Genomic DNA, 56,091 nt, shown 5'->3' with positions numbered 1-56,091 from the left:
GGTGATGAGCTACATCATGGGCGACCTGGTGTCGGACACCGTCACGCCCGGCCAGCAATCGCTCCAGCGCGACCTGCTGGCGGTGCTGGCGCCTTACCTGAGCGGCCAGACCGGCTTGAACGAGCAGCAAAAGGACGACCAGCGCCAGCAATTGTGGAGCAGCCTGGGCGAGCAAGTCTTGCTCAAGGGCTATCCATAAGGCATCGCCAGCGGCACACATTCCCCGGCGCTTCCCGGCGCCGGACGCGGCCGCGGCGCTTTCTTGCGCCTCGTCGAGCGATCTCTTCCCCGATACCGTTGATTTAACGGCATACTTAACTCGTCAGCATCGTTTTTTCGCGTCGGATGGCAGCATCCCGGCCGCTTCTTCGTATCACGTTTCGCCACCTTACCCGGACTGGAGTGACTCATGAACGCGAACACCGCAGGCGCGCCCGCGCTCAAGCAAGCCTTAAGCACCTTTCAGTTGTGGGGCATCGCCGTCGGACTGGTGATCTCCGGCGAGTATTTCGGCTGGAGCTACGGCTGGGCCTCGGCCGGCACGCTCGGCTTTGCGGTGACGGCGATCTTCATCGCCGCCATGTACACCACCTTCATTTTCAGCTTCACCGAGTTGACGACCGCGATTCCCCACGCGGGCGGGCCGTTTGCCTACAGCAAGCGCGCCTTCGGGCCGCTGGGCGGCTACATCGCCGGCGCCGCGACCCTGATCGAATTCGTGTTCGCGCCGCCGGCCATCGCCCTGGCCATCGGCGCCTACCTGAACGTGCAGTTCCCCGCGCTCGACCCCAAGCTGGTGGCCGTGGCCGCGTATGCGATTTTCATGACCATGAATATCCTCGGCGTGCAGGTGGCTGCCACGCTGGAACTGATGCTGGCGCTGCTGGCGATTTTCGAATTGCTGGTGTTTATGGGCGTGGTGGCGCCGGGTTTTTCGCTGGCTAACTTCACCAAAGGCGGCTGGGCCGGGCAGGACAGCTTCAGCATGGCGGCCGTGCCCGGCATGTTCGCCGCGATTCCCTTCGCGATCTGGTTTTTTCTTGCCATCGAGGGCGTGGCGATGGCGGCCGAAGAGGCCAGGAACCCGCGCCGCTCGATTCCGGTCGCGTATGTGAGCGGCATCCTGACCCTGGTGGCGCTGGCGCTCGGCGTGATGCTGTTCGCGGGCGGCGCCGGCGACTGGACCAAGCTGTCGAACATTAACGATCCGCTGCCGCAGGCGATGAAGATGATCGTCGGCGGCAGCAGCGGCTGGCTGCACATGCTGGTCTGGCTGGGCTTGTTCGGGCTGATCGCGTCGTTTCACGGGATTATCTTCGGCTACTCGCGCCAGATCTTCGCGCTCGCCCGCGAAGGCTATCTGCCCCATTATTTCGCCAGGATCCATCCGCGCTTCAAGACCCCGCACCGGGCCGTGCTGGCGGGCGGCGCGGTCGGCATCGCGGCGATCTACAGCGATGAGCTGATCAAGATCGGCGGCCAGACCCTGACCGCCAATATCGTCACCATGTCGGTGTTCGGCGCGATCACGATGTATATCGTCAGCATGCTGGCGCTGTTCAAGCTGCGCCGCAGCGAACCGGACATGGCGCGGCCGTTCAGGGCGCCGCTGTATCCGTTCTTTCCGCTGTTCGCCTTGCTCGGTGCGCTCGTGTGCCTGGGAACCATGGTCTACTACAACTTTGTCATGGCCTTGGTGTTCGCCGGCTTGCTGCTGGTCGGGTATATGGTGTTCCTGATGACGGCGGGGCGGCGGGCGACGCTGGCGGCGGCGCAGGTTCAAGCGGGCTCGACATAATCGCCTGGGACTGTGCTGTATCATACCGGCTTTTGCTTCGGGCTCAACCTCGCCCATCTTGAGACCATGTATGAAATTCACCTGACCACGGCGGCGCTGGCGGAAGCGCAGTGGCCCGCCTTCGAGCGCTTTGCCGCGTCGATCGGCGCCAAACCCATGGTGATCGAGCTGGCGCGCGGCACGCATCCGGTTCAGCCGATGCTGACCTTGTGCCGTGCCGGCGCCATCGATGAGGTCATCGCTCTTGCGCAGAGGCTGGCCGGGCAGGCGGCGCAAGCCGGCATGGAGGTGGTGCGCTGCAAGATCGAGCAGGATGCGTCGCCCGGCATGCCTGCCCCGGCGGGCGGGCGCCATCACTACGTCGAATGGCATGGCCGCCTGGCTGTCGCGGAGCATCAGCGCGTGGAACTGGCGGCGCTGTGCGCGCCCTTCGGCGCGCATGTGTCCAACAACGCCATCCGTGGCGGCGACATTCGCTACCTGACCTTGCGCGACCCGGGCGGGCTTGCCGGTCTGCGCGAACGCGTGGCGCACTTGTGCGAGCTGCTCGGCGCGCGCGGGTGGACGATCCAGAAACAGCAATGGGAAAGCGTCGTTTTCGACAGCAATCTGTTGCTCGACGCCGGATGGCTGGAGCAGTGACCGTGACGCTCGCCATGCAGGCGATACGCGACCATGCACTACGCACCGGCACGCCCGAGGCCACTGCGGCGCGCATCGTCATCGAGGAGGGCTTTCTCAGGCGCGCCGCGATGGTGGACGGTCCCTTCGTGCTCAAGGGGAGCTACGTGACGCGCCAGCGCATTCGCGAGGGCTGGCGGCGCATTCCGGGCGACCTCGATTGGGTCGCGCTGGAACCGCCCGATGCCGCGCAGCTGACTGCATGGGTGACGGCCGTGACCGATATCGAACTCGATGACGGCGTGCGCTTCCGCAGTTTTTCGGGCGATCCGTTCTGGCGCAGGATCGAGTACGCGATGGACGAGGATTTCCCGACCGTCAACACGGATATCGCCGGGTGGATCGGCGGCCAGCAGCCTGTCGACTGCCGCATCGATGTCAGTTTCGGCCTGGCGCTCGATCCGCCGCCGCAGGCCATGCCGTACCGGCCGCAATTCGGCGCGCCGTTCATGCTGCCCAACAGCGTATCGACCGAACTGCAGATCGCGTGGAAGCTGCACCAATGCCTGGCGCGGCCGCGCTTCAAGGATATGCTCGACCTGATCCTGCTGCTCGAGGACAACCGCGTCGATGCACACCGGGTCTGGGAGGCGTTGGCGCGTGAGTGCGGGGACCGGCTGGCGCTGATCGGGCGCTTCGACTGGCTGCTCGACCGAAAGATCTCCCTGCATCCGGGCTGGCAGGGACGCGGCAGCGCCGAGGCATGTTTTGCTGACTGGAGTCGTCCGCAGGCCGGCCACGCCGCAACACACTTGTACGAAGCGCCGCTCGACGAGGTGTACGCCGGCGGCCGTGACCGGTGGTGCGGCTATCACGACTTCATTGAAGAACTGGCATGCAGCCTGCGGGGCGCCAACTTCCGGCATGTCCCCGCGCCGGTGGAGAGCGTGCGGGCGCAGGCGCCGCTGGCTGCCAGCCAGAGCGCCACGGACGCCGCGCAAGGCGGTGTGGCGGCCAGGCTGGCGCGCTGGTTCGGGCGGCGCCGCTAGAGGCGCCTGCGTTTCACTTTCACTGGTCCTTGTTTTGCGCCTTGAGGCGTGCCAGCGTGTCCTGGGCGTTGTGCGCTTTTGGATCGAGCTCGAGCGCGCGCTGGTAGCTGGCGATGGCAGCGTCGAGCTGCCCGTTCTTTTCATATGCTTCGCCGAGGCTGTCGAACACATTGCTGCTGGCCGGGAACTGCGTGGCGTTGAACTTGAACACGGCCAGGCTGTCTTCCAGCCTGCCTTGCCGCAGCATCTCGTAAGCCCACTCGTTGACGAAGACTTCCCCGAGCGACAACTGCGGATCGGCGGCGCGCAGCTCCTGGTAGACGGCGCCGATGCGCTCGTAGCCGCGCTTTGCCAGGGCATCGAGCAAGGCCGGCGGCGGGCTGTACATGGTCAGCGGAAAGGCGCGGTTCAGGGCGCGCCGGGCGATGTCGTCCGAACCGCTGTGCGAATTGGACATCAGCACCACGCCGCGCCGCGTGTCCGGATCGAAGCCGATATACGTGCGGTAGCCGGCCGTTCCGCCGTTATGCCAGACGATATGCGAGCCGAACTTGTCGAGGATATGCCAGCCCAGGCCGATGAATTCGCCCGCCTGCTTGCCGAGCGGGTGCTGCGGCTTGTGCGTGGCCCGCATCGCCGGATACAGCGGTGAAGGTATCAGGCCGGCGTTGGCGCCGACGAATTTGAGCATGTCGGCCGTGCTCGAGCGCAGCGCGCCCATGCCGGCCAGCGCCGGCATGTCCCAGTTCTGCGAGGCCTTGCCGGGCATCCCGTAGCCGGTCGCCAGGCGCCGTTGCATGTCGGCGCTGAGCGTGATGGCGGTGCTGTCCATGCCCAGCGGCGTGGCGATGCGCTGGCGCACCAGGGTCTCGACATCGCTGCCGGCGCGCAGGGCCAGGATGTGTCCGAGCAAGCCCATGCCATAATTGGAATACGCATACACGTCGCCGCTGGCGCGGGTCGGCCGGTAGCTGGCGAGCGCCGCATACAGTTGCGGCACGCTGTAGTCGGCGAACGGATTGCCCGGATTGGCGGGCGCCAGGTTGGACGGGATGCTCGGCAGGCCGGACAGCTGCGCCGCCAGTTCGCGCAAGGTGATCGGCTTGCCCTCGAAGGCCGGGGTCTTGACGCCGGCGGGGAGGTGGGCGCCGATCGGATCGTCGAGCTTGAGGTCGCCGCGCAGCACCATGTCGCTTAACAAGGTGGTGGTGAAGACCTTGGTGATCGAACCGATTTCATATACCGAATCGGCGTCGGCAGGCGCCCCGCCGATGCTCACGGTGCCGTAGGACAGCACCCGGCTGCCGCGCGGATCGATCAGGCCGACCACCATGCCGCTGCCTTTCTTATCGATGTCGACGCGCGCCTTCATCATGGCGAGGATCTCGGCGTCGGTGGCGGGCACGGGCGCTGCGGCCTGGGCGGCGGCGCTGGCGGCCAGCAGGGCCAGGACGCAGGAACTGGCAAGCAGCGGCAGGGTGAGGCGTGAGCGGGTCATTGTCGTCGAAGGGAGCATGGCAGGAGTCGGTTGCAGGCAGGGCGCAGTGTAGCAGCACGGATGGCGGCCCGGGCCTCCGGGCATCGGGGTATCCAGTCCACTTTGTTCCGCCGCGCCCGCCACCTGGTCGATGATGTGTTGTATAGACAATGTTTTAGTGGCAGACTAGCGCTCTCTCATCCATGGATTCCCTATGAAAAAAGCATTGTTCGCCCTGGCCGTGTGCTGCGCCGCCGTTCCCTCGTTTGCCCAGGCGCCCGCCGGCATGCCGGCGGCGTCCAGCCAGCCGCAGGCCGCGCGCCCCGCGCCGACATTGACGTTCAACACCTATCTGCTGGAATCGGCGGTGCTGTCCGAAACGCGGCGCATCAATGTCTTCGTGCCGCCCGGTCACGGCGGCAAGGATGCGGCGCCGCTACCGGTGCTGTACATGCCGGACGGCGGCCAGGCCGAAGACTTTCCGCATGTCGCCGAGACGGTGCAGACGCTGGTGGCGGCCGGGCGCATGATGCCGGTGCTGCTGGTCGGCATCGAAAACACCGAGCGCAGGCGCGACCTGACCGGTCCGACGACGGTCGAGAGCGACAAGAAAATCGCGCCGAGGGTGGGCGGGTCGGCGGCTTTCCGCCAGTTCATCCGCACCGAGCTGATGCCTTACATTGCCGCCAATTTCCGGGTCACGGCGGACAAGGGCATCGTCGGCGAATCGCTGGCCGGGCTGTTCATCGTCGAAACCCTGCTGGTCGAGCCGGCCCTGTTCGACCGTTACGTGGCGATCAGCCCCAGCGTGTGGTGGAACGACGAGGCGCTGGTGCGCGCCGCCGATGCGCGCATCAAGGCGCTGCCGGCCGCGCCGAAGAAGATCTTCCTGACCTCGGCCGATGAAGACAATATCGTGCCCGGCACGGCGCGCCTGGCGGCCGCGCTGCTGGCGCATGCGCCGGCCGCAGTCAGCCTGACCTTCAAGCCGATGCCGAAAGAGCATCACGGCACGATCTACCGCGCCAGCGAGGCGGTGGCGCTGGAGGCGGTGTATGGCACGCGAACCGCGGCCGGGACCGGTGCCGTGCCGGGCAAGTCGGCGGGCGCGGCGCAGTAAGCGACGGCGACTGCGCAAGAAAGGCGGCGCCGGCCCGGTTCCGCCTTCGGATCTTGTCACGATTCTCACGCATTCTCTCCGTTATACAACGGTTTTCATTTTCCTGGTGCAACACGTTTGACATTGGCGCGCGCTCGCGCCTATCCTTGCTGCATGGCCCTGTGCATTGCACAGGCCCATTTGTTTCGAGCTCCCGCAACACCGGGCGCCGCTGCCGGCCCCAACCTCGCCGGCGGACAATGCCGCACGTTTGACCTGATCCTCGTCTGACTCTTCGCTCAAGATGTACCTGGTGCGCCTGTCCTTGCGCGTCCAGTAACCTTACGGAAAACTCAAGATGCCATCTATCGTCAAGCACCGACTCGCGCTTTCCCTTTCCACCATGCTGGTGTGCGCTTCCCAGGCATCGGCCCAGACCGGCGCGGCCGATGCGCCGGCGCCGGCGGCCGCGCCGGCGACGACCATGACGGCCAACGTCACCCTGGCCTCCCAATACATTTCGCGCGGTTTCCGCCAGACCTGGGGCAAGCCGGCGCTGCAGGGCGGCTTCGACATCGGGCATCCGAGCGGCTTCTCGGCCGGGGTCTGGATGTCGACCGTCAGCAACCGCTTCATCGAGAATGGCACGCTCGAAGTCGACCTCTACGGCGGCTATACCGGCAGCGCAGGCCCGATCGGCTACAGCGCGCTGGTCTATTACTACAAGTACCCGGGCGCCGAGTACAAGGCCAGCGCCACCACCTACGACTACGGCGAGCTGTCGCTGGGCATGACCTACAAGTTTTTCTATGCCAAGTACAACAGCACCTATACCAAGGAATTCTTCGGCATTACCAACGCGCGCGGGACAGGCTACCTGGACATCGGCGCCAATGTCGACCTCGGTTCGGGCTATACCCTCAACCTGCACGCGGGAGACGGCCGGGTCGACGGCGCCGGCAACGATATCTGGAACTGGCGCGACGTCAAAGTAGGCGTGAGCAAGGCCTTCGAGGGCGGCTGGGCCATGTCGGGCGCCTGGACCAAGGCGCGCGGCGCCACCAATGCCTACGATGCGTACACGCTCGGCATTCCCGATTCGTCGGGCGCGATCGCGGTCTCGAATCCGGCTGTCGGCACCTTTGTCCTTGCACTGACTAAAACATTTTGACGTTCGATTACACCGGAGAGGATAAAAAAACCATGCCAGCATTCGGATCGGGTCTTTCACTCAACAGCAAGATTTGCATCGCCGCCACCGCACTGGTGGTGGCCAGCCTGGCCGTCACGGCGGTCGTGATCGGCGTGAAAAGCAGCGCCAGCGCCGAAGCGGCGGCCATGGACCTCGCGCGTACCTCGTCGCGCGAGGTGGTCGGCGCCTTGCAGAGCCGGCTGTCGACCAACCTGGCCAGTGTGATCTCCCTGGGCGCGTCGATGCGCGCGACCAAGGCCATCGCCCAGCCCTTGCAGCGCGAGCAGATCGGCGAGATGACCAAGGCCACCCTGCTCGGCACGGAAGACCTGATCGGGGCGGCGGTGACCTTCGAGCCGAACGAACTCGACGGCAAGGATGCGGAGTTCGCCGACAAGAAGCCGCACTACGACGCCACCGGCCGCTACATGCCGTACTTCACGCGCGACGCCAAGAACGAGGTGCATATCGAACCGATCGTGTTCGGCACGGCGGCCGGCGCCAACGACTGGTACGACATTCCCAAGCGCAGCGGCAAGGTCTACTTCACCGAACCCTATGTGTATCCGGTGGCGGGCAAGGATGTGCTGATGGCTTCGCTCGTGTCGCCGATCATGGTCGACGGCAAGTTCAAGGGCACGGCCAGCGCCGACTTCATGCTGCCGCGCCTGACCGCCATCCTGGCCGGCCTGAAGGTGATCGAGGGCGGCAAGCTGTCGCTCATTTCGAACGGCGGCCTGTATGCCAGCCACCCCGTCGCCGCGCGGCTGGGCAAGCCGGCCGACGATCTGCCGGCGGCCGCGCTGGAACGCATCAAGCAAGGCCAGCCGTACGAGTTCGACGATGGGCGCGGCAATATCCGTCTGCTGCAGCCGCTCTCGATCCATGCCGACATCGCGCCGTGGAGCGTGGAACTGAGCTTCCCCAAGGCGGTGGCCACCGCCCCGGCGCGCGAACTGTTGCTCTACACCCTGATCGTGGCGCTGGTGTGCGCCGTGGCCACGGGCGGTGTGCTGGTGCTGGTGGTGTCGCGCCTGACCCGTCCGCTGCGCACCCTGGGCGCGACCATGACCAATCTGTCTTCGGGCGAGGCCGACCTGCGGGTGCGGCTCGATGTGCGCGGCAAGGATGAGCTGGCGGTGATCGGCGAGGGCTTCAATGCCTTCGTCTCCAAGATTCACGCGGTGCTGGTGCAGGTGCACGAGAGCGCCGACAACGTGGCCCAGTCCAGCGCCGAAATTGCGCACGGCAATAACGACCTGTCGGCGCGCACCGAACAGCAGGCCAGTTCGCTGGAAGAAACGGCGGCCTCGATCGAAGAGCTGACCGCGACCGTGCGCGACAATGCCGAGAACGCCAAACAGGCCAACCAGCTGGCGGCCTCGGCCTCGGACGTGGCGCGCAAGAGCGGGGCGGCGGTGTCGCAGGTGATCGCCACCATGACCTCGATTAACGAATCGTCCAACAAGATCGTCGACATCATCAGCGTGATCGACGGCATCGCCTTCCAGACGAATATCCTGGCCTTGAACGCGGCGGTGGAAGCGGCGCGCGCGGGGGAGCAGGGACGCGGTTTCGCGGTGGTGGCGTCGGAAGTGCGCAACCTGGCCCAGCGCAGCGCGGCGGCGGCCAAGGAAATCAAGGCCCTGATCGACGATTCGGTTGGCAAGGTGGCGATCGGCAGCCGCCAGGTCGACGAGGCCGGCAGCACGATGGAACAGGTGGTGGCCAGCGTGAGCCGGGTCAACGCCATCATCGCCGAGATCACCGTCGCCACGGGCGAGCAGAGCCAGGGTATTTCGCAGGTCAACCAGGCGATCGCCGAGATGGATGGCGTGACCCAGCAGAATGCGGCCCTGGTCGAAGAAGCCGCCGCCGCGGCCGAGAGCTTGCAGTTCCAGGCGTCGCAACTGGCCAAGGCGGTCAATGTGTTCAAGCTGGACGACCGCACCCACAGCGCGGCGCATCAGGTGGTGGCGCGCTCGACGCCGTCGTCGACGATGGCCAGGCCCGGCGCCCGAGCCGCCCTGGCCAAGCCGGCCAAGCCGGCCAGCCACGCCACCGAGGAGTGGGACGAGTTCTGACCGGCCGCGGCGCCGGCGCTGTCGCGCCGCGCGCCGCGCGCCGTGTCGGTCAGCGGAGCAGGGCGCGGCTGCGCAATTCCCTGCGCAGCTCCAGCGCGACTTGCCGCCGTATTTCTTCCCCCACGAATCCGCCGATCCGCACCGTCACGCCACGCGATTCGAGCGCGATCAGGCTGCGCCTGCGGTCGGGCATGACGATGCGGGTCCAGCATGCATCCAGCCGGATGCGCTCCAGCCTGCCCGCCTCGACCCGTTCCACGATCAGGCCGCCCTCGCTGAACGCGACCAGCTCGCGGTCGCCCGCGTGGCGCGCGTAGCACAGCAATGCCGCCACCAGCACGGCGATGTCGAGCGCCACGAAGCCGAACACGAACCACGCGCCGCGCAGCGCAAAGGCCAGGCCGATGACGGCCAGGGCGCCGCACAGCGCGCCGTAGGCCACGCCCACCTGGCGCGGCGACAGCGAACAGTTCTTTTTCAACAGCCATTCCGGTTCCGGGTTTGCCATGTCGCTGTGCTATTTGACCTGCGGCGCAATGTCGAAGGTGTGGAAGGGGGCGGGGCTGGGCACGGTCCATTCCAGGCCTTCGGCCCCGTCCCAGGGCTTGGCCGGCGCTTTGTCGCCGCCGCGCACGGTGGGCAGCACGATGGCGAACAGCCAGTATGCCTGGGTCAGCCCGAACAGCAGGGCGCCGACCGAGGTGAGCATGTGAAAGTCGGTGAACTGCGCCGCATAGTCGGCATAGCGGCGCGGCATGCCCGCCAGCCCCAGGAAGTGCATGGGGAAAAAGGTCACGTTGACCCAGACCAGCGAATTCCAGAAATGACACTTGGCGCGCCATTCGTCATACAGGTGCCCGGTCCACTTCGGCACCCAATAGTAAAAGCCGGCGAACAGGCAGAACAGCGATCCGGCCACCAGCACATAGTGAAAATGCGCCACCACGTAATAGGTGTCGTGCACCTGGACATCGATCGGCACCACCGCCAGCAGCACGCCCGACAGTCCGCCGATGGTAAACACCCAGATGAAGCCGATCGCGAACAGCATCGGCGTCTCCAGCGTCAGCGAGCCGCGCCACATGGTGGCGATCCAGTTGAACACCTTGACTCCGGTCGGCACCGCCACCAGCATGGTGGCATACATGAAAAACAGCTGGGCCGTGACCGGCATGCCGGTGGTGAACATATGGTGCGCCCAGACGATGAAGGACAGGATCGCGATGGCGGCGGTGGCATACACCATCGAGGCGTAGCCGAACAGGCTCTTGCGCGAGAAGGCGGGAATCACCTGCGATATGATGCCGAAGCCGGGCAGGATCATGATGTACACCTCCGGATGGCCGAAGAACCAGAACAGGTGCTGGTACAGGACCGGGTCGCCGCCGCCGGCCGCATTGAAGAAGCTGGTGCCGAAGTGGCGGTCGGTGAGCAGCATGGTGACGGCGGCGGCCAGCACCGGCATGACGGCGATCAGCAGGTAGGCCGTGATCAGCCAGGTCCAGCAAAAGATCGGCATCTTCATCAGGCGCATGCCGGGCGCGCGCAGGTTGAGGATGGTGGTGATGATGTTGATCGCGCCCATGATCGACGAGGCGCCCATCAGGTGGATGGCGAAGATGGCCAGGTCCATGCCCGGCCCCATCTGCAGCGACAGCGGCGGATACAGGGTCCAGCCCGACGCGGTGGCGCCGCCGGCGCTGAAAAAGGCGGCCAGCAGCAGCAGGGCGGCCGGCGGCAGCAGCCAGAACGACAAATTGTTCATGCGCGCGAACGCCATGTCGGCAGCGCCGATCTGGAGCGGAATCATCCAGTTGGCAAAGCCGACGAAGGCCGGCATGATGGCGCCGAACACCATCACCAGTCCGTGCACGGTGACGAACTGGTTGTAGACCTCGGGATGGAAGAATTGCAGTCCCGGCTGGAACAGTTCGAGCCGGATCAGCAGGGCCAGCACGCCGCCGGCCATGAACATGGCCAGCGAAAACCATAGGTAGAGGGTGCCGATATCCTTGTGGTTGGTCGCATACAGCCAGCGCCGCCAGCCGCGCGGATGGGGATGCGCCAGCTCGTGCGCCGGCGCGTCCTGGCCGGGAAGGATGTTCACGCTCATCGGGCTCTCCGTGCGTCGATCTCACGGATGACTATAGCGGCGAGCGCCCGGTGCACGATTGGCTCCCACGCGCGCGTTGGCGCCGCTCAAGCGCCGGCGAGATGGCAGGAACTTTGCGCGCCGCCCGGCAGCCTCAAGCGGCCGGGCCGAGGCGGGCGGTGGCGCCTTCGACCACGGCGGCCGAGAACACGCGCCGCTCGGGGCAGGCGGGGCTGGAACAGATCAGCCCGGTGAGCATGGCGCTGGCGGCCAGGGTCATGGTCTGTACCGGCTGGCGCAGGGTGGTCAGCTTGTAGCTGAGCCAGCCGGCCGGCGCCATGCCGTCGAAACCGGTCACCGACAACTGGCGCGGCACGTCCAGCCCCAGCTCGTGGCGCGCGGTGTCGAGGCAGCCGATGGCCATGATGTCGTTGCCGCACATGATCGCGTCCGGCAAGCCGCCCAGGCCGGCGATGATGTCGCGCAGGCCGCGCCCGCCGCTGGCATAGTCGTAGTCGCCGGCCACCACCAGCGGCGCGGCCAGGCCCAGTTCGGCCAGGCGTCCGGCCACGCCGCGCTTGCGGTCCTGGGCGATGGCCGAATCGGGCGGGCCGTCGATCATGGCGAAGCGCTGGTGGCCGGCGGCGGCCAGGCGCGACACCAGCAGCCGGGCTCCTTCCACCTGGTCGCACACGACCGCGTTGACGGTGCCGTCGCGCAGGGTGCGGTTGAACAGCACGAAGGGAATCCGGCGCCGTTCGAACTCGGCGGCCTGCTCGTGGCTGAGGGTGGCGGCCAGCACCGCGCCGTCGACCTGGTGCTGCCAGATATCGGCCAGGGTGGCGCCGATATCGCCTTCGCGCGCCAGCGAAAACAGCAGCACGCGCATGCCCTGCTGGCCGAATTGCCGGCTCAGCTCGGAGAGAATCTGGGGATAGTGCAGGGTGACGATGTCCGACAGCACCACTGCGATCAGGTTGGAGCGGCGCGTGATCAGGCTGCGCGCGGCGGCGTTCGGCGTGTAGTCGAGTTCGGCGGCGGCTTGCATCACGCGCGCGAAGGTCGCTTTCGAGACGCTGGCGCCCGGCTTGAAGCAGCGCGACACGGCCGATTGCGAGACCCCGGCCGCGCTGGCCACGTCGTAGGACGTGACGCGGCGCGCTTCGCTGTGGATCAGCTGCTTGAGGTCGGCGATGCTGGGACTGGACGTTGGCGTATGGGTCATTGTTCTTCTGGGTAACAATCCTTACCGGATTGCCCAGTGTACCACAACCTTTCCATGTGGCAATACTTTACTGATGAGAACAATGGCGATGCGCGCGGCGCCGCTTTTCAGTTGCGCCGCGGCGACATTGCACGGCGTTTGTGCGCTGGCGGCACAGTCTGGTATAATACCGCCCCTTAATCTAAAGGGTACCATGGCGAATGCTTGCGGCGTCGATTTCGGAACGTCAAACTCAACAGTAGGCTGGGTCCGCCCCGGCCAGTCGTCCCTGCTCGCCCTCGAGGATGGCAAGGCAACCTTGCCCTCGGTGGTGTTTTTCAATGCCGAGGACGAGGAGGTCAGCTATGGCCGCGCGGCCCTGGCGGGCTATCTTGCCGGCTACGAAGGGCGCCTGATGCGCTCGCTCAAGAGCTTGCTCGGCACCAGCCTGATCGACGGCCAGACCGAGGTCGGCGGACGCGCATTGCCGTTCCGCATGCTGCTGTCGCACTTCATCGGCGAGGTCAAGCGGCGCGCGGAACGCGAAGCGGGGCGCAGCTTCACCTCGGCCGTGTTCGGCCGTCCGGTGTTCTTCATCGACGACAGCAAGGATGCCGACCGCCTGGCCGAGGATACCCTGGCCGAGGTGGCGCGCTCGGTCGGCTTCCAGCACGTGGCCTTCCAGTACGAGCCGATCGCGGCCGCCTTCGACTACGAGTCGCAGATCCGGCGCGAGGAGCTGGTGCTGATCGCCGACATCGGCGGCGGCACCTCGGACTTTTCGCTGGTGCGCCTGTCGCCCGAACGGGCGCTCAAGGCCGAGCGGCGCGACGACATCCTGGCCACCGGCGGGGTGCACATCGGCGGCACCGACTTCGATAAATACCTGAGCCTGTCGTCGGTGATGCCGCTGCTCGGTTACCAGACCCTGTTGAACAATAATAGTGCGATTCCATCGAGCTATTTCTTCAACCTGGCGACCTGGCACACCATCAACCTGGCCTATACCAAGAAAGCGGCGGCGCAACTGGCCGACGTGGCGCGCGACGCCCGCGAGCCGGACAAGCTGGGCCGCCTGCAGCGCCTGATCGAAGACCGCTCCGGCCACTGGCTGGCGATGCAGGTCGAAGAAGGCAAGATCGCCCTGTCGGACGCGGCCAGCTACACGCTGGCGCTGGAGCGCCTGTCGCCGCCGGTCGAGCTGCTGCTGCAGCGCAGCGGGTTCGACGAAGCCATCGGCCACCTGGTCGGCAGCATCGACCAGACCGTGCTGAAGCTGCTGACGGACGCCGGCGTGGCGCCGGACGCGGTCGACACCGTGTTCTTCACGGGCGGCTCGAGCGGGGTGCGCATGCTGCGCGAGCGCATCGGCGCGCTGGTGCCGAATGCGCGCAAGGTCGAAGGCGACCTGTTCGGCAGCATCGGCGCCGGGCTCGCGCTCGACGCCGTGCGCAAGTTCGGCTAGGAGGGCGCCGTGTTCGAGAAACCGATCGTCATGCTCGATTTCGAGACCACGGGTTTGTCGCCGGCCTACGGCGACCGCATCACCGAAGTGGCGGCGCTGCGCATCGTCGACGGCCGCGTGACGGAGCGCTTCGTCTCGCTGGTCAATTGCGGCGCGACTATTCCGCCCTTCATTTCCGCGCTGACCGGCATTTCGCAGGCGATGGTCGACGGCGCGCCGCCGGTCGAACGCGTGCTGCCGCAGCTGCTGGCGTTCATCGGCAGCGATGCCTTGTCGGCCCACAACGCCAGCTTCGACGAAAAATTCCTGCACGCCGAGGCCGGGCGCCTGGGCATGGTCCCGGCGCACCAGGGGCTGGTGTGTTCGCTCAAGCTGTCGCGCCGCGTGTTTCCGGGCTTGTCGAGCTACAAGCTGGGCCTGCTGTCGGGCCAGCTGGGGATTCGCTTCCGCAGCGCCGCCCACCGCGCCGAGGCCGATGCCGAAGTGGCGGCCGACCTCCTGATCCACATCGCGCGCCACCTGGGCGACACCTACGGTTTCGGCGCGCTGGCGCCGCAGTTGCTGGTCTCGATGAACAAGCTGAGCGCGGCCAAGGTGCCGGCCTGGCTGCGCCAGATGGCGGACGCGGCGCGTTTGGCAGAAAATCCGCCACAAAGCGCCTGATCGCTTTACAATATTGGCACCATGACCCGCCAGTCCTTCGTTCGCATCCTGTTGTCGCTTCTGCTGCTGATGTCGCAGCAGATGGCGACCTCGCACGTGATGTCGCACTGGAGCGTTGCGCAGCAAGCTGGCATCAGCGCGCACCAGGACGGCAGCGCGCTCTCGCGCGCGGTAGCCCAGGACCAGAGCTGCGACCAGTGCCTCGCTTTTGCCCAGCTGGCCGGGCCCTTGCCCAGCCATGCGCACGGCTTTGCCTACACCGATCCCGGCGCGGCGCTGCTTGCCTCCATCACTCCCCAGGAAGCCCGCGCGCGCTCCCTGCGCGCGTTCGAACCGCGCGCTCCACCACAGGCCTGACAGCCAGTTTTACCCCTGTTTTTTTTGCGCTTCGCCTCGCCGTTCGCGGCCGGTGCGCGCCTGTCTGTCACTTTTGTCTGCCTGAGGTTTTCGCATGAATGTCCAACGTACGCTGCTTGCCAGCGCGATCCTGTCCGCCCTGTCCACCCTGAACTACGCCAACGCCCAAGTGGCCGCCGTGCCTACTGCCGTGCCTACCGCCGTGCCTACTGCCGTGCCTACCGCCGTGCCCAAGGTGATCGTTACCGCCAACCCGTTCGGCAAGTCCGAAGGCGACCAGATCCTCACCCCCGCCAAGATCCTGTCGGGCGATGAATTGCGCGACAAGCTCGGCGGCTCGCTGGGCGAAACGCTGTCGAACGAACTCGGGGTGTCGGCCTCGGGCTTCGGCGCCGGCGCTTCGCGGCCCATCATTCGCGGGCTGGAAGGCTCGCGCGTCAAGATGCTGGAAAACGGCATGGCCGTGTCCGATGTGTCGGGCCTGTCCAACGACCACGCGGTCTCGGCCGACGGCGCCGTGGCGCGCCAGATCGAAATCCTGCGCGGTCCGGCCGCCTTGCTGTACGGCTCGGGCGCCATCGGCGGCCTGGTCAACGTGGTCAACGAACGCATCCCGACCGCGCTCGAAGACAAGCCGGCCGGCCAGCTGGAAGCGCGCTACGGCACGGTCGACCGCGGCCGCAGCGCCTCCGGGTCGCTCGATGGCGCGGTCGGCAATATCGGCCTGCACATCGACGGCAATCTGCGCCGCGCCGACGACTACAAGATTCCCGACAACCGCGTGCCGGGCGACCCGGCATCGGCCTCGGGCCGCCTGCCGCAATCGTTTACGCGCCAGGACACGCTGGGCGCCGGCGCCTCGCTGATCGGCGACTGGGGCCACGCCGGCGTGTCGGTCTCCACGCTGAACAACCGCTACGGCATCCCGACCCTGGAAGGCTCGCAGATCGACCAGTCGCAGACCCGCTACGATCTCGACACCCTGCTGAATAAGCCCTTCGGCGGCGTCGAATCCATCAAGTTCAAGCTCGGCTACACCGATTACGAGCACGCCGAACTGGACGACGAAAACAAGCCGGAAGTGGTGTTCGCCAATCGCGCCCTGGAAACCCGCGCCGAACTGACCCATGCGCCGCTGGCCGGCTGGCACGGCACCTTTGGCGTGCAGACCGAGAATGCCCACTTCAGCGCCCTGAGCGGCGAAGGCGGGCCGGACACGGTGCCGGTCACGCACTCGACCTCGAACGCCCTGTTCGTGGTCGAGGAACGCGACGTCGGCCCGGTGCGCGTGAACGCCGGCGCGCGCCTGGAGTCGGTCAAGCGGCGGCCGGTCGGCAACGTCGAGCGCAAGTTCGACCTCGGTTCCTACTCGGCCGGCGCGCAGTGGGGCTTCGTGCCCGGCTACAGCGCCGGCGCGACGGTCTCGGTGGCGCAGCGCGCCCCGGCCACCGAGGAACTGTATTCGGGCGGCCCGCACGACGCCACCCAGACCTTCGACATCGGCAACGCCGACTTTAAAAAGGAAACCTCGCGCAACATCGAGCTGTCGCTGCAAAAGGTCAGCGGCCTGGTGCGCTGGAAAGCGAACGTGTTCCAGAACAAGGTCAAGGACTTCATCTACGGAAATATCAACGGCGCCCTGGTCGACGAAGAAGGCAATCCAGGTGAGGAACTGCTGCAGCGCGTCTACGAGCAGGCCGACGCCAGCATCCGCGGCGCCGAAGCGGAAGTGAGCTACAACCAGCACGGCGAGGGCCTGTCCCTGCGCGGCTTCGCCGACACCTCGCGCGGCAAGCTCGAGCGCGGCGGCAACCTGCCGCTGCAGCCGGCCACCCGCATCGGCGCCGACGCCGGCTACCGCAGCGGCGCACTGCGCGCCGGCATGTCGGTGGTGCGCGCCCAAAGCCAGGACCGCCTCGCCAGTTTCGAACAGCGCGCGACCCCGGGCTACACCCAGCTGAACGCGAATCTGGCGTACACCCAGCGCATGGGCTCGCTCGACCTGACCTGGTTCATGATCGCCCGCAATCTCTTGAACGACGATATCCGCCTGTCCACTTCGGTACTCAAGGACGTTTCGCCACTGCCTGGCCGACATTTCCAGTTTGGCGTTCGCACCAGGTTTTAAGCAAGCGCAAGCACATATTTGTTTCAGGCTGAAACCAAACCCCGCCGCGAGCGATCCCGGCGGGGTTTTTTCATGGCCTCCTAACGTGACAACCTGCTATGACGCTTGTGCCCAGTCAAACTCCGGCTCTCTTGTTCTTATTAAAATTTTAGCAATACTTCTCAGGTCGCTTGTTGCCTGTTGCCGCCCAATATTTCTGTAGTTTCAACGGCCTTGGCGCCGAAGGATGAAGCATGGACCGCCAGAATACTATTCGCGAGAACTATCAAACCTATATGTGGTTCCGCCAGGCTGCGCTGCGCGGCGATCCCTACGCCCAGTTCAACCTGGGGCTGATGTACAAGAAGGATGGCGAATTCGAACAGGCGGTCGGCTGGTTGCGCCAGGCCGCGCACCACGGACTGGCGTTCGCCCAGAACCACCTGGGTTCGATGTATTACCACGGGCGCGGCGTGGCCCGCAACGATGCCGAGGCCGCCGCCTGGTTCCGCAAGGCCGCCGAGCAGGGCGATCCCTCGGCCCAGCAAAACCTGGGATTGATGTTCCGCAAGGGCTGCGGCGTACCGCAGTGCCACGAGCAGGCGCTGGCCTGGTTCCGGCGCGCCGCCGAACAGGGCGTGTGCAGCGCCCAGACCCTGCTGGCCGAATGCTATCTGTCGGGGCAGGGCACGGTTGTCGATTATGCGCAGGCCATGGCCTGGTTCCGCAAGGCGGCGATGCAGTGCGACGCCGCCGCCCAGCTGAACCTGGGACTGATGTTCAAGCGCGGGCAGGGCGTGCAGGCCGACGACGAACAGGCGCTGTGCTGGTTCCGCCAAGCCGCCGCGCAGGGCAACGTGATGGCCCAGCGCCAGCTGGGGGTGGCCTACGCGGACGGCCTCGGGGTGCGCGCCGACCCCTTGCGCGCGCTCGCCTGGCTGCAGCGCGCCGCCGAACAGGGCGACCAGGATGCCCAGTTCCACCTGGGCGTGATGCTGGCCAACGGCCAGGGCGTCGAGCGCGACGAGGCGCGCGCGCTGCAGTGGTACGCGCGCGCGGCCGAGCAGCGCCACGTGCTGGCCCAGTACAACCTGGGCAGCATGTACGCGAACGGACGCGGCACCGCGCGCGACGAAGCCCGCGCCCTCGCATGGTACAGGCGCGCCGCCGAGCAGGGCGCCGCCATTGCCCAGTTCAACCTCGGCGTGATCTACGCCAGCGGGCAGGGCGTGCCGCGCGACGACGGCCTGGCCGCGCACTGGTACCGCAGCGCCGCCGAGCAGGGCGACGCCAGCGCCCAGAACAACCTGGGCGTGATGTACGCCAACGGCCATGGCGTGCCGCAGGACGATGCGATGGCGGTCTACTGGTACGCCCAGGCGGCCGGGCAGGGCCATGCGCTGGCCCAGTACAACCTGGGCGGCATGTACAACAGCGGGCGCGGCGTGGCGCGCGATCCCGTGCGTTCCTATATGTGGATGCTGCTGGCGGCCGAGGCCGGCGACGAGACGGCCAGCGCCAACATGGGCATCGTCGCGCGCCGCCTGACCCCGGCGCAGATCGGCGCGGCCGTGGACCAGTCGCAGCAGTGGCGCCTGGCCCATGCCCGGGCCGCCAAACGCGCCTGAACGCAGCATCTATGCATTTTATTAACCCCGGCGGCGCCCGCCGTCCGCTTTTGTTTCCCGAGGCCCCGCGCGGTTGAAAGTTCTGTTCGGAACTTTCTTCAAGACGCTACAATAGGTCAGCTTTCGTCCACCCTGGAACCGCGCCCATGAACGCTCTGCTTCGCCCGATCACCCTGGCCGCGCTCGCGCTGGCCAGCAGCGCCGCCGGCGCCGCCGCCATCGCGGTGCAGGTCACTGACAGCAGCGGCAAGCCGCTGGCCGACGTGGTCGTCAGCGCCGTGCCGGAAGGTAACGCGCCGGTCCCCCAGACCATGAAGGCGGCCGAGATCGAACAGCGCGGCCTCAAGTTCCTGCCGCTGGTGAGCGTGATCCAGACCGGCAGCAAGATCTCCTTCCCGAACTTCGACCGGGTCAAGCACCACATCTATTCCTTTTCGCCGGCCAAGAAATTCGACCAGAAGCTGTACTCCGGCGTAGCGGCCGCGCCACAGGTGTTCGACAAGGCTGGCACAGTTGTGCTCGGCTGCAATATCCACGATGGCATGGTGGCCTACATCAGGGTGGTCGACACGCCGTTCTTCGCCAGGACCGACGCCGCCGGCGCGGCCCGCATCGAGTTGCCGGCGGCCGGTAAATACACCTTGTCGAGCTGGCATTTCAATATGGCCGGCGCCGCCGCCGAACAGAGCGTGGCGGTCAAGGCCGACGGCGCGACCGCCGCCGGCGTCAAGCTCGCGCTCAAGCCGCCGGCCGCGGACGCCGGTGCGCCTTGACCGCATGAAGTTGCGCTTCAACACCCTCGAAGGGCGCATCGTCAGCCTGTTCCTGGTGCTGATCGTGGCGGTGCAGGCGATCGGCCTGGCGGTGATCGAGCATGGCATCAATGTCAACGCGCGCGCCGCCATCGCCACCGAGCTGGTCAATGGCGAAAAAGTCTTCCGCAAGCTGATGGAGCAGAACGCCCAGAAGCAGCGCTTTTCGGCCCAGGTGCTGGCGCGCGACACCGCCTTCGTGCAGGCCATCGGCAACGGCGACGAGGACGACCGCGCCACCGTCGCCTCGGCGCTGGCCAACAGCGGACGGCGCGCGCGCGCCGACATGACCATGCTGATCGACGGCGAGCGGCGGGTCATCGTGGAAACCGGGATCGTCAGGAACGGCTCGCTCGAAAAGCTGGTGCTCGCCTTGCTCGACCAGGCCGAGCGCCACGACGGCGCCGGCGCCGTCGCCATCGTCGACCAGCGCCCGGTGCAGGTGGTGGTGATGCCGGTCAAGGCCCCGATCACCATCGCCTGGGTGGTGATGGGTTTTGCGCTCGACCGCCAGCTGGTGCTCGACATGCGCGAACTGTCGCAGCTGGACGTGGCGATTTTCACGCGCCAGCAGGACGGCCCGTACGCGCCCTTCGAATCGACCCTGCCGCCGGCCGCCATGGCCGGCATCGGGCGCGCGCTCGAGGGGCTGCCCGAAAACCAGGCGCGCCCGTTCGACCTCGATGTGGGCGGCATCCGCTACAGCGCGCGCCTGCTGCCGCTCGGCCTCGATGGGGGCCGCCACGCCGACGTGCTGCTGGCGCGCTCGATCGACGACGCCACCGCCGAATACAAGTCCCTGCAGCGCACCCTGCTGATCCTCACCGTGGGCGCCACCCTGGTCGCCTGCGCGGTGGCGGTACTGACCGCGATGCGCATCGCGCAGCCGCTGCGCCATCTGGCCGGCACCGCCCGGCGCATGGAGCGCGGCGATTACGACGGCCTGATCGACGTCGAACGCAAGGATGAAATCGGGGCGCTGGCCAAGGCCTTTGCCGGCATGCGCGACGGGATCGCCAAGCGCGAACAGGAAATCGGCCGCCTGGCGTACTGGGATTCGCTGACCGACCTGCCCAACCGCGCCCAGTTCGTGCGCCTGCTGGGCGATGCCCTGGCCGAAGCGCGCCAGCGCGAGCAGGTGGTATTCGTGCTGATGATGGACCTGGACCGCTTCAAGCATGTCAACGACGTCATGGGACACGCCTTCGGCGACGCCCTGCTGCAAAAAGTGGCCGAGCGCCTGCGCGCGCTGCTGGCCGACACCGAGCCGCAGGCGCAGCTGGCGCGCCTGGGCGGCGACGAGTTCATCGTGCTGTTGCCAGCCTCGTCGAGCGACCATGCGCACAAGGTGGCGGCGAGCATCCTGCGCGCGCTCGAAGCGCCGCTCTCGCTGGACGACCAGACCGTCGACATCGGCGCCGGCCTTGGCATGGCGGCCTATCCGATCAACGGCGCCGACGCCGAGTCGCTGCTGTCGATGGCCGAAGTGGCGATGTACGCGGCCAAGCAGCGCAACGACGGCGCCGTGGCCTACGACGCGGCGATGGACAAGTCGAGCGCCAAGAGCCTGGGCCTGCTGACGGAGCTGCGCAACGCCATCGAGCGCAGCGAATTCCGCCTGCACGTGCAGCCCAAGATCCGGCTCGACACGGGCGCGGTGGTGGGCGCCGAAGCGCTGGTGCGCTGGGTCCATCCCGAGCGCGGCAACGTGTTCCCGGACGAATTCATCCCCTTCGCCGAGCAGACCGGGTTTATCCGCGTGCTCACGCGCTGGGTGCTGGACCAGTCGGCCGCGCTGTGCAGCGAACTGCAGCGGCACGGCATCGACCTGAAAATCTCGGTCAACCTGTCGACCCGCGATTTGCTCGACCAGGACCTGCCGGCCAAGTTCGGGGAGATCCTCACGCGCCACGGCCTGGCGCCGGCCTCGTTCTGCCTGGAGATCACCGAAAGCGCGATCATGGACGACCCGGTGCGCGCCCAGCAGACGCTGGAGCGCCTGCATGCGATGGGCGTCGACCTGTCGATCGACGACTTCGGCACCGGCTATTCGTCGCTGGCCTACCTCAAGCGGCTGCCGGTCGACGAACTGAAGATCGACAAGTCCTTCGTGCTGAACATGGAAAACGATATCGGCGACACCAAGATCGTGCGTTCGACCATCGACCTGGGGCACAACATGGGCTTGCGCGTGGTGGCCGAAGGGATCGAAAGCGAAGCGGTATGGCGCCTGCTGGCCGCACTGGGCTGCGACCAGGGCCAGGGCTACTTCATGAGCCGGCCGATTCCCGCCGACAAGCTGGTCGGCTGGATCGCGGGGTGGACCCCGCCGGCCAGGTCGGTGTTGCCGTACACGGAGCCGGTGGGGTCGATCTGATCGTTCTGCAGGGTTCGCCTGAAGGAATCGGCGCCCGCTTTTCCCCGCCAGGCATCGCCACCGGCCGGATTTCGCGTTATGATCTTTCCCGGCAAAGTTGCCCATATCACCAAGAGACAGAACCATGCAAATGAGACATGCAGTCATCGTCGCCAGCCTGCTCGCCGCGTTCGGCGGGCAAGCCCTGGCCCAGGTCCAGACCCAGACCTGCCCGCCCGGCGGCGCGCCAACGACCTATCCGGTCACGAAAAAAGTCGAGCAGCAGGACGTCTATCACGGCACCAGCATCGCCGACCCTTACCGCTGGCTCGAAGACGCCAACAGCGCCGAGACCAAGGAATGGGTCGATGCCCAGAACAAGGTGACCCAGTCCTACCTCGGCCAGATCGGCGAGCGCAGCGCCATCAAGGAGCGCCTGACCAAGCTCTGGAACTACGAGCGCTACAGCGTGCCTTACCGCGAGAGCGGCCGCTACTTCTACAGCCGCAACAACGGCTTGCAGAACCAGTCGGTGCTCTACACCATGAAGTCGCTGAGCGACGAGCCGCGCCTGCTGCTCGACCCGAACACCCTGGCCGCCGACGGCACCGTGGCGCTGGCCGGCACCGCCGTCAGCCCGGACGGTAAATACCTCGCCTACGGCACCGCCGCCTCCGGCTCCGACTGGAACGAGTGGAAAGTGCGTGACATCGAGACCGGCAAGGACCTGGACGACCACCTGAAATGGGTCAAGTTCTCGGGCGCTTCCTGGACCAAGGATGGCAAGGGCTTCTTCTACAGCCGCTACGACGCGCCGGAAGAAGCGGCCAAGCTGGCCGGCATCAACTACTTCCAGAAGCTGTACTACCACAAGGTCGGCACGCCGCAGAGCGAAGACACGCTGGTCTACGACCGTCCGGACGAGAAGGAATGGGGCTTCGGCGGTGAAGTCAGCAACGACGGCAAATACCTGATCATCACCGCCACCAAGGGCACCGCGCCGAAGTACCGCATCTTCTACAAGGACCTGAGCAAACAGGGTTCCAAGGTGGTGCCGCTGATCGACCAGTTCGAGGCGTCCTATAACTTCATCGACAACGACGGTCCGGTGTTCTACTTCAGCACCGACAAGAACGCCACCCGTTCGCGCCTGGTCGCCATCGACACGCGCAAGCCGGCCGAGAAGAACTGGAAAGAAATCGTGCCCGAGACGGCGCAGACCCTGGTCGGCGCGTCGCTGGTCAACAAGCAGTTCATCGTCCAGTACCTGGCCGACGCGCGCAGCATGGTCAAGGTCGTCGACCGCAAGGGCAAGCTGGTACGCGAGATCGCGCTGCCGGGCATCGGTTCGGCCTCGGGCTTCAACGGCAAGCCGGGCGACAGCGAGACCTTCTATTCGTTCACCGGCTTCACCAACCCGACCACCATCTACCGCCTGGACATGAAAACCGGCGCGAGCACGGTGTTCCGCAAGCCGACCGTCGACTTCGACCCGAACAACTACGAAACGCGCCAGCAGTTCTACACCAGCCGCGACGGCACCAAGGTGCCGATGTTCATCGTCTCGAAGAAGGGCCTCAAGCTCGACGGCAGCAATCCGACCTACCTGTACGGCTACGGCGGCTTTAACGTCTCGCTGACCCCGGGCTTCTCGCCGGCCAACCTGGCGTGGATGGAAATGGGCGGCGTCTACGTGGTGGCCAACCTGCGCGGCGGCGGCGAATACGGCGAAGCCTGGCACGCGGCCGGCACCAAGCTGCAAAAGCAGAACGTGTTCGACGACTTCATCGGCGCGGCCGAGTGGCTGGTGGCGAACAAGGTGACCTCGCCGGCGAAACTGGCGATCGGCGGCGGCAGCAACGGCGGCCTGCTGGTCGGCGCGGCGATGACCCAGCGTCCGGAACTGTTCGGCGCGGCCATCCCGCAGGTGGGCGTGCTCGACATGCTGCGCTTCCATAAATTCACGATCGGCTGGGCCTGGATCTCGGATTACGGCTCGTCGGAGAACGCCGACGAGTTCAAGGCGCTGGTGAAGTACTCGCCGCTGCACAACCTGAAGTCGGGCTCGTGCTATCCGGCCACCATGATCACCACGGCCGACCATGACGACCGCGTGGTGCCGGCGCACAGCTTCAAGTTCGCGGCGGCCGCCCAGGCGGCGCAGGCGGGCAGCGCGCCGATCCTGATCCGCATCGATGTCAAGGCGGGCCATGGCGCCGGCAAGCCGACCACCAAGCAGATCGAGGAAGTGGCGGATCGCTGGGGCTTCCTGAGCCGCGCCTTGCGCATGAACGAGCCGGCCAAGGTGGCTGCGCAGTAAAACCCTGTCGTCCCTGCGCCCGGCAGCAATGGGCGCAGGGACGACGACGCATCAGAAGTCGCGCCGGATGGTGTTGCTCCTGAATGTGCCGCTCAGTCCCTCCACCCGGACCTGGGCATACACCTCATCCTGGCCCCAGTCTTCGTTCAGCTGGTCGCCGGACACGATGGCCGACAGCGAGAAGCTGCCGTCCACCCCGACCCGGTCGGTGCCGGGGCCGCCAATGCTGAACAGGCGGTCGTCGAACCACTCGTCGTCGCCGCGAATCGACCCTCCCACCGCCTTGTTGACCGAATTGTAGAATCCATCGCCATTGACGACCACCAGGTAGTTCCCAGGCTGGTTCTCGGCGGGACTGATATACAGCATGACGTTCATGATGACTCTCCTTGCGTTGGCCCCGGGTGGGCAGAGCTCCAGTATTTGGGATCGACGAAAAGCGGGGTGAACAAAAAACAAGGCCGCTCGACGCGCTTCTTATCCGCGCTCAATGCGGGCAAGGTATCGATATCCGCCACCGGACGTCCCATCCCACGGTACTGCCCGCCGGCATTTCCCCCGCCCGCGCCTGACGCGGCACAGTGACATCCTTTCCCGTGCAAAGGACCGTCATGCAGCTCACCCACGCCCGCCCCAACATCGCCCTGTACCTGGGCGCGATCCTGACCGCCGCCATGCTGCTGGGCGGTCCGATCCCGCAGCCGGACGGCTACCACGCCTTTGCCGACGGCCGCGCGCTGTCGGGACTGGCGAATGCGGCCGACGTGCTGTCCAACCTCGGTTTCCTGCTCATCGGGCTGTACGGCCTGCTGCATGTGCGTCCAAGTCGCCCAGCCCACGCCATGTTCTTCGTCGCGATCCTGATGACCGCCTTCGGCTCGTCCTGGTACCACCTGGCCCCGGACGACGCGCGCCTGCTGTGGGACCGGCTGCCGATCGCGCTGGCCTGCGTGGCGCTGCTGGCGGCCGCGCTGGAGGACGCGTTTCCGGCCCGCTTCGCGGCGCTGCCGACCCTGGCGGCGCTGTGCGCCCTGGGGGCCGCCAGCGTGTTCTGGTGGGCGGCTACCGGCAACCTCGGCCCCTACCTGCTGATCCAGCTGGCCCCGCTGGTGCTGATCCCGGCGCTGCAATGGCAGAGCGGCGCCGCCCCGGCCCGGCGGCGCGCCTTCGGCATCGCCATCGGCCTGTACGTGCTGGCCAAGCTGTGCGAACTGGCCGACGGCGCCATCCTCGGCGCCATCGAAGTCGTCAGCGGTCACACGCTCAAGCACGTGTTCGCCACCCTGGCGGCCCTGGTGCTGGCCCGCATGATCGCCGCAAGGCGCTGAAAGGGCGTCCGGCCATCCCCGAAACGTGCATTTCATGCAAGCGATCCGGCCGTACGTCGCAAGGGGAGAGCGCCGTTGCCGCCGCCCGCATAAGCTCCAGGGACCCGACCTTCACCTATTCCCTCAAGGAGCCATATGCACCGCCAGCTTGTCAGCCAGCTTGTCAGCCTGTTTGTTGCCGCCGCCTGCCACGTCACCGCCTCAGCCGCCGAAGCGCCGCCGTTTTCGCCGGGCGCGCATAAGCTGCAACGCGGCCAGCCCAACGAGCTGATGGTGCTCGGTACGCCGCACCTGTCGCAGCTTCCCAAGTCCTTCGATCCCGCAACGCTTGGTTTGCTGACCGAGCGCCTGGCCGAATGGCGGCCGCAGGCGGTCGCCATCGAAGCGCTGTCCGGATTGCAGTGCGCCTATATGCGCAGCTATCCGCAGCGGTATGCCGACACCATCCAGTCCTATTGCTGGAATCCGGCGGCGGCCAGGGCGGCCACCGGCCTGGATGTGCCGGAGGCGACTGCGCAGGTCGAGCGCCTGCTGGCAGCCTGGCCGGCGGCGCCATCGGCCGCCGAACGGCGCAAGCTGGCCGCACTGATGCTGGCCGCCGGGGAACGGGCGTCGGCCCTGGTGCAATGGCTGCGCCTGCCGATCGACGAACGGCGCGCCGGCGACGGCCTGCGCGACGAGCTGGTGACGATGTTAAATGGCCTCATGCAGCGGCCCGATGAGAGCTACCGCATCGCTGCCGTGCTGGCGGCGCGCCTCGGGCACGAACAGGTGCATGCGATGGACGACCATACGGCCGATGCGCCGGACGCCGATCCGGCGGCGGCCGGCGCCGCCATCATGAAGGCCTGGGACAATCCGTACACGGCGGCGCGCACGCGGCGCTCGAAGGCGCTCGAAAGCCGGCTCGACACGCCGTCCGACGTGCTGGCCATGTACCGTGCCTATAACGCCGCCGAGGCCGCCGAGGAAACCTTCCGCAGCGACTTCGGGGCGGCGCTGGAAGAAGCTTCGCCGCAGCGTTTCGGGCGCGGCTACGTCGCTTACTGGGAAACGCGCAACCTGCGCATGGCCTCCAACATCCGCGACGTGATGGGCGCACGCCCCGGCATGCGCGTGCTGGTGCTGGTCGGCGCGTCGCACAAGGCCTATCTGGAAGCCTACCTCGACCAGATGCACGACGTGCGCATCGTCGCGACCGGCCGGGTGCTGCGCTGATGCCTGTCCGACCGTGGTGGAACAGCAAATCACCGCGAAAAAATGCATGAATGGCATCGGCAATATGATAACGTTTGATGATGAAACGCCAACACGGCGGACCGGCGCCGTCGCCATGCGGCGGACTATATTGTGTGTAGTCACCTTGGTGGAAAAATAAGCATGTTCAAGCACCTGATACCCGTCGCCATGACGTTGTTGTCCGCCGGATGCGCCACAGTCGGCGAAACGTCGCCGACGATTTTTGAGTCGGCGCGCACGGGCGACGGCAAATACGAACGCGCCTTGTCCAGCCTGGAAGTCCTGGACCTGACCAGGGACTGGGTTCCCTACGCAGAGATGGCGGACACCGTCTACCGCCGGGAGTTCTACCGCGACGCAAAGCGGCGCATCGCGGAAGGCTGCGATTATGTCTCGGCCCCGACCGGCTCGGTGCTCTCGCTCGGGCTGCCCAGGGATTGGGTGCGGCTCGACCGGGCAATGATCGACAAATTCGGCCTGGAGCGTGGCGAGCCCGCCGGATCTCCGCTGCGCCCTTGCCGAAGCGGCAAGGGACTGAACTACGAGACCTACGTCCTGCTCGACGCCGCCGGCCGGCCGGCGCAGGCGGCGATCGCCTTCCGCGGCACCGAAAACACCAGGTATCAATGGACCAGCGATTGGGTTGCCAACTTCAGCAATGTCGACTTCGGCGTTGGCGGCAATCGCCAGTTCACCGAAGCGAAAGAGGAGGGGGCGCGCCTCATCAATGCGCTGGCGCGGGTATTGCCCAAGGTGGCGTCCTCGAGCGTGTGCGCGCAAGCTTCCGGCAAGCTGGACGGCGTACAAGCCCCGATCGACCTGGTGGGCCATTCGCTGGGCGGCGGATTGGCCCAGCACCTGGCTTACGCCAGCCTCGCCTGCGATGTCCGCAAGACGATCGCATTCGACTCCAGCCCCGCGACCGGATGGTTCTACCTTCACCATCGGGAACTGGTGAGGACCGCCGACCCCGACATTTCGCGGGTCTACATCGATGGCGAGGCCTTGTCGTTCGTACGGAAGGTGTCGACCACATTCAATTCTCCGCGCGAATCGCGGCGCGATTATCGTGTCATCTTCCCTGGCGTGACCGGCCATGCATTCGCCTTGCACAGCATGGCATTGCTCTCGACTCACATCAAGCTGGCCGCCTCGATGCCGATCGAGAACGATCCGAGCCTGCTTCCCGACTATGCATCCTCCGCCCCGGTGCCCGGCCCCTTGATATCGGCACCCTGAGCTGTCGCAGCGTGTGCATCCGTGCGCCGGAATCGGCGACCGACGCGCCGAAACAGGCAAAGCGTCACCGGTGCGCTAGCGGTGCACCACCACCAGCAAGGCCTTCGCTTCGGTCTTGCCGGCATTCCGGATCACGTGGTTCTGGTCGGCCGGGTAGCGCGCCGTGCCGCCCAGCTTGATTTTCTTCCGGTCGCTGCCCACTTCCAGCTCCATGCTGCCGTGCAGCACGGTCATGTGCTCGCTGGTGCCCGGATCGTGCGCCTGCGAGGCCAGTTCGCCGCCCGGCGCCAGGGTCAGTTCATACCACTCGTACTTTCCAGCAAGATCCATCGGCCCCAGGATGCGCAGCACGTAGCCGGCATGGGCGCCGGGCAGGGTCGGCGTTTCGTGGGCGTCGACCACGCGGATGGTCTCGACCGGGCGCGGGTCGCCCGACAACAGCTCGCCGATCGCCACCCCCAGGGCGTTGGCCAGGCGCCAGGTGATCGCGATCGTGGGGTTCGCCTTCTCCCTTTCGATTTGCGATAACATGGATTTCGACACGCCCGCGATGCGGGACAGGTCTTCCAGCGTCAGGCCGCGCGCCAGTCGCAAACGTTGCAGTGTGGCACCTACTTCAGGTGGGGAATTGGTGGAGACAGGTGGTTTCATCGGGTTTTCGGCAATGGGGTCATACAAAAAATTTCCATACATATAAGCAAACCGAGGCTTGCCAAGTTCACTCGGCTTGGGTAGTATCCATTATATTGAATTTGTGTTCGACATAACGGAATTGTGCGATGCGGCTGAATTCGTACGGTCCGGAACACGTTACAGCATAGTTTAACCGTCGGTCAAGCCGGCAACCACATGACGAGGAAGAATGATGAGCGAGCAAGCGAAGAGTGCGTTTTTCAGCGGCCTGCAGCAGAACCTGGATACGCTGCGCGAGCAGGGCCTGTACAAGCCGGAGCGCGTGCTGGCCTCGCGCCAGGGCGCCGAAGTGGTGGCCGACGACGGCCGCACCCTGATTAATATGTGCGCCAACAATTACCTCGGCCTGTCGGGCGACCTGCAAACGCAGCAGGCCTCGATCGACGCCACCGAAAAATACGGCTACGGCCTGTCGTCGGTGCGCTTCATCTGCGGCACCCAGACCGTGCACAAGGAACTCGAAAAGGCGATTTCGGCCTTCCTCGGGACCGAGGACACGATCCTGTACGCGGCCGCCTTCGACGCCAACGGCGGCGTGTTCGAGCCGCTGTTCGACGAGAACGACGCCATCATTTCGGACGCGCTCAATCACGCCTCGATCATCGACGGCATCCGCCTGTGCAAGGCCGGCCGCTATCGCTACCAGCACAACGACATGGCCGACCTCGAAGTGCAGCTGCAGGCCGCCGTCGCCGCCGGCAAGCGCCACAAGGTCATCGTCACCGACGGCGTGTTCTCGATGGACGGCACCATCGCCCAGCTCGACAAGATCTGCGACCTGGCCGACAAGTACGGCGCGCTGGTCATGATCGACGAATGCCACGCGTCTGGCTTCATGGGCAAGACCGGGCGCGGCACGCACGAACACCATAACGTCATGGGCCGCATCGACATCATCACCGGCACCCTGGGCAAGGCCCTGGGCGGCGCGATGGGCGGGTTTACCGCCGCGCGCAAGGAAGTGATCGACACCTTGCGCCAGAAATCGCGTCCGTATTTGTTCTCTAACACGCTGGCGCCATCGATTGCCGGCGCCTCGCTGTCGGTGCTCGAGCGCCTCTCCAAGTCGACCGAACTGCGCGACCGCCTGCACGAGAATACCGCCTACTTCCGCAAGGAGATCGAGCGCATCGGCTTTACCATCAAGCCGGGCACGCACCCGGTGGTGCCGGTGATGCTGTTCGAGGCGCCCGTGGCGCAGCGCTTCGCGGCCCGCATGTACGAACTGGGCGTGCTGCTGAGCGGCTTCTTCTACCCGGTGGTGCCGATGGGGCAGGCGCGGGTCAGGGTGCAGCTGTCGGCCGCGCACACCCGCGAACAGCTCGACACGGTCCTTGCGGCATTCGAACAGGCCGGGCGCGAGCTGGGCATTCTCAAGAACGAAGAACATCAATAATACGGAAGCAAGCACATGGAACGCATTCTCATCATCGGCGCGAACGGCCAGATCGGCAGTGAACTGGTCGGCGCGCTGGCGCAGCAGCATGGCGCCGGCAACGTCATCGCCTCGGACATCGGCGCGGCCAACGTCTACAAGGCGGCACGCTACACCCAGCTCGACGTGCTCGATCAGGCCCGCCTCGCGGCCCTGATCGCCGACGAAGGCATCACCCAGGTGTACCAGCTGGCGGCGCTGCTCTCGGCCACCGGCGAACAGGCCCCGCTCAAGGCCTGGACCCTGAACATGGACGGCCTGCTGAACATCCTCGAAGTGGCGCGCGCACGCGGCGAAGCGGGCAAACCATTGCGCGTGTTCTGGCCGTCGTCGATCGCCGCCTTCGGCCCGAACACGCCGCCGCAAGGCACGCCGCAGTACACGGTGATGGACCCGACCACCATCTACGGCATCAGCAAACTGGCCGGCGAGCGCCTGTGCGAGTACTACTTCACCAAGTACGGGGTGGACGTGCGCAGCATCCGCTATCCGGGCATCATCAGCTACAAGTCGCCTCCGGGCGGCGGCACCACCGACTACGCGATCGCGATCTTCCACGCGGCCCTGCGCGGCGAACGCTACGAGTGCTTCCTCGGCCCCGAGACCACGCTGCCGATGATCTACATGCCCGATGCGATCCGCGCCACCATCGAATTGATGGATGCGCCTTCCAGCCGGATCGGCGTGCGTTCGGCCTATAATGTGGCCGGCCTGTCGTTCAATCCGTCCGAGCTGGCGGCGGCGATCCGGCGCGCCGTGCCGGCCTTCGAGATCGGCTACAAGCCGGACAGCCGCCAGGCGATTGCCGCCAGCTGGCCGCAAAGCCTGGACGACAGCACCGCCACGGCCGACTGGGGCTGGAAGGCGCAGATCGGGCTCGATCAGCTGGTGGCCGACATGCTGGCCAATATCGACGTCAGCCTCACCAAGGCTGCCTGATTCGTATTACCCACACCTATAAAAAACCTATAAGAGGCACCTGATGGACATGAGCGTATTCGACCTATTCAAGATCGGCATCGGGCCGTCGAGTTCCCACACGGTGGGGCCGATGGTGGCGGCGCGGCGCTTCCTGGTCGAATGCGGTCCGCTCGACCGTGCGGTGGGCATCGAAGCGGCGCTGTATGGCTCGCTGGCGCTGACCGGCGTGGGCCACGCCACCGACAAGGCGGTCATCCTCGGCCTGATGGGCGAGACGCCGCAGGGTGTCGATCCGGAGCGGGTCGACGACATGCTGGCCGAAGTCGAACTCGATGGCGTCATCAAGCTGCTGGGGACCCACGCAGTGCCGTTTTCGGCGCGCACCGGCCTCATATGGCACAAGAGCTCGTCGTTGCCCGAGCACCCGAACGGCATGCGTTTCACCCTCAAGCTCGATGACGGCAGCATCATCGAACGGATTTTCTACTCGGTCGGCGGCGGTTTCATTCACGCCGCCGGCGAAGCGCAGGCGCGCCAGAGCAATGGCGCAAGCACGGCGCCGATTCCCTACAGCTTCGATACCATGGACCAGTTGCTGGCGCACGGGCGCGCGAGCGGCCTGTCGATCCCGCAGATGCTGCGCGCGAACGAATGCGCGCGCATGGATGGCGCCGAGCTCGATGCCGGCATCGACCGCATCTGGCACGTGATGCGCGACTGTATCGCGCATGGCCTGGTGACCGCCGGCCAGCTGCCCGGCGGCCTGAACGTCAAGCGGCGCGCGGCCAACCTGTGGAAGCAGGCGGAAGACGCGAAGAACGGCGACAACCGCGCCAACGACCTGCCGCACGACGCAGTGCACCAGGTCAGTCTGTACGCGATGGCCGTCAACGAAGAAAACGCCGCCGGCGGGCGCGTGGTGACGGCGCCGACCAACGGCGCGGCCGGCATCATCCCGGCGGTGCTGCGCTACTACGCCGAGGATTGCCGTCCCAGCGATCCGGTGCGCGGGGTGCGCGATTTCATGCTGACCTCGGCCGCCATCGGCATGCTGTGCAAGAAGAACGCCTCGATCTCGGGCGCGGAGATCGGCTGCCAGGGCGAAGTCGGCGTGGCCTGTGCGATGGCGGCGGCCGGGCTGGTGGCGGCGCTCGGCGGCAGCAACGAACAGATCGAGAACGCGGCCGAAATCGGCATCGAGCACCACCTCGGCATGACCTGCGACCCGATCGGCGGATTGGTGCAGATTCCCTGCATCGAGCGTAACGGCATGGGCGCGATCAAGGCGATCACCGCCGCCTCGCTGGCCCTGAAGGGCGACGGCACCCACTTCGTCAGCCTGGACGATGTGATCGAAACCATGCGCCAGACCGGCGCCGACATGCAGGACAAGTACAAGGAAACCTCGCTCGGCGGGCTGGCGATTCATGTGGTGACGGTCAACCACGCGGCTTGCTAGGCGGGTGCATGGGCGATTCGTTCGAGGCGTTGTCCGCCGCGACCGGGAGACCGGGATCGCCTCGCCGGCGGCCCTGGCGCTGTTGACCGGGGAGGTCGGCAGCATACTTCCTTGACGAGCGCTCGGGCGCGCCGGGGCGGATGCACAGTGCGCCACCCCCTGATACTTACTTCGCTCCGACTGGCGGAGTTGACGTACGCAAAGAGGGCGCTCAGCGTCCTGGCGCTAAACCGTCGCCCGGGGTGCCGAGCGCTCCTGCGGGCTCTACCTGCCGAACGGCAGCAACGGGTGCGACCGGTTTGGCCCTGGGCGGCTGGATGTCGGGCCTGGCGTTTTGCGCCGCAAATGGACCGGTGTTGATGTGATAGGCCGCGATGGCAGCGGCAATCGCCGGGTCGCGAGCGGCCTGCTGCGCCTGGTTCGGCACCGGCAGGGCCGCTTGCCGCAGTGCGCTTTCCTGGTCCGTGTCCTGCTCCGTGTCCTGCACCTGGATCGCAGACTGCTCAGTCGCAGCCGCCTGCGCTTGCGCGAAACGCTCGCGCGTGATCGGGACGGTTGCATCTTGCTCCACCTGCTCCGTGCGAGGCCGTTCCACGGTGCTTTTTGCGTCGATCCGGTCGATCCGGGCTGCGTCGCGCTGCGCCATCTCGTCGGCCAATGCCGCACGCACCGCGTCGCTGGCGGCGGCGATCTTCTCGTCCAACGCACGTGCCGCCTCGCGCTCCGCAATCAATTGTTGCGCGAGGATGCGTGCCTGTTGCGCCACGCTGCCTGTGTCGCTTGCTGTGCTTGCGGTTTCGGTTGCCGTCGACGCCGCAGTGGCGCGTGGCTGGATCCGCTCGTCGGTTTCCGGTGCCGCAGCAATTGCCGGCGCCGCTTGCGTTGCGATTTGCGTGGTAGGCGCCGCAACCTGGCGCGCTTCGACCGGCGTTGCGCCGACGCCGATCGCTTGCGCATCATCTTGCGGCAGCGGCGCGGCTTGGGGCTCCGTCGTTGTGATCAGATCCAACTGCACCGGAAAATCCTTGCCTTCTCCCAACTCGGCCGGGGTAAGGGGAGGTGGCAAGCCGCTTGCTGGTGCAAGGGGCGCTGCGCTTTCCTTGCCCTGGCTCTCAGCGACCAGGCTCTGGACGAAGAAATTCTCGGCATTGCTCGCCTGCGGAGCGGGTGGCTGGACTTGGGTCGCAAGAGGTCCAGGCGCTGCGGCGGCGAGTGCGCCATCGTCGGGAAGAAACGCAATGCCGGCGGTCTGCGCCTGGATTTGCGTGCCGACCACGCCGAAAAAGGCGTCCGCGGTCCGGTCGAGCAATGCCGAGGTGGCGGCCGGATCCTGGCGAAACGCGTCCTGCAGCGCCGTCTCGTCCACAGCGAACTGGCCGGCGGCAGGCCCGGTTGCCGGTGCGAAACCCAGGCCGATGCCGGCGAGGCTGGCTTCGGCATCCTGCGGCAAACTCCCGAACTGCTGGAAAAACTGCGATTGCAGCGATTGGCCGCCCAGCGTGTCCGGTGCCGAATCGGCATTGCCGACTGTGTTGGCCTGCAATTCGTTGAACACTCCGGCCACGGCCGCCGCAGTCGACGCCACCTCGGCCAGCGCGGTCGCGGTGTCGGTGTCGCTGGCGACCGAGCTTTGCAATTCCAGCGTTTTTTTCTGGAACAATGAAGCCAGCGACAGAAACCGTCCCGGGGCCGACAGATCCACCGTGGTGGGCGCGACCGCCGGCAAGGGCTGGCTCAGGACCTGCTCGACGGCGCGGCTTTGCGTTGCCGCGAGCGGGTTGAGGAGGGCAGCGTTGCGCACCGCAGTCGAGGTGATGTCAGGAATGTTCATGGCCAGCCTTCCGTATCGGAATCGTTACATGGCCCATTATGGTCCTGATGTTCCAGGCGCGCTGTGCGGACGCGTACACAAGGAAACTGCTGTTTTGCCGCACGGCAATCTAGCGGGATCTATTCAGCCAGACCGATCCTGACGGCGCCCGCGCCAGCAAGGATCGCCTGGCTGTCGTAGTCGACCAGCTCGCGGTTCGTGGCGGGATCGACATGCCAGATCCGGATGTGCAGGCGATGCCTGCCATCGGGCCTGGCCGCTGCCATGAGCGCGAACTGGACATTCCCGGCGCCGTTCAGCGTGCCGCCGCCGCGATACGCGATTCTTGCCCCGTTCACCGTCACGGCGTCGACGCGCTTGCTGTCGAAGCTGAGATGGGCCGTGCTGAAACGCAGGAATGCCGCCCCTTGCGCCCGCCGCCCGTCGCTCTGGCGCTCGGACAGAAAGGCGAACGACGCGCGCCCGGATTGCCGCTTGCCCACCCTGATGGCCCCCGGTGGGGAGATGAACGAGCCTTCGCCGCTGAGGTAGGCGCCCGGCCCGCAAACGACCACGATCCGCTGCACGGTCGCGCTTTGTCCGCTGCTGTCGGTCACGGTGAGCCTGACCGTGTAGATGCCTGCGGCCCGGTAGGTGTGCTGGCCGCCGACGGTAGCGGCGCCGTTCTTTTCGGCAACGACTCCCGCCTCGTCCTTGCTGCCGTCGCCCCATGACCATATTGCCCGATGGGTGTCGCCCGGATCGGGGTCCCTGACACTGGCGGACACGGCGAGCGCTTGATTGACCCGCGCCACCCCGCCCGTCTCGATCGGACCGACCGTCGGGGCCACATGCGTGGCGGGATTCGGAACAAGCAGGACCAGTCCGGCGTTCGAATCGGCGACAATCGCGCCATTGTCCGCGATGGCGCGGGCGGCGGTCAGCACCAAGCCTGGCGGCGCCAGCGGGATGCGGCTGTTCAGGTCGACCAGGCCGCCGACGCCTTGCCACAGGAACGCGCGGCTCGCGCCGTCGCGCGCTTCGGCGCTGCCGACCACCTGCCCGGGCTGATTGATGTCATGGGCGTAGGCGTTGCGGCCGCCGAAGGTGCCGAGCTCCCTCATGCCGGTCTGCCCGGTCCAGACAAAGGCGCGGTAGGGACCGTCCACGATGCGGATGATGCCGATGACCGTATCGCGGTCGTTCATGGCGATCGCAAAGGCATCCGCGTCTGCGCGGCGTGGGCCGAGATCGGTCATGCCCTTCTCCGGCGTCCACAGGAATGCATGGGTCAGCCCCGCCGCCGTGGCCGAGTGTCCGGCCACGTGGCCGCCGCGGTTGATGGCGACCGCGTCCGAATCCGCGCCCCCGAGCGTTCCCAGCCCGAGCATGCCGCCCGCTTCGGTCCACCGGAATGCGAGGCCGTTGCCGGCGGCATTTCTGGTGCTTCCCGCAACCTGGCCCGATTCGTTGAGCGCGATCGCCAGCGACGGGCCGTTCAACGTGCCGAGGTCGCGCGCCAGGTTTTCCGCGCTCCATCGGGTCGCATGCAGCGGCTCCAATACCGGTCCGAAGAAGGGGAGGTAGCCGGCAACCTGGCCGCTGTTGTTGATATCGAAGGCGGCCGAGGTCGCAAAATTGTAGGGGGGCGTGTGCAATGTCAGCATGCCCGTCTGCGCGCTCCAGCGGTAGGCGTGCGTGTCGGTGCTGGCCGGACTGAAGTTCGAACCGCCGACAATCTGTCCGGCATCGTTGAGCGCATTGACGTGGGAGCCGGCGCCGCCCAGCGTCCCGAGCTTGGTGAAGCTGGTCCCGTCGTAGTATCTCGCCATGGTGCGGTCCCCGCCGACATCCTCGGTAAACGCGACCTGCCCCCTGGCGTTGATATCGAGCGGGCCGTTGGCGCTGGGCGAAAGGTGAACGATGCGATACATCGTCCTGGCCGGATGGGCGCTGCCTGCCGCCGAATGGGGATGAGCACCCCATGCCGCCAGCGCCACAAGCGGCCACAGGAGCCAACGTTGCCAATTTCGGGCGCCCTGGCCTATCTTCGTTCTGGTTTTCATGTCGTGCTCCCGCAAAGTGGTGCGTCAGGTCAAGCCGTCATCCGGAGGGGGAACGGGCTGGTCTTGACTTCACCTTAGGCAAAGCGGCGCGCGCGTTACTGGCGCAGGTCAATCGATGCCTTGTGGGCGCGGGCGCAGGCGTCAGGATGACGCCGGGCATGAAAGGATGGAGGGCAGGCAGGCGGCGCCCTGCCTCAGCCCTGTTGCAGCAGCGCGAGCGTATGGCGCGCGATCATCAGCTCCTCGTTGGCAGGCAGCACCCACACGGCCACCTTGCTGTCCGGCGTACTGATGCGGGCGACCTCGCGCGGATTGGCCGCGTTGGCGGCCGGGTCGAGGGCGACGCCGAGCCAGGCGGCGTCGCGGCAGACGGCGGCGCGCAGGGCCACGCTGTTTTCGCCGATGCCGCCGGAGAACACCAGCGCATCGAGTCCACCCAGCGCCGCCGCCAGCGAACCGAGTTCGCGCCCGATCCGGTACACCAGCAGGTCGATCGCCAGGCGCGCCGCCGGTGCGTCGCTCCGTTCCAGCACGCGCATGTCGGACGAGATGCCCGAGACGCCCAGCAGCCCCGATTGCTGGTACAGCAACTTCTGCACGGCCGCCACGTCCCAGCCCAGTTCGTCAATCAGGTACAGCACCACGCCCGGGTCGAGCGTGCCGCAGCGCGTGCCCATCGGCAGCCCGTCGACGGCGGTAAAACCCATGGTGCTCGCCATGCTGCGCCCGGCCGCCATGGCGCACATGCTGGCGCCGTTGCCCAGGTGCGCGGCAACCACCTTTGCCTCGGACAGGCGCGCATCGGCCTGCGGCAGCCGGCTGGCGATGTACTCGTACGACAGGCCGTGAAAGCCGTAGCGCCGGATGCCGTGGCCGGTAATCGACGCCGGCAGCGCAAAGGCCTGGGCCAGCGCCGGCTGGGCGGTGTGGAAGGCGGTGTCGAAGCAGCCGGTCTGCGGCACGCCCGGGGCCATGGCCATCATGGCGCGCACGGCCGCGAGGTTGTGCGGCAGGTGCAGCGGCGCCAGCGGCACCAGGGCGTCCAGCGCGGCCAGCACGGTGCCGTCGAGCGCCTGCGGTCCGCTGTAGTGCATGCCGCCGTGCACGATCCGGTGGCCGACAGCGGCAACCCGGTGGCCGTCCAGGCGCTGCTCGACGAAGTCGACCAGATGGCGCATGCCGGCCGCATGGTCCAGCGGCGCATCGTCCCATGTGCGTTCGCCCAAGGTGGCGCCGCCGGCGTCGCGGGCGATGAAGCGGGTCGGGCCGCTGTACAGGTTGTCGATGCTGCCCTTGACCAGCAGGTCCAGGGCGGCGCCCGCAAACAGGGTGAACTTGATGCTCGACGAGCCGGCGTTGATGACGACGATGCAGTCGTGTTGCGCGTCCATCAGAGACCCAGGCTGCGTACGCCGCTCAGCCGGCTTTGCGCCACCAGCACCGCCACCGCGCACGAGGCCAGGCGCGCCGCCAGCGAATCGGCGCGGCTGGTCAGCACCAGCGGCACGCGCGCGCCGAGCACGATGCCGGCCGCCGCCGCGTTGGCCATGAAACTGAGGCTCTTGGCCAGCATATTGCCCGCCTCCAGGTCCGGCGCGACCAGGATGTTGGCCCGTCCGGCCACCGGCGAGACCAGGTCCTTGATGGCCGCCGCTTCGGGATCGATGGCGTTGTCCATGGCCAGCGGGCCGTCCAGCAGGGCGCCGGTGATCTGGCCGCGGTCGGCCATCTTGCACAGGGCGGCGGCGTCGATGGTGGACGGCATCTTGGCGCTGACGGTTTCCACCGCCGCCAGGATCGCCACCCGTACTTCGGGAAACTTCAGGATGTGCGCCAGGTCGATCGCGTTTTGCACGATGTCGACCTTGTCGGACAAGGTGGGAATGATGTTGACGGCGGCGTCGGTGATGATCAGCGGCTCCTCGCGGTCCGGCACGTCCATGACGAAGCAGTGGCTGAGGCGGCGCGCGGTGCGCAGGCCGGTGTCGGTGGCGACCACGGCGCCCATCAGTTCGTCGGTATGCAGGCTACCCTTCATCAGGATGGCGGCCGTGCCGTCGCGCACCAGCTCGACGGCGCGCCGGGCCGATGCATGGCTGTGCTCGGTGTCGTGCAGCGGCAGCGCGGAAATGTCGAGGTCGGCTTCGGCGGCGGCGCGTTCGATGCGCGCGCGCGGACCGACCAGGATCGGGCTGATCAGGCCGAGGCGGGCGGCGTGCAGCGCCGCTTCGAGGGCGTGCCGGTCGCACGGGTGCGCCAGCGCCACGCTCACGGGTCCGGCTGCGCGCGCCAGGTCGATCAAACGGTCGAAGTACGGATGTGGCACGGATGAGGCTGTCATGGTTTCTCCCAGATTGAGCGGGGGATCATAGCAGTAAAACCTTGCCGGCCCGCTCAGGCCAGACAGCGCCTTACCGCGCGCTGGCGGCCGCCGATTCGTGCAGGCGCATCTGCGCGTCGGCCAGGCCCTCCTGGATCTTGTTGAACTCGCCCGCATCCTGCGCATGGGCGAATGCCATCGAGCCGTCCTGGTTCACGCTGAGCTGCCCCAGGCGCGCTTCGGCAAAGTCGAGCCGGTGCCCGAGGAGGGCGAAGAATTCCTTTTGCACCGAGGAGAATTGCTCGAAATCACGCGTCTTGACGGCCATGCTCTTGTCGAACCTGTCTTTGAGCTGGCGGCGGGGAGGGTGAAGGTCATCGTGGAGGTCGCTGTTGTCATGCATGAACGCAATTATAAAAAATTCCAAAAAGAAAGCATCGTGTCGATTCGGACGCGTTTTGGCGCAAGAAGCCGGAAAACGCGCCCGATTTCGCATGCTGCGACGCAGCGCACTATAATAAGAGTCCGATCGCATTGTTCTGCTCCCTGCTGTTAGCCAAAACGGACCTACCAACCCTATGCACTACGTGTCTACCCGCGCCGCCAAGGCCGCCGCTTCGCAAGCTCCCCAACAATTCTCCGACATCCTGCTGGGCGGCCTCGCGCCGGACGGCGGCCTGTACCTGCCGGCCGAGTACCCGCAGGTGAGCGGGGCCGAACTCGACGCCTGGCGCAAGCTGTCGTACGCCGACCTCGCGTTCGAGATCCTGAAAAAATTCGCGACCGACATTCCCGAAGCGGACCTGCGCAAGCTGACCAAAAAGACCTACACGGCCGAGGTCTACCGCAACGTGCGCAAGGGCGAAAAAAGCGCCGACATCACGCCGCTGCGCGTCCTGGAGCAGGATGGCGACAAGACCCTGATCCTGCAAGCGCTGTCGAACGGCCCGACCCTGGCCTTCAAGGACATGGCGATGCAGTTGCTGGGCAACCTGTTCGAATACACCCTGGCCAAGGAGGGCGCGGAGCTGAACATCTTCGGCGCCACCTCGGGCGACACCGGCAGCGCGGCCGAATACGCGATGCGCGGCAAGAAGGGCATCCGTGTGTTCATGCTCTCGCCGCACAAGAAAATGAGCGCCTTCCAGAGCGCGCAGATGTTCAGCCTGCAGGACCCGAACATCTTCAACATCGCCGTCGAAGGCGTGTTCGACGACTGCCAGGACCTGGTCAAGGCGGTCTCGAACGACCTGCCGTTCAAGGCGCAGCAGAAGATCGGCACGGTCAATTCGATCAACTGGGCGCGCGTGGTGGCGCAGGTGGTGTACTACTTCCGCGGCTACCTCGCCGCCACCACCGACAATGCGCAAAAAGTCTCGTTCACGGTGCCCTCGGGGAACTTCGGCAACATCTGCGCCGGCCACATCGCCCGCATGATGGGCCTGCCGATCGACCGCCTGGTCGCCGCGACGAACGAGAACGACGTCCTCGACGAATTCTTCCGCACCGGCGTGTACCGCGTGCGCAAGTCGGCCGAAACGTACCACACCAGCAGCCCGTCGATGGACATCTCCAAGGCGTCCAACTTCGAACGCTTCATCTACGACCTGGTCGGGCGCGACGCCGAGCGCGTGCGCGCGCTGTTCCACAAGGTCGAGACGCAGGGCGGCTTCGACCTGTCGGGCAAGCCGGGCAGCGACGGCGACGAATTCAAGCTGGTGTCGAACTACGGTTTTTCGTCCGGCAAATCGACCCACAAGGACCGCCTGGACACCATCCGCGACGTGGCCGACGACTTCGACATCACCATCGACACCCATACCGCCGACGGCATCAAGGTCGCGCGCCAGTACATGGCGCCGGGCGTGCCGATGATCGTGCTCGAAACCGCGCTGGCGGCCAAGTTCAACGAAACCATCCTCGACGCGCTGGGCGTGGACGCCGAGCGTCCGGCCGGCTTCGAAGACATCGAATCGCTGCCGCAGAAATTCGTGGTCATGGCGGCCGATGTCGACAAGATGAAGGCGTACATCGCCGCCAACACGGGCCTGTGACGGCATGAGCAGCGAATCGCCAAAGAGCCGCCCGCCGATGCTGTCGGTGCGCGAGGCGCTCGACTTCCTGCAGCGCGCAGTGCGCCCGCTGACCGACACGGAAGTCGTGCCGACCCTGGGCGCCAACGGCCGCGTGCTGGCCGCCGCCCAGGTGTCGACCATCGACGTGCCGTCCGCCGACAATACGCAGATGGACGGCTACGCCGTGCGCGCGGCCGATTGCGCGAGCGGCGCGGCCACCCTGACGGTCACCCAGCGCATCCCGGCCGGCACGGTGGGCAAGCCCCTGGAAGCCGGCAGCGCGGCGCGCATCTTCACCGGCGCCATGATCCCGCAAGGGGCCGACGCGGTGGTGATGCAGGAGCAGTGCGAAGCCGGCCCTGATAACAGCGTCACCATCCGGCACGCGCCGCAGGCCGGCGAATGGATCCGCCGCGCCGGCGAAGACATCGAAGCGGGCGGCGCCATCCTGGCCGCCGGCACCCGCCTGCGCAGCCAGGAACTGGGCCTGGCCGCGTCGGTCGGCCTGGCCAGCCTGCCGGTGGTGCGCCGCCTGCGCGTGGCGGTGTTTTTTACCGGCGACGAGCTGACCATGCCGGGCGAAGCGCCGGGCGGGCAACTGGCGCCGGGCGCCATCTACAATTCGAATCGCTTCACCCTGCGCGCGCTGCTGGAAAACCTGGGCTGCGCCATCAGCGACTTCGGCATCGTGCCCGACACGCTGGAAGCGACCCGCGCCACCCTGCGCAACGCCGCGCGCCAGAACGACCTGATCATCACCTCGGGCGGCGTCTCCGTCGGCGAGGAAGACCATATCAAGCCGGCGGTGGAGGCCGAAGGGCGCCTGAACATGTGGCAGATCGCCGTCAAGCCGGGCAAGCCGCTGGCCTTCGGCGAAGTCGATCGCGATGGCGGCTCGGCCTTCTTCCTTGGACTGCCTGGCAATCCGGTGTCGAGTTTCGTGACGTTTTTGCTGTTCGTGCGCCCGTTCATCCTGCGTTTGCAGGGCGTGAGCGGCAGCGTCGAGACGCGTGCGCACGCCATGCGCGCCGATTTCGACTGGCCCAAGGCCGACCGCCGCAACGAGTTCCTGCGCGTGCGCATCAACGACGCCGGCGGCCTCGATCTGTTCCCCAACCAGAGTTCGGGCGTGCTCACGTCCACCGTCTGGGGCGACGGCTTGCTGGACAATCCGGCCGGCCAGGCCATCAAGGCGGGCGACATCGTGCGCTTCATCCCATTTAGCGAATTACAGCATTAGGCATCAATGAAGATTACACTGCGTTTTTTCGCCAGCGTGCGCGAGGCACTTGGCACTTCCCAGGAAACTGTCACGCTCCCGGCGGGGATCGGCACGGTCGCCCAGGTGCGCCGCCATTTGATGGAGCGCGGCGAGAAGTGGGCCGATGCGCTGTCCGAACAGCGCGCCCTGCGCATGGCCTGCAACCAGGTCATGTGCGGTCCCGACCAGGAGGTGGAAGAAGGCGCCGAAGTGGCGTTCTTCCCGCCGGTGACGGGTGGCTGAAGCGGCTCGTATCGGGATGGATGATGTCGCCGCATCGATCGCCGCGTACAGCGCCGCCGACCGTGGGCGCATCGACTTTGCGTGGAACGGCAAACATGTCGACGAATTCGTCGACGCCAACGAGGAGTTCCGCTGGAGCGTGGTCAGGGCATGCCTGGCCGCGCCGCAGGCGCCCTCGGTGCTGCTGCTCGAGCATCTGTTTGTGGCGGACGCGGAATGGACCGTGCAGGCATGGGGTTCGCCCCTTCATTTCGGCCAACTCGGACAGCTGCTGTTAATGCGCGGCCAGGAGCGTGCGCTCGATACCTTTGCGGCCTGCCTGTTCCGCTCATTCGACACGTACGGGGGCTGCACCGAAATTGAACTCCCGCGCGAGATCGTGGCACGATTGATCGCCCGGCTGACCCGCGTGCTCGCCCGGACCAGCGACAAGCCTGAACGCAAGCGGCTCAAGAACGTGCGTCAATATTTTTTCAAAATGCGCAACAATACGGTCGCGCGTGGCTGGGGCAGCATTCGCTAGAAGCCGGCGACCGCTCAGGCTTGCCGCTCCACCCAGGCGGCAATGCCGTCGATGCTGCGAAAATCCGCTACCGACCTGCACGCGATCTGCGGATGGCGCGCCTGCATCATCCTCGATAGCGCCGAACCCGGCCCGAGTTCCAGCGCCACCGTGACGCCGGCTTCCGCCGCCGCATCCATGCAGTCGCTCCAGCGGATCGCCTGCACCATCTGGCGCGATAATTCGTCCATGGCCTGGGCTTTCGTGTGCAGAGCCAGCGCGCTCACGCCGCCGAGCACCGGGCACGCGGGCGGTGCGAAAAGCAACGCTTCCAGAGCCGCGTCGAACGGCGCGCGGGCCGGCGCCATCAGCGAGGTGTGCGAGGCCACCGCCACCGGCAGGCGCTGGAGCTTTGCCCCTTCGGCCTGCACCGCCTGGCCCAGCGCGGCGAGATTGTCGGCCAGCCCGCCGGCGATGCAGGCATCGTAGCCGTTGACGATGGCGATTTCGTAGCCGTGATCGGCAGCCAGCGCGGCGGCTTGGTCGACCGGCAGGCCGCTGATGGCCGCCAGGCCGTGCGGCGGGCCCGCGAGGGCGGCCTGGTCCATCGCCGCCGCCCGCACCCGGCTGAGCGCAATCGCGTCCAGAGGACTCAGGGATCCGGCCACCGACCACGCGGCGACCTCGCCGATGCTGTAGCCGGCAGCGAGCACCGGCGCGGGCAGGCGTGCGCGCAGCGCTTCCCAGGCCGCCAGTGCGGCTGTCACGATCGCCGGCTGGGCGACAAGGTTGTCGAACATCGTGGCCGGGTCGAGCGCGATGCCGGCTGCGTCCAGCAGTGCGGCGCCGGCGCGATCGCTGCGTGCCAGGTCGAACATGCCGGCATGCTGGCCGCCCTGGCCCGAACACAGGATGAACAGGCCCTGCCTCATCGTTCGTGCTCCACAGTCAACGCGTGCACGAAGCAGCTTGCCGCCAGCAGGTCGGCCGCGCCCCCCGGCGAGAGCTTGCGTTCGACGAAACCGTGGTGGATCGCCAGCGCATGCGCTTCCCATCCTTGTGACGCGGTGCCGCCGGCATGGCAGAACGCGCTGGCCTGGATGCGCACGAAGGCCGCGCCCTGCGGTCCGCCACGGTGCAGCACGTTGGTGTCGCTGACGTGGACCATCAGCGCGAACAGCGCGTCGATGCGCGCGTGCCGCATGTCGCGCCCCGCTTTGAGCGTGCGCCGCAGGGCGCCCAGGCCGGTGCCGAAGACCGACGGCAGGCCCCTGGCCGCCTCCTGGCGCGCGCCGCTGGCGCCGTGCAGGGCGCCAGCGGCCAGGCCGTGCGAGCGCATGCCCGGCGCTGCCGTATGGTCTGCCAACGCCTTGCCCCATCCCGCCAGCAGGTGCGCCTGCAGGGCCGGCGCCGTCAGTGCGTCGCCTCGGGCGGCCGCGCGGCCGGCGGCGGCGCACAGCAGGCCGAGGCTGAAGATGGCGCCGCGATGGGTATTGACGCCGCCGGTGGCGCGCAGCATGCGCGCTTCCGCGTCGATGCCGAGCCGCTTGAGCGCGTGGAACGGCGCGCCTTCGCTGCCGGCCATGCATATCCGGCGGAAGTAGTGGCGCAGCGAAAACAGGCTGCGCATGAAGGTGAGGGCGTCCATGTCGGTGTGGCTGCCGTTGTCGATCAGCGAGACCAGCCCCGGCTTGGGGTACAGCGCCAGTTCGGCGTACAGGCTCGCGATGGCCAGCCGCGCGGCGCGGCGGGAGAACGTGCGCGATGTCGCCACGCGCGGGGCGAATGACTGCGCGTCCATCACTGGAGCAGGTCCCGCAACGAGGCAGTCGTCATCAGCCGCACCGCGCCGGCATCCTTGACCAGCACCCGCGCGCCGATGGCCGCATCGCGCCATTCCTTCCAGGCGACGGCCGCGCCGCCCGGGAAGACGATCTCGCCGTCGAGCGGAAGGCGCTGCCGGTGCGTTTGCAGCAGCTGCACGCCGGCGTCGAGTTCGTGCAGGTCGGCCGGCTCGAACAGCAGGTCGATATCGGACGATGCGCTCAGGTAGTGCAGGCCGGTGACGGCTTGCAGCGCCAGCGAACCGTAGGCGCGCAGCACGATGGCGCCGGCGTCGGCCAGCAGCGCCGCCAGCGGCGCGCTCCATTGTGCCGGCGCGGCGGCTGCGGCGGCTTGCAGCGCCAGCGCAGGTTCGGCGCGCGCCACCGCGTGCGCGTCGACCTGCACGGCGATGCGCAGCTTGCGGCCCCCATCCGGCGGCAGTGCCAGGCCAAGGCATACGGCGCCGGGCGCGGCATCCGGCGTGCGGCGCGTGACGATCAAGGGCCAGTCATGGCGGCGCCATTGTTCCAGCGCCTGCCTGTGTGCGGGCGCGGCGCCATCGAGCGCCGAGGTCCAGCCGGCGCTGCTTAACCAGGCCCGGTCATGGCGCGAGAACATGCGACCCTGCGACGATGGCGTCGACGACCGGTTGCGTCAGCTTGCGCCCGCCGCGTTCCAGTCCGCGCGCGCTGCGCATGTCGGTGGCGCCGGCGTCGGCAAACGCGGCGGCCAGGCTGGCCGCCAGGTCGCCGTCCCAGATCGCCTCGATCCCGCCCATGCGGGCATAGTTCTCCGGCCCCGGCGCGAAGACGGGATTCGATTGCGCCAGTTCGGTGAGGCGTTCTTCCGGCACCTTGGTGATGCGCGCCATCGCCGGCAGGCCCATCACGCGGATGGTGGCGTCGGGCAGGGCGTAGCAGGCGTCGGCCATCATGCCGCTGGTGATGAAGCCGCCGGACAGCGCCTGGTCGTACACCAGGCCGACGATCCTGTGGCCCGAGCGGCGCGCCAGGTCGACGCATTTGCCCAGGTGGGCCATATAGCTGTTGATGCCCAACATCTCGTCGCGGTGGCGCAGGCGCTGGCCCTGGGTGTCGACCATCATCAATATCGGCCGGCCCGGATGCGCGCGCACCGTGTGCAGCACGAAGCGCGCTTGCGCCAGGGCGATCTCGACCCCGATCGGCGCGTGGCCGGTGGTGCCGAGGACCGCAATGTCGGCGCCGGCGACGCGTGCGCTGCCGCTCAGGAAGTTGTCGCTTTCGGTGATCGCATGGCCTTCGGGGAACAGCTGCGTGGCGAGTTCGTTCCAGTTCATCGTGCTACTCCGAGTTTGTGGGCGGCGGCGAGGTCGGCGAACGCGGCGGCCTCCATCATCGGTATGGCATCCGGGTCCGGGATGCCGAGTGCGCGCCAGGCGTCGAGCGGATCGGCGCAGCCGCCGAAGCGCGCGATGCGCTGGTCCAGCAGCTCCTGTTCGGCTTCGAGTGCTGCCAGGCTCAGTTCCACGCCGGCGGCCCGGCTGTGCGCGATGGCGGCGACGGCGGCGTCGCGGAAGGCGTGCACCTGGTCCGCCACGATGGCCTGGCAGTCGCCCATCAGGTAGCGGTGCTTGCCGCCGGTGGTGCGCCAGACCAGCGCGCGGTCGCGCGAATCGAATTCTTCGACGCCGGACGCGGTTTCGATCACTTCGGGGCCGGACATGGCCAGCCGCGCTTCTTCCGACATCACCACCGCATTCGCGCAGCGCGCGATGATGCCCATGCCGCCGAAGCAGCCGTTCGATCCGCCCACCAGCGCGATCACCGGTATGCCGGCGGCGCGCGCGTCGAGCAGGGCGCGCATGACTTCGGACACGGCGATCAGGCCGGCGTTGGCTTCGTGCAGGCGCACGCCGCCGCTTTCGGCCAGCAGCACCACGGCGTGCGCTTTTTCGATTACCGCGCGGCGCAGCAGGCCGGTGAGCTTGGCGCCGTGGACTTCGCCCACCGCCCCGCCCATGAAGCCGCCTTCCTGCGCGGCGCAGAATACCGGCTGGCCCTTCAGCAGCGCGCGGCCCACGGCCACGCCATCGTCGAAGGCGACCGGGGCGTCGAGCTGCCCGAGGTGCGGGCTGACCACGCGCGCCGACGGCGGCAGGAATTCTTCGAAGCTGCCTTCGTCGAACAGGCTGGCCAGGCGCTCGCGCGCGGTCAGTTCAAGGTAGCTGCTCATGCTTCGTCTCCCAGCATCGTTTGTACCGCCTGGTCCAGCCGCAGGCTGACCACGGCGGGCGTGGCGCCCATGTCGTTGATGTCGATGCGCGTGTCGGCCAGTTGCCAGCGCTCGTGAAAGTCGCGCATCACCGCTTCCCACGTGGCGCCGAAACCCACGGCGGCGGTCTTGATGACGATCGCGCAGGCGCCGTTCAGTGGCGCCGATTCGATCAGCACTTCCAGGTTGCCCGAGCCGACCACGCCGACCACCTGCGCTTGTGCGGGCAGCGCGCGGCTGCCATGTTCGAAGCGATATGCGAGCGTTTCCATATGATTCTCCAGTTTTACCAGTTGCGGAAGCGCTTCGGCGGATTGTACAAACCGCCCGAGGCGCGCACCAGGTCCTTCATGCTCCTGGCGGCGAGCAGGTCGCGCGTGGCGAGCCGCTTGTCGACGCCGATATCTTCGGCGCGTTGGATGATGCCGCGGTCGCGCAGGTTTTCCACCATGAGGCGGTCGCGCGCCATGCCCACCGGCGTGTAGCCGGCCACGCCGCGAATCGCCTGTTCGCGCTCCTCGTCGCTGCGGCACAGCAGCAGGTTGGCGATGCCTTCCTCGGTCAGGATGTGGGTCACGTCGTCGCCGTAGATCATCACCGGCGGCAGCGCCATGCCGGCCTGCTCGGCCAGATCCCAGGCATCGAGCCGGTCGACGAACGCCGGCTGCATGTGCTCGCGGAAGGTCTCGACGATCTGCACCACCAGCTTCTGGCCGCGCGGGATGGTGTTGCGTCCCTCGCGCGCCTGCTGGCCGGCTTTCAGCCACGCCGGGCTGGCGTGGCGCCTGCCGCGCGCGTCCGCGCCCATGTTCGGGGCGCCGCCGAAGCCGGCGATGCGGCCCTGGGTCGCGGTCGAGGAGTTGCCCTGCAAGTCGATCTGCAGGGTCGAACCGATGAACATGTCGCAGGCGTAGTGGCCGGCGGCCTGGCATAGCGCGCGGTTGCTGCGCATGCTGCCGTCCGGCCCCGTGAAGAAGATGTCGGGACGGGCGCGGATGTAGTCTTCCATGCCCAGCTCCGAGCCGAAGGAGTACACCGATTCGACGAAGCCCGATTCGATCGCGGGAATCAGGGCCGGATGGGGATTCAGGGCCCAGTGGCGCGCAATTTTTCCTTTCAGGCCCAGGGACTCGCCGTAGGTCGGCAGCAGCAGCTCGATGGCCGCCGTGTCGAAGCCGATGCCGTGGTTCAGGCGATCGACTTCGTAGGGCGCGATGATGCCCTTGATCGCCATCATCGCCATCAGCACCTGGATCTCGGAGATCTGGGCCGGGTCGCGCGTAAACAGCGGTTCGATATAGTAGGGGCGCGGCGACTGCACCACGAAGTCGACCCAGTCGCCTGGAATGTCGATGCGCGGCAGGGTGTCCATGATGCGGTTCACCTGCACGATCACGATGCCGTTCTTGAAGGCCGTCGCTTCGGCGATCGGCGGCGTGTCTTCGGTGTTCGGTCCGGTGTACAGGTTGCCGTGGCGGTCGGCCGCTTCGGCCGCGATCAGGCACACGCGCGGCGTCAGGTCGATGAAGTACCGGCTGAACAGCTCGAGATAGGTGTGGATCGCGCCGATCTTGAGTTTGCCGGCGGCGAGCAGCTTGGCCACGCGCGCCGCCTGCGGTCCGGAAAACGAAAAATCGAGGCGGTCGGCGACCCCGCGCTCGAACACGTCGAGGTGCTGCGGCAGTGCCAGCACCGATTGCAGCATATGCAGGCCGTTGACCCGCGCCGGGTCGAGCTGGGCCAGCGCCTGGCCCAGGAAGTCGGCCTGCTTCTGGTTGTTCCCTTCGAGGCAGACGCGGTCGCCCCGTTCGATCACGGCGTACAGCAGGTCCGGCAGCAGCGCCGCCGGCAGCGCCTTGCCGTCGAGGGCACCGCCAAGCGAGGCGCCGGCGCGTGCCAGGCGTTCGGCGCGGTTGGTTTGCAGCGTGTTCCAGTTCGCTGGCGATGCACTCATTTATTTTGCTCCCATCATCATGTCAGGCAGGCCGGTGGCGATCGAAGGGAAGAGGCACAACAGCACCACCGCAACGAACATCAGGCCGAGGAAGGGCATGACGCCCCAGATCACATCCTTGAGCGGAATATCCGGCGCGATGTTCTTGATCACGAAGATATTCAAGCCCACCGGCGGATGGATCAGCCCCATCTCCATCACCACGGTCATCACGATACCGAACCAGATCAGGTCGAAACCGGCTTCCCTCAGCGGCGGCAGGATGATCGGCGCGGTCATCAGGATGATCGACACCGGCGGCAGGAAGAAGCCGAATACCACCACCATCAGCAGGATCACGGTCAGCAGCACCCAGCGCGACAGGTGCATGTCGACCACCCACTGCGCGGCCGACTGGCTGATATGCAGGTAGCTCATGACATAGGAATACAGCAGCGACATTCCGATGATCAGCAGGAGCATGGTCGATTCCTTGATGGTCGAGGCCAGGATCGGCGACAGGTCCTTGGGACGCCACACATTGTAGACCACGGCGATCAGCACCAGTGCCAGCATCGCGCCCAGGCCGGCGGTTTCCGACGGCGTGGCGTAGCCCCCGTACAGCGCCACCATCACGCCGATCAGCAGGACGATGAAGGGTAGCACGCGCGGCAGCATCTCGACTTTTTCGCGCAGGGTGAAGTGCTCGGTTTCCAGGTAAGGCGACTTGTCGCCGCCCGCTTCGTAGACCGCCTTGGCGATGGCGTATTCCTTGCGCGCGCGGAAAACCGCATAGCCGGCGAACAGGACGACCAGCAGGATGCCGGGGCCGATCCCGGCCAGGAACAGGCGGCCGAGCGATTGTTCCGCCGCGACCGCGTACAGGATCATGGTGATCGACGGCGGCAGCAGGATGCCCAGCGTGCCGCCGGCGGCGATGATGCCGGCCGCGAAACCGGGCGAGTAGCCGCGCTTGCGCATCTCGGGAATGCCGGCCGAGCCGATCGCCGAGCAGGTCGCGGGCGACGAGCCGGCCATCGCCGCGAACAGCGCGCACGCGAACACGTTGGCGATACCGAGGCCGCCGGGGATCTTGTGCAGCCAGGTGTGGATGGCCGAGTACAGGTCCTTGCCGGCCGGCGACTTGCCGATCGCCGCGCCCTTGAGGATGAACAAGGGGATCGAGAGCAGCGTGATGGAGGCCATTTCCTCGTACACGTTCTGGGTCACGGTGTCGAGCGATGACGACGGCATGAAGAAGAACATGAAGGTAATCGCCACCACCCCGAGGGCGAAGGCGATCGGCATGCCGGAACACATGACGATCAGGGTGACGACGCCGTACAGGGCGCCCAGGGTCAGGTCGGTCATGGGGCGCTCCGCTGGTCGCGTGGTTTGTTGGTGAGGTGGGCCAGGACCTGGATCAGGATCTGCAGCGTCAGGATGGTCATCCCGAGCGCCATCATGCCGTACGGGATCCAGAGCGGTGGCGCGAAGGTCGACGAGGTGGTCTGGCCATCGACCCAGGCTTCGTGCCAGAGGGTCCACGACTTCCAGGAAAAGAAGGCGCAGAACAGGCAGGAAATCAGGTCCACCATGAACAGGCGTACCGCGTTGACCTTCGGCGGCAGCAGCGACGACAGGGCCTCGATACCGATATGGCCGCGCATCGACTGCACGTAGCCGGTGCAGAAGAAGGTCACCCCGACCAGCATGAACACCGCCGCTTCATCCTGCCAGTCGGTGGGCAGCTTGAAGAAGTAGCGCGACACCACCGAGTAGGTCAGCACCAGCGCGGTGATGACCAGGGCCCACATCGATAGCAGCAGCAACAGGCTGTTGAGCCTGTCGAGCAGGCGCGACACCTTGGCCAGGACCGGGTTGTCGGGCACCGCCGGCCCCTTGGCCGGCGCTAACTCGAAGCCATGACTCACAGGGTTTTCTCCGCGAGCGCCAGCAGCTTGGCGCAGTTGGCGTTCTTCTCGCGGTAATCCTTCCACGCCGTGGTGCGGGCGATGGCTTGCCATTTCTTGACGGTCGTGGCGTTCAGGTCGACCACCTTGGCGCCGGCTTTCTGGTACACCGCGGCCACCGCCGAATCGTCGGCCTGGGCCGATTTGCGGGCGAACGCTTCGAGCTCGCCGCCGACGGCCATCAGGATCGCCTGCTGGTCCTTGGGCAGGCGGTCGTAGGCGGCCTTGGACATCATCAGCGGTTCGAACATGAACCAGTAGGCGCCGCCGCGGCCGGTGGTCAGCGCTTTCGAGACTTCTTCCAGGCGGAAGGAAATGAGCGAGGTCGACGAGGTCAGTGCCGCATCCATCGCGCCGGTCTGCATGGCGGCGTAGATTTCGTTCGACGGCAGGGTGACGACGGCGGCGCCGGCTTCCTTGAGGATCAGGTCCATCTCGCGCGAGCCGCCGCGCACCTTCATGCCGCGCACGTCTTCCGGTTCGATGATCGGTTTGCTGCGCGAGGCGACGCCGCCGGCCTGCCAGATCCAGCTGAGCACCACGATGCCTTTTTCGCCGAGGATGCGGGCCAGTTCCTTGCCCACTTCCGCGTTCTTCCAGCCGTAGCCCTGCTCGTAGCTGGTGACCAGGCCGGGCATCAAGCCAATATTTACTTCCGGAACTTCACCGCCGGCGTAAGATAGGGGGACCAGCGACAGGTCGAGTGCGCCCTTGCGCATCGCCGAGAACTGGGCGTTCGTTTTCATCAGGGAGGAACCGGGGTAGATCGCGAACTTGAGCGCGCCCTTGCTGCGCTTTTCCACTTCCTGCGCGAACATGCGGCACAGGCGGTCGCGGAAGTCGCCTTCGTTGATGGTGCCGCCCGGGAATTGGTGCGAGATTTTCAGGCTGGTCGTCTGGGCCCAGGCATTGTGCATCCAGAGTGGGCTCGAGGCGAGCGCGGCAAGCACGGTTCTGCGGGTCATTACGGTCATACATCCTCCAAGATGATGGAAACTTCGCTGGGTGGCACTTCGTCGAAGGACGACGGGCAAACGCACGGATGTGACGTATGCAAACGTCGTTTCTTGGTATACAGTAATATTTCTAAAAATACCTTGTCAAGATTTATCGCGCTTTTATAATGAAATCTTGTATACAACCGGTGACAGTAAATACACATGACTAGCCGTTCTGAAATACTTCGTGAGAAGATGGAAGAGTTGATTGCCGTCGGTGCACTGGCGCCCGGCCAGCATCTGGACGAGACCGAACTGGCTGCGCGCTTCGGCGTATCGCGCACGCCGATCCGGGAAACCCTGATCCAGCTGGCGTCGATGGGCCTGGTGGTGATGCGCCCGCGGCGCGGGGCGCTGGTGGCCGAACTCGGTCCGCACCAGCTGGTGGAAATGTTCGAAGTGATGTCGGAGCTGGAAGCGACCTGCAGCCGGCTGGCGGCGCGCCGCATGACGCCGGCCGACCACGTGCGGCTGCTGGCGGCCCACCTGGCCTGCCGCGAAGCGCGCGACGCCAGCGATCCGGATGCCTACTACTACAAGAACGAAGCCTTCCACGAAGCGATCTACGCGGGCAGCCACAACCAGTTCCTGCTGGAGCAGACGCGTAATCTGTACCGCCGCCTGCGCCCTTACCGGCGCCTGCAGCTACGGGTGCGCGACCGGGTCGGCGCCTCCTACGAAGAGCACGACGGCCTGGTGCAGGCGATCCTGGCCGGCGACGGCGACAGGGCCGAACAGCTCACGCGCAGCCATGTGATGATCCAGGGCCAGCGCTTCGCCGACCTGATGGCGTCCCTGCCGCAACTGGCGGCGGGCGAGCTGCTCGCGCCGGGCGCGGCGGGCCGCACCCGGCGCGAAGGCGCGCCGGCCCCTTAGCAATGGGCCGGGCCGGTGCGAGGGGACTGTCCTGTGTGGAAACAACAATTCCCACATAAAAAGTTGCAAATTAGAAAATTTATGGTCATGATATTGACGCGGTAAAGTTGCCGCACTTAAATTCATCATGACAAGGCTTACATGTTTTCCAAATTTTTCAATATTGCTGCAGCGACAGCACTGCTGCTGTTGACCGGGTGCGCAACGCCGACCAAAATGCCATTCGGTACCGCCGACGAAGCGATCAATCCTGCCAAATCCATCTACCTGATGACGGCAACGCTCAAGAACGACTATCACAGCTCGTATCAGCCAAAGGCGATTGTCCTGCACGTCGAGCGCGGCGCCGCTGCCGACAAGGCCGACCGCATCAACTATACGATGGATACCCTGGCGCGCGCCGAAAGCGACGCGGCCGGCACCGGCAACACCTACTATCTGCGGATGGAACTCGAGCAGGGCCAGTACACGGTGCGTTCGATCACCGGCATGGTGCAGAGCTTTCCGATCATCGCGACGTTCTCCGCGCCTTTGCACGCGCAGCTCGATGCCGCCACGCCAGGCGTGTATTATCTCGGTCACGTCGACGCGACGGTACGCGAGCGTGTGGGCAACGAGTTCAAGGCCGGCCCGTCGATTCCACTGATCGATCAAGCCGTCGCCGGCGCCTCGGGCGGCACCTTCGACGTCGCCGTTTCCGACCGCTGGGCACGCGACGAGTCAGAGTTCAAGCGACGTTTCCCGGTACTGAAAAGCGCCACGATCGGCAAGGCGATCCTGCCAGCCTTCGATCGGCCGAAGGCGCAGGCCTTCTGGGAAGCGAACTGAGAATGACGGCCGCCCGCGCGGCCTGATTGCGCACCTGCCTGGTAGCTCCGTCCCCGGCGCGCGGATCGGCAAGCAGGTCCTTGCCAGCGCCGGGACACGGAACCCATCCATTCGATCCATCTCCCAGGCGTTTTGCGGTGCCTACGCGGGCAGCCTGTGCCAGCTGCCGCAGATGTCCGAGACGATTTTCTTCACATGCGGGCTGCGCGGATAGGCGTTGGCGTAATCCCGGGCGCGCCGCACCGATTCCGCGAACGGGCCGCGCCGGCCGACGCTGGCCATGAATTGCTTGCCTGCGGGCGTGCCCAGGTACGCGATCAGCTTGCGCGGGTCGGTCCCGGGGTCGTCCAGCTGCGCCAGGACCGTGTCGGCGTACGGACGGCGGCTGATCGACTGTTCGGTCAGCGCGCTGGCGTGCAGCCAGCCGGCGTAGCGCAGCGCGTCCACGTAGCCGAAGCTGCCGGCCGCGCGCGGAAAGTCGATGCGGGTGCGCCGCAGCAGCGCGCCGACGGCCTGGCGCGTTTCGGGCAGCATCGGGTCGAGCACATGGCTGCCGAAGCCCGCCACCATCACATCGACCCCGTAGCGCGATTGTTCGGCGCCGATCAGCCGCACGTAGCGCAGCTGCTGCTCGCGCGGCGCAAAGCGCAGGGCGCGCGCCAGTTCGCCGCCGATTTCTTCGCTCTCCATCAGGCCGCTTCGCTTGGCGCGCAACAGGATCTCGATGGTTTCGTCGGCGGCGACCGCCTGCGCCAGCGGGTAGATCGCGCTGCGGGCGATGCGCCGCCTGGGCGACTCGCTCAGCGTCCGCAGCTCGCCGACGATCGCCTCGTTCATGCCGGAGGGATTGCCGCGCGCGTGCAGGCTGGCGAGCAGGCGGATCTGCTCGATCCTGTCCTGGTCGCTACGGGCGGCGTGCAGGGCGGCGCGCACGCGCTTGACGTTGGCCGCGCTCGGCTCCAGGCGCAGCGTGTCGCCGGCGCGCACGGGTGTCGATGCGGGGGCGGCGCACGCCCCCAGCGCGGTGAAGGATGCGCAGATCGCCAATACGGCCAGTGCACGTTTCATGTGGTCTCCAGGGTGGATACAGCGGGAGCCAGCAGTGTGCTATGCCATTCTTGACAATGGTCAAAGCCGCATCGCGTAGCGTCAAACGACACCGCGCGTAGCGGCCGCGAACACGATTACAGGGTTTTCAGGAAGCGGCGGATGGCGTCGTTGACCTGTTCCGGCTGGTCGATCATGGCGAAGTGCCGGGCCGGCGCCACCGTCACCACCTCCGCTTTCGGCGCCGCCTCGATCAGCGCGGCGTAGTAGGCCTTCTTGGTTTCGGCGCTCAGTTCGTGCTGGCTGGCGTCGGCCTCGAAATACGGCGCGATCAGCAGCACCGGCGCCGTGATCTTCGGCAGCGCCGGACGCAGGTCCATGGCGAAGGTTTCGGCCATGTATTGCAGCACCGCGCCCGGATCGCTGCGCGCACTGAGCCTGGCCAGTTCGTCGGCGCGCGCCATGTCCACCACGCCGGTGCCGCGCATGTAGTCCTGCTGCTGCGCGGCGAAGGCGCGCTGGTCGGCGGGCGCCATGCGGCGCGCCATTTGCTGCGCCATCTGCTCGCGCTGGCGCGGGGACAGGTCTTCGGCGCCGGGGAACACCGGCAAGCCGTCGATGCTGACCACGCCGCCGATCGCTTGCGGACGCTGCGCCGCCAGCGACAGCGCCAGCACGCCGCCCAGGCTATGCCCGACCAAGACCGGCTTGACCAGCTTGCGCGTGTCGATCAGCTGCGCCAGGGCGCGCTGGGCCGCTTCCATCTGCTTGCCCGACACCGGCGCGCGGCCGTCGAAGCCGGGCAGGGTGACGATGTACACCGTGTGCTCGCCCAGGAACTGGCGTGCCGTCCCTTGCCAGACCCAGGACCCGCTGGCCAGGCCGGGAATGAGGATCAGCGGGCGGCCGCCCTTGCCGTGCCGTTCGACCTGCACGGCGCCGATCTCGAAGCGTTCGGCGGGAACGAGGGTGGCGGCGAAGCGGTTCGCTTGCGCGGCCGGCGGCGGCGCGTCGGCGGCCAAGGCGGGCGCGCTGGCCGCCAGCGTCACGGCGATGAAAAGGCGTGCGATCATGGGGTCTCCTGGTCGGGATGGAAAATGGATTCGAGCGGCTGCGCGAACAGCCGGGCAATGGCGAACGCCAGCGGCAGGCTCGGGTCGTAGCGCCCGGTCTCGATGGCGTTGACGGTCTGGCGCGATACCTTGAGCAGGTCGGCCAGGTGCGCCTGGCTCCAGCCGTTCTGCGCGCGCAGGTCGCGCACGGTGTTGTTCATCGAAAGGTGCGGCAGCGCAGCATGCCGGTGGCCAGCCAGCAGGCGCCCATCAGCGGCCAGACGGCGAACATCGACAGGCGCGGAAAGCCGGCCAGCTCCAGGAAGCCGTAGCTGAAGGTCAGGGTGGCCGTGACGGCGGCGGCGATCGCCACGTTTTCCAGCGTCACCTTG

Annotated in this window: 52 protein-coding genes (2 of these 52 running past the window's edge); 27 read left to right on the top strand and 25 right to left on the bottom strand. The window is 66.7% G+C overall.

Features of this window, described 5'->3' with window-relative positions:
• From EJB06_RS02715 to EJB06_RS02705, 4 genes are all read left to right on the top strand, one after another.
• Positions 1-199, top strand: the final stretch of a protein-coding gene (locus EJB06_RS02715; protein WP_126072442.1) for a hypothetical protein. Its footprint begins 1,346 nt before the window's first position; 199 of the gene's 1,545 nt are visible here — the last part of the coding sequence; its start codon lies off the left edge, out of view; it ends in the stop codon at positions 197-199.
• Between the two features lie 210 nt (positions 200-409).
• Positions 410-1,798 (top strand): ethanolamine permease, encoded by a 1,389-nt coding sequence (eat, locus tag EJB06_RS02710; RefSeq protein ID WP_126072441.1) that lies wholly within the window; start codon positions 410-412, stop codon positions 1,796-1,798.
• Between the two features lie 66 nt (positions 1,799-1,864).
• Positions 1,865-2,440, top strand: coding sequence for a hypothetical protein (locus EJB06_RS31665; protein WP_164557783.1), 576 nt, complete (start codon positions 1,865-1,867; stop codon positions 2,438-2,440).
• A gap of 2 nt (positions 2,441-2,442) precedes the next feature.
• Positions 2,443-3,468 carry a nucleotidyl transferase AbiEii/AbiGii toxin family protein gene (locus EJB06_RS02705; protein WP_164557782.1) on the top strand — a complete coding sequence of 342 codons (1,026 nt, stop codon included), beginning with the start codon at positions 2,443-2,445 and terminating at the stop codon, positions 3,466-3,468.
• A gap of 19 nt (positions 3,469-3,487) precedes the next feature.
• Here EJB06_RS02705 and EJB06_RS02700 read toward each other — a convergent pair whose 3' ends face one another.
• Positions 3,488-4,966, bottom strand: a complete 1,479-nt coding sequence (locus EJB06_RS02700) for a serine hydrolase (RefSeq protein WP_126072439.1) — start codon at positions 4,964-4,966, stop codon at positions 3,488-3,490.
• A 193-nt stretch (positions 4,967-5,159) separates the two neighbouring features.
• Between EJB06_RS02700 and EJB06_RS02695 the strand changes: the two genes are divergently transcribed.
• From EJB06_RS02695 to EJB06_RS02685, 3 genes are all read left to right on the top strand, one after another.
• On the top strand, positions 5,160-6,065 hold the full coding sequence (locus EJB06_RS02695) for an alpha/beta hydrolase (RefSeq protein WP_198420741.1): 906 nt from the start codon (positions 5,160-5,162) through the stop codon (positions 6,063-6,065).
• Positions 6,066-6,402: 337 nt separating this feature from the next.
• Positions 6,403-7,215, top strand: coding sequence for a TorF family putative porin (locus EJB06_RS02690; RefSeq protein WP_126072438.1), 813 nt, complete (start codon positions 6,403-6,405; stop codon positions 7,213-7,215).
• 32 nt (positions 7,216-7,247) lie between these two features.
• Positions 7,248-9,320 carry a methyl-accepting chemotaxis protein gene (locus EJB06_RS02685; RefSeq protein WP_126072437.1) on the top strand — a complete coding sequence of 691 codons (2,073 nt, stop codon included), beginning with the start codon at positions 7,248-7,250 and terminating at the stop codon, positions 9,318-9,320.
• Between the two features lie 49 nt (positions 9,321-9,369).
• Here EJB06_RS02685 and EJB06_RS02680 read toward each other — a convergent pair whose 3' ends face one another.
• The 3 genes from EJB06_RS02680 to EJB06_RS02670 all read right to left on the bottom strand — a co-directional run bounded on the left by EJB06_RS02680 (position 9,370) and on the right by EJB06_RS02670 (position 12,637).
• Positions 9,370-9,828 carry a DUF2244 domain-containing protein gene (locus EJB06_RS02680; protein WP_126072436.1) on the bottom strand — a complete coding sequence of 153 codons (459 nt, stop codon included), beginning with the start codon at positions 9,826-9,828 and terminating at the stop codon, positions 9,370-9,372.
• A gap of 9 nt (positions 9,829-9,837) precedes the next feature.
• Positions 9,838-11,433: a cytochrome c oxidase subunit I gene (ctaD, locus tag EJB06_RS02675; RefSeq protein ID WP_126072435.1), complete on the bottom strand. Its 1,596-nt coding sequence runs from the start codon at positions 11,431-11,433 to the stop codon at positions 9,838-9,840.
• Positions 11,434-11,566: 133 nt separating this feature from the next.
• Positions 11,567-12,637, bottom strand: coding sequence for a LacI family DNA-binding transcriptional regulator (locus tag EJB06_RS02670; RefSeq protein ID WP_126072434.1), 1,071 nt, complete (start codon positions 12,635-12,637; stop codon positions 11,567-11,569).
• Between the two features lie 193 nt (positions 12,638-12,830).
• Here EJB06_RS02670 and EJB06_RS02665 point away from each other — a divergent pair, with 193 nt between their 5' ends.
• The 8 genes from EJB06_RS02665 to EJB06_RS02630 all read left to right on the top strand — a co-directional run bounded on the left by EJB06_RS02665 (position 12,831) and on the right by EJB06_RS02630 (position 24,324).
• The gene (locus EJB06_RS02665; protein ID WP_126072433.1) at positions 12,831-14,081 is read left to right on the top strand and encodes an Hsp70 family protein; all 1,251 of its coding nucleotides are present in this window, start codon (positions 12,831-12,833) and stop codon (positions 14,079-14,081) included.
• Positions 14,082-14,090: 9 nt separating this feature from the next.
• On the top strand, positions 14,091-14,744 hold the full coding sequence (locus EJB06_RS02660) for a 3'-5' exonuclease (protein ID WP_126072432.1): 654 nt from the start codon (positions 14,091-14,093) through the stop codon (positions 14,742-14,744).
• 21 nt (positions 14,745-14,765) lie between these two features.
• Positions 14,766-15,101, top strand: coding sequence for a hypothetical protein (locus EJB06_RS02655; protein ID WP_126072431.1), 336 nt, complete (start codon positions 14,766-14,768; stop codon positions 15,099-15,101).
• Between the two features lie 94 nt (positions 15,102-15,195).
• Positions 15,196-17,229, top strand: a complete 2,034-nt coding sequence (locus EJB06_RS02650) for a TonB-dependent receptor (RefSeq protein ID WP_126072430.1) — start codon at positions 15,196-15,198, stop codon at positions 17,227-17,229.
• Between the two features lie 233 nt (positions 17,230-17,462).
• Positions 17,463-18,836 carry a tetratricopeptide repeat protein gene (locus EJB06_RS32955; RefSeq protein WP_126072429.1) on the top strand — a complete coding sequence of 458 codons (1,374 nt, stop codon included), beginning with the start codon at positions 17,463-17,465 and terminating at the stop codon, positions 18,834-18,836.
• Between the two features lie 146 nt (positions 18,837-18,982).
• Positions 18,983-19,609, top strand: coding sequence for a methylamine utilization protein (locus tag EJB06_RS02640; RefSeq protein WP_126072428.1), 627 nt, complete (start codon positions 18,983-18,985; stop codon positions 19,607-19,609).
• Between the two features lie 4 nt (positions 19,610-19,613).
• Positions 19,614-22,025 (top strand): putative bifunctional diguanylate cyclase/phosphodiesterase, encoded by a 2,412-nt coding sequence (locus tag EJB06_RS02635; protein WP_126072427.1) that lies wholly within the window; start codon positions 19,614-19,616, stop codon positions 22,023-22,025.
• A gap of 124 nt (positions 22,026-22,149) precedes the next feature.
• Entirely contained in the window at positions 22,150-24,324 is a 2,175-nt protein-coding gene (locus EJB06_RS02630; RefSeq protein WP_229426888.1) for a prolyl oligopeptidase family serine peptidase, read from the top strand.
• A 51-nt stretch (positions 24,325-24,375) separates the two neighbouring features.
• Here EJB06_RS02630 and EJB06_RS02625 read toward each other — a convergent pair whose 3' ends face one another.
• Complete coding sequence (locus EJB06_RS02625) at positions 24,376-24,702, bottom strand: hypothetical protein (RefSeq protein WP_126072426.1); 327 nt, start codon at positions 24,700-24,702, stop codon at positions 24,376-24,378.
• A 233-nt stretch (positions 24,703-24,935) separates the two neighbouring features.
• Between EJB06_RS02625 and EJB06_RS02620 the strand changes: the two genes are divergently transcribed.
• The 3 genes from EJB06_RS02620 (at position 24,936) to EJB06_RS02610 (ending at position 28,130) form a co-directional block, all read left to right on the top strand.
• Positions 24,936-25,652, top strand: coding sequence for an alkaline phytoceramidase (locus tag EJB06_RS02620; protein WP_126072425.1), 717 nt, complete (start codon positions 24,936-24,938; stop codon positions 25,650-25,652).
• A gap of 135 nt (positions 25,653-25,787) precedes the next feature.
• Positions 25,788-26,870, top strand: coding sequence for a DUF5694 domain-containing protein (locus tag EJB06_RS02615; RefSeq protein WP_126072424.1), 1,083 nt, complete (start codon positions 25,788-25,790; stop codon positions 26,868-26,870).
• A 162-nt stretch (positions 26,871-27,032) separates the two neighbouring features.
• Entirely contained in the window at positions 27,033-28,130 is a 1,098-nt protein-coding gene (locus tag EJB06_RS02610) for an alpha/beta hydrolase family protein (protein ID WP_126072423.1), read from the top strand.
• 75 nt (positions 28,131-28,205) lie between these two features.
• Here the strand turns inward: EJB06_RS02610 and EJB06_RS02605 are convergent, their stop codons facing one another.
• Positions 28,206-28,781 (bottom strand): helix-turn-helix domain-containing protein, encoded by a 576-nt coding sequence (locus EJB06_RS02605; RefSeq protein WP_126072422.1) that lies wholly within the window; start codon positions 28,779-28,781, stop codon positions 28,206-28,208.
• A gap of 214 nt (positions 28,782-28,995) precedes the next feature.
• Here EJB06_RS02605 and kbl point away from each other — a divergent pair, with 214 nt between their 5' ends.
• The 3 genes from kbl to EJB06_RS02590 are packed head-to-tail and all read left to right on the top strand — an operon-like array spanning position 28,996 to position 32,638.
• Positions 28,996-30,219 (top strand): glycine C-acetyltransferase, encoded by a 1,224-nt coding sequence (gene kbl / locus EJB06_RS02600; RefSeq protein WP_126072421.1) that lies wholly within the window; start codon positions 28,996-28,998, stop codon positions 30,217-30,219.
• A gap of 15 nt (positions 30,220-30,234) precedes the next feature.
• Entirely contained in the window at positions 30,235-31,197 is a 963-nt protein-coding gene (locus tag EJB06_RS02595) for an NAD-dependent epimerase/dehydratase family protein (RefSeq protein ID WP_126072420.1), read from the top strand.
• 43 nt (positions 31,198-31,240) lie between these two features.
• Positions 31,241-32,638 (top strand): L-serine ammonia-lyase, encoded by a 1,398-nt coding sequence (locus tag EJB06_RS02590; RefSeq protein ID WP_126072419.1) that lies wholly within the window; start codon positions 31,241-31,243, stop codon positions 32,636-32,638.
• Between the two features lie 211 nt (positions 32,639-32,849).
• On the opposite strand, the gene EJB06_RS02585 is transcribed toward EJB06_RS02590, so the two are convergent.
• The 5 genes from EJB06_RS02585 to EJB06_RS02565 all read right to left on the bottom strand — a co-directional run bounded on the left by EJB06_RS02585 (position 32,850) and on the right by EJB06_RS02565 (position 39,162).
• Positions 32,850-34,469, bottom strand: coding sequence for a hypothetical protein (locus EJB06_RS02585; protein WP_126072418.1), 1,620 nt, complete (start codon positions 34,467-34,469; stop codon positions 32,850-32,852).
• Between the two features lie 119 nt (positions 34,470-34,588).
• Positions 34,589-36,382 carry a PKD domain-containing protein gene (locus EJB06_RS02580; protein WP_164557781.1) on the bottom strand — a complete coding sequence of 598 codons (1,794 nt, stop codon included), beginning with the start codon at positions 36,380-36,382 and terminating at the stop codon, positions 34,589-34,591.
• A 326-nt stretch (positions 36,383-36,708) separates the two neighbouring features.
• Positions 36,709-37,905, bottom strand: coding sequence for an acetate/propionate family kinase (locus tag EJB06_RS02575; protein ID WP_126072416.1), 1,197 nt, complete (start codon positions 37,903-37,905; stop codon positions 36,709-36,711).
• Positions 37,905-38,855 (bottom strand): phosphate acetyltransferase, encoded by a 951-nt coding sequence (locus tag EJB06_RS02570; protein WP_126072415.1) that lies wholly within the window; start codon positions 38,853-38,855, stop codon positions 37,905-37,907. The genes EJB06_RS02575 and EJB06_RS02570 overlap by 1 nt, the downstream gene beginning before the upstream one ends.
• Before the next feature lie 70 nt (positions 38,856-38,925).
• On the bottom strand, positions 38,926-39,162 hold the full coding sequence (locus tag EJB06_RS02565; RefSeq protein ID WP_126072414.1) for a hypothetical protein: 237 nt from the start codon (positions 39,160-39,162) through the stop codon (positions 38,926-38,928).
• 250 nt (positions 39,163-39,412) lie between these two features.
• Here EJB06_RS02565 and thrC point away from each other — a divergent pair, with 250 nt between their 5' ends.
• The 4 genes from thrC to EJB06_RS02545 are packed head-to-tail and all read left to right on the top strand — an operon-like array spanning position 39,413 to position 42,936.
• On the top strand, positions 39,413-40,888 hold the full coding sequence (gene thrC, locus EJB06_RS02560) for a threonine synthase (RefSeq protein ID WP_126072413.1): 1,476 nt from the start codon (positions 39,413-39,415) through the stop codon (positions 40,886-40,888).
• 4 nt (positions 40,889-40,892) lie between these two features.
• Positions 40,893-42,149, top strand: coding sequence for a molybdopterin molybdotransferase MoeA (locus tag EJB06_RS02555; RefSeq protein ID WP_229426887.1), 1,257 nt, complete (start codon positions 40,893-40,895; stop codon positions 42,147-42,149).
• A 6-nt stretch (positions 42,150-42,155) separates the two neighbouring features.
• Positions 42,156-42,413, top strand: a complete 258-nt coding sequence (gene moaD, locus EJB06_RS02550; RefSeq protein ID WP_126072412.1) for a molybdopterin converting factor subunit 1 — start codon at positions 42,156-42,158, stop codon at positions 42,411-42,413.
• A 16-nt stretch (positions 42,414-42,429) separates the two neighbouring features.
• On the top strand, positions 42,430-42,936 hold the full coding sequence (locus tag EJB06_RS02545) for a hypothetical protein (protein WP_126072411.1): 507 nt from the start codon (positions 42,430-42,432) through the stop codon (positions 42,934-42,936).
• Between the two features lie 14 nt (positions 42,937-42,950).
• Here EJB06_RS02545 and EJB06_RS02540 read toward each other — a convergent pair whose 3' ends face one another.
• The 10 genes from EJB06_RS02540 to EJB06_RS02495 are packed head-to-tail and all read right to left on the bottom strand — an operon-like array spanning position 42,951 to position 51,872.
• Positions 42,951-43,847 (bottom strand): ACP S-malonyltransferase, encoded by an 897-nt coding sequence (locus tag EJB06_RS02540; protein WP_126072410.1) that lies wholly within the window; start codon positions 43,845-43,847, stop codon positions 42,951-42,953.
• Entirely contained in the window at positions 43,844-44,716 is an 873-nt protein-coding gene (gene mdcB, locus EJB06_RS02535; RefSeq protein WP_126072409.1) for a triphosphoribosyl-dephospho-CoA synthase MdcB, read from the bottom strand. The genes EJB06_RS02540 and mdcB overlap by 4 nt, the downstream gene beginning before the upstream one ends.
• The gene (mdcG, locus tag EJB06_RS02530) at positions 44,716-45,357 is read right to left on the bottom strand and encodes a malonate decarboxylase holo-[acyl-carrier-protein] synthase (protein ID WP_126072408.1); all 642 of its coding nucleotides are present in this window, start codon (positions 45,355-45,357) and stop codon (positions 44,716-44,718) included. Before mdcG ends, mdcB begins: the two co-directional genes overlap by 1 nt.
• On the bottom strand, positions 45,341-46,057 hold the full coding sequence (mdcE, locus tag EJB06_RS02525; protein ID WP_126072407.1) for a biotin-independent malonate decarboxylase subunit gamma: 717 nt from the start codon (positions 46,055-46,057) through the stop codon (positions 45,341-45,343). The genes mdcG and mdcE overlap by 17 nt, the downstream gene beginning before the upstream one ends.
• The gene (locus EJB06_RS02520) at positions 46,054-46,953 is read right to left on the bottom strand and encodes a biotin-independent malonate decarboxylase subunit beta (protein ID WP_126072406.1); all 900 of its coding nucleotides are present in this window, start codon (positions 46,951-46,953) and stop codon (positions 46,054-46,056) included. The genes mdcE and EJB06_RS02520 overlap by 4 nt, the downstream gene beginning before the upstream one ends.
• The gene (gene mdcC, locus EJB06_RS02515; RefSeq protein ID WP_126072405.1) at positions 46,950-47,264 is read right to left on the bottom strand and encodes a malonate decarboxylase acyl carrier protein; all 315 of its coding nucleotides are present in this window, start codon (positions 47,262-47,264) and stop codon (positions 46,950-46,952) included. Before mdcC ends, EJB06_RS02520 begins: the two co-directional genes overlap by 4 nt.
• Before the next feature lie 14 nt (positions 47,265-47,278).
• Positions 47,279-48,946 (bottom strand): malonate decarboxylase subunit alpha, encoded by a 1,668-nt coding sequence (gene mdcA, locus EJB06_RS02510; RefSeq protein WP_126072404.1) that lies wholly within the window; start codon positions 48,944-48,946, stop codon positions 47,279-47,281.
• Entirely contained in the window at positions 48,947-50,296 is a 1,350-nt protein-coding gene (locus tag EJB06_RS02505; RefSeq protein WP_126072403.1) for a TRAP transporter large permease, read from the bottom strand. It lies immediately after the preceding gene.
• Positions 50,293-50,859 (bottom strand): TRAP transporter small permease, encoded by a 567-nt coding sequence (locus EJB06_RS02500; protein ID WP_126072402.1) that lies wholly within the window; start codon positions 50,857-50,859, stop codon positions 50,293-50,295. The genes EJB06_RS02505 and EJB06_RS02500 overlap by 4 nt, the downstream gene beginning before the upstream one ends.
• Entirely contained in the window at positions 50,856-51,872 is a 1,017-nt protein-coding gene (locus EJB06_RS02495; protein WP_126072401.1) for a TRAP transporter substrate-binding protein, read from the bottom strand. Before EJB06_RS02495 ends, EJB06_RS02500 begins: the two co-directional genes overlap by 4 nt.
• 186 nt (positions 51,873-52,058) lie before the next feature.
• On the opposite strand from EJB06_RS02495, the gene EJB06_RS02490 reads away from it, so the two are divergent.
• Both EJB06_RS02490 and EJB06_RS02485 read left to right on the top strand, forming a co-directional pair.
• Positions 52,059-52,772 carry a GntR family transcriptional regulator gene (locus EJB06_RS02490; protein ID WP_126072400.1) on the top strand — a complete coding sequence of 238 codons (714 nt, stop codon included), beginning with the start codon at positions 52,059-52,061 and terminating at the stop codon, positions 52,770-52,772.
• 216 nt (positions 52,773-52,988) lie between these two features.
• The gene (locus EJB06_RS02485; protein WP_126072399.1) at positions 52,989-53,600 is read left to right on the top strand and encodes a hypothetical protein; all 612 of its coding nucleotides are present in this window, start codon (positions 52,989-52,991) and stop codon (positions 53,598-53,600) included.
• Positions 53,601-53,741: 141 nt separating this feature from the next.
• Here the strand turns inward: EJB06_RS02485 and EJB06_RS02480 are convergent, their stop codons facing one another.
• From EJB06_RS02480 to EJB06_RS02465, 4 genes are all read right to left on the bottom strand, one after another.
• Positions 53,742-54,668 carry a hypothetical protein gene (locus EJB06_RS02480; protein WP_126072398.1) on the bottom strand — a complete coding sequence of 309 codons (927 nt, stop codon included), beginning with the start codon at positions 54,666-54,668 and terminating at the stop codon, positions 53,742-53,744.
• Positions 54,669-54,784: 116 nt separating this feature from the next.
• Positions 54,785-55,720, bottom strand: a complete 936-nt coding sequence (locus EJB06_RS02475) for an alpha/beta fold hydrolase (protein WP_126072397.1) — start codon at positions 55,718-55,720, stop codon at positions 54,785-54,787.
• Positions 55,717-55,920: a helix-turn-helix transcriptional regulator gene (locus EJB06_RS02470; protein WP_126072396.1), complete on the bottom strand. Its 204-nt coding sequence runs from the start codon at positions 55,918-55,920 to the stop codon at positions 55,717-55,719. The genes EJB06_RS02475 and EJB06_RS02470 overlap by 4 nt, the downstream gene beginning before the upstream one ends.
• Positions 55,917-56,091 carry the final stretch of a hypothetical protein gene (locus tag EJB06_RS02465; RefSeq protein WP_126072395.1) on the bottom strand. The gene runs 212 nt beyond the window's last position, so the window shows 175 of its 387 coding nt (coding positions 213-387); the start codon falls outside the window, past its right edge; its stop codon occupies positions 55,917-55,919. Before EJB06_RS02465 ends, EJB06_RS02470 begins: the two co-directional genes overlap by 4 nt.

The organism is Massilia atriviolacea, assembly GCF_003953935.1.
GTDB classification, from domain to species: domain Bacteria; phylum Pseudomonadota; class Gammaproteobacteria; order Burkholderiales; family Burkholderiaceae_D; genus Telluria_A; species Telluria_A atriviolacea.
The sequence above is the reverse complement of the archived record's forward strand: the minus strand, read 5'-3'. Positions and strand labels throughout refer to the sequence as shown.

What these genes read in the sequence shown, in the direction of transcription:
- EJB06_RS02640 (WP_126072428.1), top strand. Translation starts at nt 18,983, where the DNA reads ATGAACGCTCTGCTTCGCCCGATCACCCTGGCCGCGCTCGCGCTGGCC.
- EJB06_RS02680 (WP_126072436.1), bottom strand. Translation starts at nt 9,828, where the DNA reads ATGGCAAACCCGGAACCGGAATGGCTGTTGAAAAAGAACTGTTCGCTG.
- EJB06_RS02635 (WP_126072427.1), top strand. Translation starts at nt 19,614, where the DNA reads ATGAAGTTGCGCTTCAACACCCTCGAAGGGCGCATCGTCAGCCTGTTC.
- EJB06_RS02475 (WP_126072397.1), bottom strand. Translation starts at nt 55,720, where the DNA reads ATGATCGCACGCCTTTTCATCGCCGTGACGCTGGCGGCCAGCGCGCCC.
- EJB06_RS02590 (WP_126072419.1), top strand. Translation starts at nt 31,241, where the DNA reads ATGGACATGAGCGTATTCGACCTATTCAAGATCGGCATCGGGCCGTCG.
- EJB06_RS02655 (WP_126072431.1), top strand. Translation starts at nt 14,766, where the DNA reads ATGACCCGCCAGTCCTTCGTTCGCATCCTGTTGTCGCTTCTGCTGCTG.
- EJB06_RS02610 (WP_126072423.1), top strand. Translation starts at nt 27,033, where the DNA reads ATGTTCAAGCACCTGATACCCGTCGCCATGACGTTGTTGTCCGCCGGA.
- EJB06_RS02665 (WP_126072433.1), top strand. Translation starts at nt 12,831, where the DNA reads ATGGCGAATGCTTGCGGCGTCGATTTCGGAACGTCAAACTCAACAGTA.
- EJB06_RS02595 (WP_126072420.1), top strand. Translation starts at nt 30,235, where the DNA reads ATGGAACGCATTCTCATCATCGGCGCGAACGGCCAGATCGGCAGTGAA.
- EJB06_RS02565 (WP_126072414.1), bottom strand. Translation starts at nt 39,162, where the DNA reads ATGGCCGTCAAGACGCGTGATTTCGAGCAATTCTCCTCGGTGCAAAAG.
- EJB06_RS02650 (WP_126072430.1), top strand. Translation starts at nt 15,196, where the DNA reads ATGAATGTCCAACGTACGCTGCTTGCCAGCGCGATCCTGTCCGCCCTG.
- EJB06_RS02580 (WP_164557781.1), bottom strand. Translation starts at nt 36,382, where the DNA reads ATGTATCGCATCGTTCACCTTTCGCCCAGCGCCAACGGCCCGCTCGAT.
- thrC (WP_126072413.1), top strand. Translation starts at nt 39,413, where the DNA reads ATGCACTACGTGTCTACCCGCGCCGCCAAGGCCGCCGCTTCGCAAGCT.
- EJB06_RS02690 (WP_126072438.1), top strand. Translation starts at nt 6,403, where the DNA reads ATGCCATCTATCGTCAAGCACCGACTCGCGCTTTCCCTTTCCACCATG.
- EJB06_RS02585 (WP_126072418.1), bottom strand. Translation starts at nt 34,469, where the DNA reads ATGAACATTCCTGACATCACCTCGACTGCGGTGCGCAACGCTGCCCTC.
- EJB06_RS02570 (WP_126072415.1), bottom strand. Translation starts at nt 38,855, where the DNA reads ATGACAGCCTCATCCGTGCCACATCCGTACTTCGACCGTTTGATCGAC.
- EJB06_RS02545 (WP_126072411.1), top strand. Translation starts at nt 42,430, where the DNA reads ATGGATGATGTCGCCGCATCGATCGCCGCGTACAGCGCCGCCGACCGT.
- mdcB (WP_126072409.1), bottom strand. Translation starts at nt 44,716, where the DNA reads ATGGACGCGCAGTCATTCGCCCCGCGCGTGGCGACATCGCGCACGTTC.
- EJB06_RS02615 (WP_126072424.1), top strand. Translation starts at nt 25,788, where the DNA reads ATGCACCGCCAGCTTGTCAGCCAGCTTGTCAGCCTGTTTGTTGCCGCC.
- EJB06_RS02495 (WP_126072401.1), bottom strand. Translation starts at nt 51,872, where the DNA reads ATGACCGTAATGACCCGCAGAACCGTGCTTGCCGCGCTCGCCTCGAGC.
- EJB06_RS02490 (WP_126072400.1), top strand. Translation starts at nt 52,059, where the DNA reads ATGACTAGCCGTTCTGAAATACTTCGTGAGAAGATGGAAGAGTTGATT.
- mdcA (WP_126072404.1), bottom strand. Translation starts at nt 48,946, where the DNA reads ATGAGTGCATCGCCAGCGAACTGGAACACGCTGCAAACCAACCGCGCC.
- kbl (WP_126072421.1), top strand. Translation starts at nt 28,996, where the DNA reads ATGAGCGAGCAAGCGAAGAGTGCGTTTTTCAGCGGCCTGCAGCAGAAC.
- EJB06_RS02625 (WP_126072426.1), bottom strand. Translation starts at nt 24,702, where the DNA reads ATGAACGTCATGCTGTATATCAGTCCCGCCGAGAACCAGCCTGGGAAC.
- EJB06_RS02555 (WP_229426887.1), top strand. Translation starts at nt 40,893, where the DNA reads ATGAGCAGCGAATCGCCAAAGAGCCGCCCGCCGATGCTGTCGGTGCGC.
- EJB06_RS02505 (WP_126072403.1), bottom strand. Translation starts at nt 50,296, where the DNA reads ATGACCGACCTGACCCTGGGCGCCCTGTACGGCGTCGTCACCCTGATC.
- EJB06_RS32955 (WP_126072429.1), top strand. Translation starts at nt 17,463, where the DNA reads ATGGACCGCCAGAATACTATTCGCGAGAACTATCAAACCTATATGTGG.
- mdcE (WP_126072407.1), bottom strand. Translation starts at nt 46,057, where the DNA reads ATGAACTGGAACGAACTCGCCACGCAGCTGTTCCCCGAAGGCCATGCG.
- EJB06_RS02695 (WP_198420741.1), top strand. Translation starts at nt 5,160, where the DNA reads ATGAAAAAAGCATTGTTCGCCCTGGCCGTGTGCTGCGCCGCCGTTCCC.
- EJB06_RS02620 (WP_126072425.1), top strand. Translation starts at nt 24,936, where the DNA reads ATGCAGCTCACCCACGCCCGCCCCAACATCGCCCTGTACCTGGGCGCG.
- EJB06_RS02605 (WP_126072422.1), bottom strand. Translation starts at nt 28,781, where the DNA reads ATGAAACCACCTGTCTCCACCAATTCCCCACCTGAAGTAGGTGCCACA.
- ctaD (WP_126072435.1), bottom strand. Translation starts at nt 11,433, where the DNA reads ATGAGCGTGAACATCCTTCCCGGCCAGGACGCGCCGGCGCACGAGCTG.
- eat (WP_126072441.1), top strand. Translation starts at nt 410, where the DNA reads ATGAACGCGAACACCGCAGGCGCGCCCGCGCTCAAGCAAGCCTTAAGC.
- EJB06_RS02520 (WP_126072406.1), bottom strand. Translation starts at nt 46,953, where the DNA reads ATGAGCAGCTACCTTGAACTGACCGCGCGCGAGCGCCTGGCCAGCCTG.
- EJB06_RS02480 (WP_126072398.1), bottom strand. Translation starts at nt 54,668, where the DNA reads ATGAAACGTGCACTGGCCGTATTGGCGATCTGCGCATCCTTCACCGCG.
- EJB06_RS02700 (WP_126072439.1), bottom strand. Translation starts at nt 4,966, where the DNA reads ATGACCCGCTCACGCCTCACCCTGCCGCTGCTTGCCAGTTCCTGCGTC.
- EJB06_RS02630 (WP_229426888.1), top strand. Translation starts at nt 22,150, where the DNA reads ATGCAAATGAGACATGCAGTCATCGTCGCCAGCCTGCTCGCCGCGTTC.
- EJB06_RS02485 (WP_126072399.1), top strand. Translation starts at nt 52,989, where the DNA reads ATGCCATTCGGTACCGCCGACGAAGCGATCAATCCTGCCAAATCCATC.
- EJB06_RS02670 (WP_126072434.1), bottom strand. Translation starts at nt 12,637, where the DNA reads ATGACCCATACGCCAACGTCCAGTCCCAGCATCGCCGACCTCAAGCAG.
- EJB06_RS02470 (WP_126072396.1), bottom strand. Translation starts at nt 55,920, where the DNA reads ATGAACAACACCGTGCGCGACCTGCGCGCGCAGAACGGCTGGAGCCAG.
- moaD (WP_126072412.1), top strand. Translation starts at nt 42,156, where the DNA reads ATGAAGATTACACTGCGTTTTTTCGCCAGCGTGCGCGAGGCACTTGGC.
- EJB06_RS31665 (WP_164557783.1), top strand. Translation starts at nt 1,865, where the DNA reads ATGTATGAAATTCACCTGACCACGGCGGCGCTGGCGGAAGCGCAGTGG.
- EJB06_RS02540 (WP_126072410.1), bottom strand. Translation starts at nt 43,847, where the DNA reads ATGAGGCAGGGCCTGTTCATCCTGTGTTCGGGCCAGGGCGGCCAGCAT.
- EJB06_RS02575 (WP_126072416.1), bottom strand. Translation starts at nt 37,905, where the DNA reads ATGGACGCGCAACACGACTGCATCGTCGTCATCAACGCCGGCTCGTCG.
- mdcC (WP_126072405.1), bottom strand. Translation starts at nt 47,264, where the DNA reads ATGGAAACGCTCGCATATCGCTTCGAACATGGCAGCCGCGCGCTGCCC.
- mdcG (WP_126072408.1), bottom strand. Translation starts at nt 45,357, where the DNA reads ATGTTCTCGCGCCATGACCGGGCCTGGTTAAGCAGCGCCGGCTGGACC.
- EJB06_RS02685 (WP_126072437.1), top strand. Translation starts at nt 7,248, where the DNA reads ATGCCAGCATTCGGATCGGGTCTTTCACTCAACAGCAAGATTTGCATC.